The following is a 52,205-nucleotide window of genomic DNA, read 5'->3' as shown; positions in this document are numbered from 1 at the left end:
CGAAAGGATCGTTCGACTTGCATGGCTTAATCGAAACCCAATAGCAGTGGCCTCCGCCAGGATCAAACGGATTTGTTTGAATGGCGGATTGCCTAAATATAAGTCATTTATTTTGGGAAAATATGTATTTTGGAAAAGTAAGGAGTAATTTAGTAGCAACTAAATTTCACCACATACTACCATACCAACATCAAACCTAAACGCTATTTGCTTGTCGCAAAGTTTTAGGCCCTCATATATTTAGCCACCAATGGAAAATGCAGCTTTCATAGAGCGATATTTTCGCACTCCAGCCCACGCCTAATTAGTGGCACATACTATACACAGCGACCATACCTCTACAAAGTTTTTAGAAATTATTGCAAAAAGTGTGGAGAGTATTCCCCGTATTTGGTGTTAAACATGAAAAGAAGATTTCTCTGAAGTTTTTTATTATTTTGTATATTTTTAATAATTTGGGATTAGTTCTCATGAAAAATGTTAGATCAACACGGTTGGTGATATAGTGGCTGCTCGTTTTTTTAGATCTGATAAAACTTAATGAAAAAGTGTAAAAGAATTTAGAAAAAACAGTAAAAATTAATAGATAGTTTCAACCAAAACTTAAGGTTTTGATAATGAAATTAGTGTAAAAATAAAAAAATGTTTAGATTATTGTAGAAACTGTTATTTTTAGGAATACAGTTTATTTTAGGAATACTGTTGATTATTTTTAGATAATCCTCTCGGCAACTCTTCCAATAACCAGGGCAGCTATTTCTTCCTTGGTACTTAATGGGACATCCCATATTTCATCATCAACCAGAACCACTTTGTTCTGGTCAGATCCGAATCCTGCGCCAACTTCTGCCACATCATTGGCCACCATCAGATCTGCACCGGACTCCCTCATTCTTTTTTTAGCAGATTCCACCAGTTTATCCCTGGAAACACCGTACTCTGCCTTGAAACCCACCAGATACACTGCAGGGTTGTGTTCCTTGGCCTGGTTTATGATCTTGGGGGCTGGTTTTAGTTTCAGGGTCTGGTCACTGGATGAGGATATCTTGGATGTGTTCTTTTCCACCACAAAGTCACTGACTGCTGCTGCAGCAATGAACACATCATGGTCAATGAGGTTTTCCTCCAGTGCTTTGGCCATGACCCGGCTGGATTCAATTTTTATGTGATTGAATACCTGGGGGATTTCCACTTCCACCCTTCCGGTGATCATGGTAACATCGGCACCGCGACGGAAGGCCTCCTTGGCCAGTTCCACACCCATCTTACCAGAACTACGATTAGTAATTCCCCTGATGGGATCAATATCTTCGTAAGTGCCCCCGGCACTCACCAGAACATTCCGTCCCTCTAAACCACCGGCAGAGGTGGCTTTCTGAGCCTGGAGCACAATATCATCAACTGAGGGGAATTTGGCCTTGTTCTCCTCTTTTTTAGGCTCCATGAATACCACACCCTCTTTTTTGAGTTTCTGGATGTTCTCATCCACCGCCCGGTACATGGACTGGTGCATGGAGGGTACAAAAACAATAGGCGTGTTATAGCCACTGGCAGTTAAAAGAAGTGTGTTTATGGGGTTGTCCGCAATTTTATAGGCGAACTTGCTGATTACATTGGCAGTGGCTGGTGCCACCAGAATCAACTCAGCATCAGCATATTTAACATGCTCAATTTCCCCAGTGAGCTTGGTGATCACCTTCTCTCCCGTGGCAAATTCCAGTGCGTAGGGATTGATGATATCACAGGCACCGTCAGTCATGAAACATTTAACCTGGAAACCCTTCCTTTTAAGCTCCCGGGCCAGTTTCACCGTTTCCACAGCAGCCACACTACCAGTAACACAGAGCACGATTGTCATGAAATTTAACCCCCATTAAACCTTTAGATCCTCATAATATTTTTTTTAATTCCATATGTGATTTTTTTAGTTATCGCGGTCAATAACCACCAGGGTTTTCTCCCCTGTTAATTCCTGAATAATAGTATTCAATAGGTCCAGTTTGGCAGGTAATCTACGGGCATCTTCTCTTCTGACCCGTATTTTGTATCTTTCCTCTCCGTCTTTCCCGTAGACTACATTAATACCTGAAATACGGGCAGGGGCTAGTATATCGGTGGCCACGGCTTTCAAATCCGAGTTTTCTCCAACCACCCTTATTTTTCTCTCCACGGTTTTGGATATTTCCCTTACTATTTTACCGCCCTTACCAATGAGTTTACCCACCTGGTCTTTCTCGGTGATAATTATAACCACGTCTCCGATTTCAATGGTTTTCTTAAAACCGATTTTACCATCACCTACACGATATAGGAGTTTTGCAATGTCCAAGTCAAGCTGACTTATTTCTCCTGTTTTCAGCTTATTCTCACAACCTTGACATAACATTCCGCTTTTTAAACAGACATCGCATATTGGTAAAACCATCCTAAATTCCTCCTTATTTTTAGTGGATAATCCTAAAGGCCCCTGTAGGGTGCCAGATGAATTATATTGAAATAAAACCTTCGCAGGCTCATATGTAGGCCTGCATAAATTACCAATCCCTTATTTAATGCTTGGACGACCTATTACAGTCCAGCTTTGATAATAATAGAATCCAACCCTAAATTTCTAATTTCTCATGCATCAGGAACGAAAGTAATTATATGAATTTCACAGGAATTGAATAAAATTAAAAGCAGATTTTGACTTATAAGTCCACCACTCTCACCCTGTGAAGATTAGTACAAACATTTGGATATTCTATCCAGTGTAACATATAAAATTTTTGCATTAAAACTTACCTTAACAACACCCTATCCAAGCCAATTATACAGTGTTCTTACCATCTCCCAGGGGTAATAAAAAAGAATTTCATTGGTAATAAAAAAGAATTTTTTCAGGGTATTTTTATCAGGAGAATAATTACACTATTTCCGGAGAATGATTACACTAAGAATGATTACACTGATGATTTACCAAAAAAGAAGGGACGCTATCAAAAAATAGATTGTAAAAAATGATATTAAAAAAAATGAATGAAGTATGGAATTTGGTGCATCTGCTGCTTGGAAACCTATGATGCTTGGAAGCTGTTTACCACCAGGTCGAAGTTGGACTGCTGGGCATCGTAGTCTTCCACTCGGGCACTACACAGTATCACGTAGAGAGTGCTGCCTTTTTGCATCCACACCGCCCGGTACTTCTTGGCCACTCCCTCCTCAGAGGAGGTGTACACATTTTCATAAACCTGGGCACCGTTCAGAGTGAGTTCTGCCTCTGAAACTTTAGTTTTACCCGTATTATTGAAGAATTGAGCGTAATTTTGGTCGTAGGCTGTTTTAAGAACAGAAGTAGTTGCATTTGGTTTCTGGATCACCACAGAAGTGGTGGGGTTTCCATTAACCACTGTATTGGGATCTCCCACTGCAGCCACCCCATTGGGTGAACTAACTGAAGCCACTCCCCATGAGGAGGAGTACTGGAAGGAAACACCGTTCTGGGAGAAATTATTGGTCTGATTGGCCTTATCATCGGTAACACATCCTGAAACCAGGACTACCATGATGGTAACTGCCATTAATGGGAGAATTTTATTCATAAAACAAACACCTATTATCCTGTTATTTCATTCTTCTGAAAATATTAAATATTTAATAACTGATTATTCCATTATCTTATTATATATCCATTATTTTTCCATTATTTTCTTATACAATTGCACAAATTTGATGAATTTTCTATTGATTGAACTAATTCACAATGCTTTAAGGGGAAATAAACCTTTTTTCTAATCTATTTTTAAAAAAATCTTAAATCCAGGGAAGCAATGGCTCCCCTGCGGTTTTTTTGTAAAATAATATGTCTAATTATCCGTCAGCCAGTATTATTACCTGTATCTATAGGGGTTTGGGTGTTGGTTGGTGTATTAGAACTCGTATCCGTGGTAGTGGTGGGCGTAGTTTCGGTGGTAGTGGTTGGTGTAGTATCCGTATCCGTAGTATCTGTGGTAGTTTTAGTAACGTTGGAAGTAGTGGTAGTGGTGTTGTTGACTGGTGTTGGTAAGAATGCGCTGGCATTGACCGCCATGGATATCTGTGGTGATTCACTGGGTTTAGTGATGAACATAGATCCCATAGAGGTTCCTACTACAAATGCCAGGATGACAAATGCTAGTAAACCTATTTTTGCCCTTTTACCGAACCAATCCCTGCTGGGCATTTCCTTGCCCTTAATAGATTCGGGTTTGGTGATATATTTTTTAAGCATTTCCTGCTTTTCGGCTTCATCAGCCAGTTTTTTCTTCTCGTCTTCCTGATCTGACCAGTAGTCCAGGGATTTTTCAGATCCCATTCTACCCTGCATTCTGCGCACATGTTCTGCGGCCTGCAGGGTTTCCATTTCCTGGCCGATATCCCGTTTCTGGGCGAAGTATTCCTTCTTGGATATATTTCCTTTACTATAATCTAATTCAAGCTCTTCCAATGTCTGGTCGAGCTTTTTTTTACTTGAAACTATTCTAATCATCTCCTTCCTGAGGATATGATCCTAAAATCTTTATGTATCCTACCTTTGATTGTATTCTATTTATAACATTCATGATTTTTATATCCCTATGGTGACCCTCCATATCCACAAAGAAAATATAGCTTCCCAGCTTCTCCTTGGATGGTCTGGACTCTATTTTGGTCAGGTTTATCCCTTCACTGGCAAATTCTCCCAGTATCTCATACAATCCTCCGGGTTTGTCCTTGGAAAGGCATAAAACCACTGAGGTTTTGTCTTTCCCTGTGGGGACATGGTCTTCCTGGTCCACCACCACGAAACGGGTCATGTTATTGGCATGGTCCTGAATATCCTCTGCCGCTATTTTAAGACCGTATAACTCCGCAGCCCTTCGGGTCCCGATTGCTGCTGCCCTTCTATTATCACCTATCATCTCGGCAGCGGCAGCTGTGCTACGTGTGGCTTGGGTTCGTACCCCCATCTTCTCCAGGAACATTCGACACTGGGAAAGTGGCTGGTAATGTGAGTAAACCACTTCCACATCCTCTAATTCTGCATCCTTGTTTATGAGAAGGTTGTGGTTTATGGGGAGGATTATCTCCTGTTTAATTTTCAGGAGATACTGGTGGGCCAAAAGATCCAGGGTGACTCCCACCGAGCCTTCTATGGAGTTTTCTATTGGCGCCACTCCCAGGTCAACTTCACCAGTGTGCACTGCTTCAAATACTTCGGGTATGGTATCGTAGGGTACCAGTTCCCCCTCCAAGTGTGATGCTGCTTCTTCAGTGAAGGTTCCTGCTGGTCCGAAATATCCTATTTTCATAATTTTACCTAAATCATTTGGTGGTTTAGTGAGAAACATTGGTGTTAACAAATTGGGTTAAAATATTCTAAATTTCTTAATATTCTAAGGTTTAGTTAGTCTAATATTCGAAGTATAAGTTAGTCTTAATTCTAAGTATAGTTATTCTAAGTATAGTTAGTCTTAATAATCTAAGTATAATTATTCTAAGTATAGTAGTCTAATATTCTAAGTTTAGTAATAAAAATTAGTTTGTTTAAGTTATTAAAATAAGTTTTATTTTATTAGGTTTTAATTTATTAAAATCACATCTTCAAAAATTAAAAAATCCATCTTCAAAAAAGATTCATCAACCCCCAACAGATTAGTACAAACCACCATCAAGGTAGTTGTTGATCCGATCGTTGGTGGACTGGTGTATCCTTCTTATAACTGCTTTACCGTCTTTTATCTCAGCCAGGGTCGCCATGACCTTTAAATCACGGAGGTGGCGGATGAATTCCTCTGCTTCTTCCTGGCTATCCACTTCTATCAGCAGATCCTCCGCTGCTAATTCACCCTGCTCCACCTTGCCAATGGTTTCCAGCATGGGGTAGAGTATAGATTCACCCATCCGCAGGGCTCTTTCCCGAAGCTGGTCTGTTGATTCTCCGGTTTCATGGGACTGGAATCCTTCCCGGATGATCCTGCTAAAGAGGAATGCCTGAGCCAGGTCGAAGGGGAAGCTCAAGGCGTATTCCAGTTCTGCTGCCTGGGCCTGGGATGAGGTGTACTTTAAGGGTTCCAGCTGCATCTGGGGGTCCTTCATCACCACTCCCTCCCGGTCATTTTTCCCTAATTCCCTCACAATCCCCATGATCTTCTGAGGAGCCTCTTCCACTGGGAACACTCCCAGAAGTCGTACTGGTTCCAGCTGGTAATCTGCCAGTAACTCCCTTTTGACCATTACTGGTAGTGGTGTGTTGGTGAGTTTTTCCCGCAGGTCGAATATGCGGAATCCCAGTTTCCCCACCTCAGGGTAGTAGTGTGATACATAGGGGTTCATGGTGCCCACCATCTCACCACAGATGACCATCTGAGGATAATCCTGGAAGAATTCATCCAGGTTCAGTATCTGGCTGGCTTTGCGGCTGGTGTAGGGACAGATGTAACCACCACGGGTGAAGGCAACTATCCTATCATCAACCTGGGCGATGCGGACATTGTATCCGTTCATCTTCTCCTCCACCGCCACTTCCCGGGGAAAGTGTTTTTCCAGTGCAGGGTGTAGCATCAGGGTTCTCCTTATCTTGGGGAACCCCCGTATAACTTCGATTTCCTCGCCTTTTACTACCATGGTCCCGGCTTCTACTGGTCCCAATCCTTTCCGGAACTGGATAGCGTTCAGACCATGTTTCTGGTATTTTTTTACAATGCCCTTCTGGTAGGCTGCCTCCAGTTTAGGGGAAGGTACATCCAGGAGGTGGGAAACTTCCTCATCAGTTACCAGGGGCGGGATGCTTTTTTCTCTCATTTAACACCCTTTAGAGTGGGATTATTTCTAATATTTCTCTATTTTTTAGAATGTTTATTTGGTTTAGAATGTTTATTTGGGATGTTTATTTGGTTTAGAATGTCCATTTGGGAAATGTTTAAAAAAAAGTTAAAAATAGGAGGATTTCTTTATAAATCCCCCATATTATGGGTTTTCTTACATCACTTTTCCAGTTCCACTATCAGTTTCAGGAAGTCGGTTTTGGTGATTATTCCAGTCATTCCATCTTCATCCACCACTGGTAGTCCACTGAAGTTTTCATCCAGCAGGATCTGTGCTACCTCGGCCATGGTTTTTTCTTCGGTGATGGTTTTCACATTCTGGATCATCACATCTTCCACCAGTAGGTTACGTATCCTGGCGGGTTTGTACTTGTCAGGAACTACTTTTCGGAAGGACATCATTGCCAGGGCTATGTCTTTAGCGGTTATCATTCCCTGGAGCTGGCCATCCTCCATTACCGGGAGTCGGCCAATACCCTCATCGATGATGATCCTCCTGGCGTGTACCAGCCGGTCCTGCGGTCCGATAGTGGTGACCTCAGAGCGCATTCTTTCTTTTACTGCGATATCGGTGAAGGGTCTGCCCTGGCAGGTGTGCAGGAAGTCGGTTTTGGTGATCATCCCTATGATCCTGCTACCATCCAGGACAGTCAGGCCTCCGATTCCATTATCCAGCATGAGCTGGGCAGCATCTCCCAGTGTCTGGTTGCCTTCAGCAGTAAATGGTTGAGATGTCATCACTGTGGAGACATGGAAGTGGGATGGTGCCAGGTTGCCGTATTTGGATGATCCCAGGCGAAGAGATATGTCTTTCTCGGTTATGATCCCTACCAGTTCTTTCTGATGGTCCTGGTTGGTGTTTATAACCGGTAACCTGGATACTTTATTTTTTTTCATTAATTTCAGTGCGTCGTGAATGTTCTGGTCTTTGTCCACCACAACTGCATCTTTTGCCATAATATCTTTCACATGCATCTTGGACTCCCCCGGTAATTACTGGATTCCCCGGATTATATCCGTTTTGGTGATTATTCCCACCAGTTCATTATCACTGACCACTGGAATTCCACTAACATCTTTTTTAGCCATAATATCAGCGGCACTGGCGGCGTCTTCATCCTGCTCGATTTTTATAAGGTGGTTAGTCATGAGATCTCCTGCTGTGACCATAGACACCTCCCGAACATTTCTCTTCTCCTGACCATCGATGTTCCGCAGGAATGCTATTTTTTCCACACTCACTCCTGTTTCAGGGTCTTCCACGTTGGCAAAGGATATATTTGCAGAAGTTATGATTCCCACTGGCTCATTATCCCTCACCACTATGACTTTGCCGATTTTCTGATCTTCCATTATCCCAATAACGTGCCCAATGCTGTGATTTTCATTGACAGTTATCACTTCACTGGTCATGAGGTCGGATACTTTCCATTTGCCCGTGAATTTCTGGCGGTAGAATTCCATAAGGTCACTTTTGGTTATGATCCCCACCACTTCATCCCCATCCACAACAGGTACGGAGCTGATGTCGTTTTTGATCATGAGCTCCACTGCCTCCTGAACTTCTCGGAAGGGGGTGAGGGTCACCAGGTTGGGTGTCATGACCCTGCGGATGCTGATTTTATCGATGGTTCTCCTTTTCCATTTTGGTCCGTTGGACCTCATTTTTCGGGTTAAGTCTTTTTCAGTCAGGATGCCCACTGGTTTACCTTCCTGATCAACCACCAAAATACGGCTGTAGCCGTGTTTGAGCATTAGGTTTCGGGCATGGCTTACTTGTTCGTTTTCCTCGGCTAATATTACTTCCTCGTTCATTACATCCTCGATTTTCATCATGCAACTCGCCCCTAAAAAGTTTTAAAGAACCGTGTTAAGAACTCACGGCTCTTAATATGTCACTTTCAGTTATTATTCCCCGTAGTTCTCCATTTTGCACTACAGGAAGTCCACCTATGCCTTTTTCTTCCATGAGGTCGCAGACATCTCCCAGATGGGCGGTGGCATTGGCTGAGATTACCTCAGATTCCATGATCTCGGTGATGGTGGTGTTGAGGATCGCCTCGGCACTGTTGGTTATCATGTGTTCAAAGGCACTGTTTTTACCTAAAAATTCCAGGATATCAGTGGCTGTAACAATCCCCACGATCTTATCATCCTCAGGGTGGGGTGTCTTCCGCTCTTCACCTACTACTGGGATCCTGCGGAGTTTGTTGCGGACCATTATCTTTGATGCCCCTTCAATACGGGTTCCAGGGGTAGTGGTGATTACATTATTGTGCATGTAGTCTTCCACCTTCTCGTCGGTAAGTACTCCTGCCATTAAGAGTACAAAGTCTCTTTCAGATACGATCCCTGCTATTTTATGGTTGCTGTCCACTATAGGGAGGGCTCCGACTCCTTTAGTTGTCATTTTGGTTACAGCATCGGTTATGGAGTCTCTGGTGTTGATGGTTTCCACGCTACGGGTCATGATCATCTTCACCGGTTCGTTTATGGCTGCAGGGAAGTTGTCCTGATGTTTTTCTTCCAGGATCTTGTACTTGTCCCCACCTCCTAAAAAGTCCAGAATGTCCATGGAGGTAACTATTCCCAGAAGCTTTTCACTCCCGGGATCAGTTATGGGGAGTCGTCTGAACTTGTTTTTTACCATTATTTCAGCCGCTTCTTTTATGCTGGCGGTTTGAGGTGCGGTTACCACCTTTTTAGTTGCTATGCTCATCACGTCTCCCTCATGCTGGGATTCGTGGGTTTCAAATTCCAATGAACCACGGTCCATTGATTTCACCAGGTTTATGGTTTGTCTTTTTCTCATCTATACACCTCTAATATTAGAGATAACATTGAATCCATCTTTAAGCCTTTAATTTAGACCTAAAGATAACCTTGAATTCAGATATAACCTTGAATAAATCCTTAAAGGTAACCTTTAATTCATCCTTAGATTTAACCTTGAATAAAGCCTTGAATTCATATTTATAGATAGAACTACTCATTTTACTGATAGAAATAATCCAGAATTTATTTAGAATAATAAAATTTCTTAAAAATAGTTTAGCACCCATTTTAGGGGATTTTACAAGTAATGGTCGGGACATCATCTGATATAGGACCATAAAATATCTTCCCTTGAAACTATACCAACTAGATCGGCTTCTTTAGCTCTTCGGGGTTCTCTTTTAACATATACTGGATTTTCAACCACGGGTATTCTCCCAATATCATACTCCAGTATTATTTCCCCAGCCGCACTGGTTGGGGTTTGGGGGGTTGCCACCACCGGGGGTGTTTTCATAACCTTCTCCACCCTAATGGATCCCTGCATTTCAGAATCAGATTCAAAACCCATCCTCACGTGGCGGGATCGGATGATGTCCATCCTGGTGATGATCCCTATAATCTTACCCGTCTTCATCACTGGAAGTCCGGAATATCCAGATTCGTCCATTCGTTTCCAGACATGGGAGATGAGGTCATTGTAATTACAGGTAACCACATTGGAAGTGGCAATGCCTTCCAGGGTTTCATGGTCGGGTTTTAGTCCGTTGTAGAGAAATTTTCTTAAAATATCAGCCACAGTTACTATTCCCACCAGGTGCATGTTATCTGGTGACTCCACAACTGGAGCGTAGACTGTGCCTGCTTTCATGATCTCCCTGGCCAGGTGGATTAAATCCATATCTGGAGTGGCGATCACTCGGGGTTTTTCCATTATTCCCCGGGCATCAATATTTGATTTAGTGGAGGATATGTTCATCATATCTCCACGGGTTACGGCACCTTGTAAGCGGTTCTCGGATACTACAGGGATGGTTCGGAATCCTTCTTCACGGAAAATGGACCTTACCTTGGTGGCATGTGTATCCACAGATACGGTGACAGGATCCGGGGTCATTACTTTTTCCACCGGGCTCAAACTATTCACCTTCTAGATCTTCTTTACATTCCTCACAAACGTACTTTCCATCCACTTCATCCAGGTAATCCAGGTAATTTCCACATACTTCACAGGTTCCAGGTACTGATTTTTCATTGTCAGAGTATTCAATCAGATTGGCCATTTTGGCGGTTTCCACCAGTATTTCAGTGAGTTCTGGTGAAACTGTCATCACATCAGTGGAGGTTAATATACCAACAAGAACTCCGTTATTCACCACTGGCAGTCTTCTTATCTTGTTTTTAGCCATGGTTCTTGCTGCTTCGTTGAGTTCGCTCCCAGGATCGATTTTTATCAGGTCTTGGGTCATGACCTCGGCCACCGTTATCTGGCTGGCCTGGATGTCCATAGATACAACCTTGGTTATAATGTCACTTTCAGTAATCAGTCCTTCTGGTTCTGAATTACTTTTGATAATGAGGCTTCCAATGCCCTTTTGGCTCATTATGGCCGCAGCTTGGGCAATGCTGGTTTCAGGGTCTACAGTTATCACACTTGATGTCATGGCGTCGTGCACAGTCACTTGGGTATCCATTTCCATCTATATACCTCCTATCTTAGGTTAAGAAGCTTATGAACCTGGGGTATGGTTAACACGTCGAGATATTCTCCTGCTTTTTCGGAAATTTCCAGTAGTTTGTGAGTTTTCCCAGCCCAAAGTTCCAGGGGACTGACCGGCTGAACAACCAGAGGTATTTTACCAGTATCCTGGATTTCATCCCTTATTCTGGCTGCTATACAGGCCACTGCGTCCGTTGTTGTGGAGGGCTGTACTACTAACTTACAGTAACTATTTATCCCCTTTTTTATTAATAGCTTTATGGATTTTATCTCCTGATCCAAGAGATCATCCCAGTTGGAAACTGCTTCATGTTCCGGGAGTTTCACATCTATGGAAACATAGTCCACTAATTCTGTTAATTTAGCCAGTTCTCCTGGTAGGGATCCATTGGTTTCCAGTAGAGCGGGTAAAGGATATTTTTCCAGGAAATCTTTAATAAAATCAGCGTGTATTAATGGTTCTCCCCCTGTGAATGAAACCGAATGAAAATCTGGAGTTATGAGTTCATTAATTTTATCATACAATGTGTCTATGTCAAATTCATCCCCATAACCCGGATCACGACTTAAAGGCGTGTCACAGTAGTTGCAGTCAAGGTTACAACCAGTGAACCTTACAAAGACTTGTCTGCGACCTATAAGTTTTCCTTCACCCTGTATGCTTGAAAAAATCTCTGAAACTCGTGTTTTGATTTTGAATCCCCCATTACTCTACGGTTTTGGTGGAATAAGCACCCTGACCGATTCCTTCATTCACGCATATTTCCACGCTTTTGATGTCTCCTTCATCCTGGAGTGCCTGGAATAGTTTATCAGCCAGGTACTCTGCCAGGTCCTCGGCAGATGTTGAGGGTAGTGGCAGGAGACAGCAGTCTTCTCTGGGGATTTTGTACTCTTTAGTTCCTATGGAGAACTCCACCGGGTCTTTACTTTTAAAAACAAGTTCTTTACTTTCTTCTGGTATGAGGAGCTTGTGATCCAGTTCCTTGCACATTTTTCTTACCAGTCCCTTGACTGTTTTAAAGTCAGCCACGAATCCAAACTGACCGCCACGTTCTCCTTCCACAATGACATCCACGTGATAAGAGTGGCCGTGTATTCCTCCGCAGAATTCATGGCAGGGGATCATGTGGGCTGATGCGAATCTCAAGTTAGCGTGTATTCCATTGATAACTATTTTCATTTTAAAAAACCTTCTAATTATTTAAAACATATTTTAATGAATTTAATTTATTTATTTTCTTTTATGAGGGTTTGATAGTGATTTTTTCGCTATTAAGATTTATGATATAATATGAGTGTGATGTATGAAATTATTAGTGAATCCTTTAAAACACCCTGGTTTTGGAAATATCCTGCTCTATATCGTTAATCTCCCTTACATAGATTTTAGATATTTTTTCTGCCATTTCAGGAATATCTTCACGGGCCAGGCTGGGTGTGCACTCGGTTAAACCTGTGGTTTTCACATCTAGGGGTGTTCCCTGGCAGGTGAGGTTCATGGCGAAGTGGATTTTCATGCTGCTCACCGAACAGGATGCAATGGATACGCTGAGCTTGCCCCGGGCAACGTAAAGATCATCACCCTTGCGGAGAGTTTTAATACCCATTTCTTCCAGTATATCCTTGACGATCATCACCAGAATCCTTTGCCGGTGATAGCAGAGTCTCATGTCTGCCGGTTGCACATCGAAGTGTTCGATTATGAAGTGAACCATCTCTGCCGATTTTATCTCTAACCCCACATCTTCATAATCAATTAACTCATAGGAGTGGATATTCATAGGACCGATCCAGGTCACGATACTGGAACCCTTTATTCCCAACTCTTGGAATGCCCACATTGGCTTTATTTGACTTCCATCATACAAAATACCTGGTTCGAGTGTTTTTTGTTTCATGATAATCCTGGCCTTTTTATTGGGTACTTTCTTTGAGTATGATTATATAATTGGATCTGATCATTTATGAGTCTGCCCAATTGATATTTTGAGTCTGCCCCAATTTGAAACTTTTCTGGAAAAACTTTTCTGGAATATTCCATGAGAAAAATTTTAATAGTATTCCCAAATTATTTTCAGTTCACTCTGAATTTCAATTTATTCTGAATTTCATTTACTCTAAAAAATTCATAGTACTACTGGTATTCAAGTACTACTGGGGGAAAATTTCAAGTTCACGGTAACCAGTTTCAGGGTCGTTTACTCGCTTGAAAACCATATCTGGACATGAAATACAAATTTCAACCGTGGTGTGCACTGGACAGCCCCTCATCAGGTGTCCTCCCCTGACATTACCCTGGCTATCAGCCACTGCCAGGTGCAGGTGAACCCCGTTGGTGGCTATGGTCCCGGTTGCAGAAACGATCTCCAATGGCCCATTAATAGTCTTTTTATTCCCATCAGCCATCCTTAAAACTGCTTCATCCAGACTACCCACCAAACACAGAATTACACCTGATTTTAACCCTTTATTGTCCCTTATTTCTTCCAGGGACTTTTTGAGGTCCTGGCCTGGCACCAATCTTTTTACTATCATATTTAATAATATGCCCTGCATTAAATTAATTCATGCGAGCCCGAGTCCGAGACTTTATCTACACCAAGGATGATCTTTTCTTGGCCACCACCACTTACCTGCATCCCCATGATAGAATACAATCGTTTCTGCGTTACATTCCGGATCCAGAGGGGGAACGATCCCTTAATGGCTCCCGGTACACTAAAGTAGACTCCCAGCAGGCTTATAATTTTTTAAATGAATATTATCCGGATTATCTTTTTGACTGCGGAGTTACACAGGTTAAAATGATGGGCGCACCCATTAAAAGAGTGGAAAAAATACTAAGCCCAGTTGATCGGCTTAAAGAGATAATGGGGCAGTCTTCACCCAACGAACTTCTTTCAAAAGTGATTAAAGTGGCAGAGACCTTCCGGGAAGAGGCTGGGATCACTCAAAGCCACCTGGGAATCTCCGGATCCATATTACCAAATTTATACGACCCCCTGGTTTCAGATATTGACTTCGTGGTTTACGGTCTTAAAAACCATCGAAAGGCAATGGAAACCTTTGAGTCAATGAAAAATGATGCTAACAGTCCCTTGAAAGCTATTGAGGATGGTTACTGGACTAAGCTCTACGCAAAGAGGATCAAGGATTCTACCTTAAGTTACGATGAGTTCCGTTGGTACGAGGATCGTAAAAATAACAGAGGGGTGGTGGACGGGACCCTCTTCGACATTCTGGCTACCAGGGAATGGGATGAAATCACCGGAACCTTTGGTGATGAAACTTACCAACCCTGTGGAACCATTGCAATCGAGGCAACGGTTTCTGATGCTCTGGCTGCCTTTGACAACCCGGCAGTTTACCAGGTGGAAGACGTTAAAATACTGGACGGTCCTGATGTCTATTTAAAAGAGGTGGCATCCTACACTCACACCTATTCGGGTCAGGCCAGGGAAGGTGAACGGATAGTTGCCCGGGGAAAACTTGAAAAAGTTATGGGTGAAAAAACCTACTATCGTCTCATTGTAGGGACAACCAGAGAATCTTTGGGCGAGTACGTTAAATTAAAGGATTTGAAAATAGATTAAATCTCGGATTTGAAAATAGATCAATTCAGTAGAATCTATTCATCAGTTATTATATTAAAAACGAGTTTAACCGATTATTTACTTAAACTAAACAATTGTCATATTAAACTACTCGTAGACATAAAAACAGGTATAAAAAAGAATTTCGGAATGATTTAAATGGATGAAACAGTAAATATTGGACTTATTGGTTTTGGGACCATTGGAAGCGGTGTAGTAGCGACTTTAAACCAAAACATCCAATTATTAGAGCGTAAAGTTAATAAAAAGGTTAACCTCAAACGAATAGTGGACCTGGACATAACCACCGACCGTGGTGTGGAAGTCAACCAAGAAATACTCTCCACCGATGTGGATGATATCCTGGAAGATGAGGAGATCGACATTGTTATTGAACTGGTTGGTGGCTACCAACCAGCACTGAATTTCATTTTAAGAGCCATGGAAAATGGTAAACACGTGGTAACCGCTAACAAAGCGCTTTTAGCGAAGCACTGGCAGGAAATTACGGACAGCGCCCATAAAAATGGTGTTCGGATCTCTTTTGAGGCCAGTGTCGGTGGAGGTATTCCACTACTCGTACCCCTCAATGATGGATTGGCTGCTAATAATATAGAAACCATTTACGGGATCATCAACGGAACTGCTAATTACATACTCACTAAAATGGATGCAGAAGGCCTTGATTTTGACACAGTTTTAAAAGAGGCCCAGGAGATGGGTTACGCTGAAGCAGATCCCACTTTTGATATTGAAGGACATGATACTGCTCAGAAGCTCATAATACTTAGTATATTGGGCTTTGGAATTTACGTTGAACAGGAGAAGTTCCATGTGGAGGGTATAACCAGGATCACTCCTGATGATATCCGTTTTGCCCGGGAAGAACTGGAAAGTGTCATTAAACTACTGGCCATAGCCCAGATAGCAGATGGCGAACTGGAAATAAGGGTGCATCCCACTCTGGTCCCTGAAACCCATTTATTGGCATTGGTTAATGATGTATTTAATGCGGTGTACCTGGTGGGTGATGTGGTGGGTCCTGTGCTCATGTACGGAGCAGGTGCCGGTATGATGCCCACTGCCAGTGCTGTGGTGGCAGATTGTATTGACATAATGCAGGATATGGGAAGACCGGTGGTTTATGGGCCAAAGGAAACCCGGGTGGAAAAAGTTAAGGATATTTCCGATGTCGAGTCCAAATATTACTTGAGAATAACTGCACTGGATGAACCCGGAGTCTTACACTCCATATCCGGTATTCTGAGTGAACTGGATATAAGTATTGAATCAGTGAGTCAGAAAAAAGCAGATGAAGGGGAGGCCGTGCCAATCTTCATGGTAACCCACCACGCCCTGGAGAAGAATGTGCAGGAAGCACTGCAACTCATTGAAGAAATGGACTTCGTGAAGGAAGAAACTGTTCTTATCCGGTTACTTTAGATACTTAAATTAAACATCTAAGATCGGCGAATAAAAGAATAAAAAATGATTTGAATAAAGAATGATTAGAATAAAAATGATTCTATTATTTATTCGATAATTTAACCCTTATACCCTGAGTATAAGGGGATTTTTTAATTTTTATAGTTTTGTTTTTAATTTAAATGTTTTTAATTGGGTTTTGTATTTAGTGGGATGGCATATGACTTTTTAAGATAGCGTAAAATTAATGAAAGTAAAAAAAAATGTGATTTAAGAACTGTGATTTAAGAACTGAATATATCATGACCGGATCATGGTCAGGATCATTTTGTATTGTTCCAGGGCGTGGAGGGCGTGTGGTTCGCCCGCAGGCATGATGATCATATCCCCCCTCTGGAGAGTGTTCTTTTTACCAGAAATGGTTATTTCTGCCTTCCCATCAATTATCTGAACCATAGCATCAAAGGGTGCGGTGTGTTCACTTAATCCCTCCCCCTTATCAAAAGCGAATATGGTGACAGTTCCGGTTTCTTTGCGGATTATCTCCCGACTTACAACTGCCCCTTCCTGATAATCAAGCAAATCTTCTACATTAATAACCACAGATTTTAGTTCATCATTCATTTTACATCCACCTTACCTATTTTTCAGTGAAATAAATTTTTAAACCTATAATATTTTGACCTATAATAATTGAATAGATTTAAACCTTTGAATAGATTTAAACCTTTAATTTAGAGTTCCAGATATGAATTTTAACTTTTTCCGATTTTAACCTTCTTCCATGAATTCGATTAACTGTTGCATGTAACCGAAGAAGTTTAAAAGTGAATCTATGTAATCCCGGGCATCATCCACATCATTTATATCATAATCTTTTTTGGATAGAACATCGTCAAATCGGACCCAAACATCTTCTTTGATGGAGTTCATGATGAAATTCATGAGATCGTTAATGTTCTCAGTTCTAACCGCCTGTTCCGCCATGTTAATAACTGGTTCTTCATTGATCTGGGAGGGTTTCAGTCCCGTGTAAGCCTTCCCCCTGCCTTTTAAGTATAATCTGACTGCTGTTTCAAAGAACCAGTAATCGGCAAGTTCAGCTGCATCTCCAGAAAGCTCTCTTACCGTGGTTGTTCTTTCAAAGGCATCTTTCAGCTCATCCTCATATTTTTCCCGGATAAATGGAAGCACATAATTAATGTTTTCCATCTCCAGAGCTTCTTCAGCCGCTTTAACCACCAGCCCATCCATACCATCACAGTGAAGTGTCATTTCATCTCACCCCTCGGATATTTTCATCATCTGGAATTTTAGTTTAGATTAAATGTTTGGCAAAGAGATATTTGTGCAGATTAATATTTGTTGGCAAATAGTATTAAATGATTCCAATTCCATCCTGGAATAATTCTATGCGAGTAATTAATAAAGATATAAATCCTTTTAGGAACAGTATTATAAGTGGTGATACCATGGACAAAAAAACTGAGGAACTCCTTAAAAAATGTGAAAATGTGGAAGATACCAGTATTATGGGCACCTGCAAAGGCCTGTTGAAAATGATGGCCGAAAAAGATGTGATTGTTGAGGACAAAGAGGGACAAACCTATCTGGATATGGCTGAAACCCTCAAACCCAATGATGTGTCACAAGTTCTGCAGTTAGCTCTGAAAATTAGGGAAAGTGGGGATATTACTGACGTTGACCTTAAAAACGAAGCAAGTAGACTCATTAGAGCAATAGAAATGAGTTAAGTATCACTGAAAAAGTTTAAACCAGAAATAAGTTTAAATTCAGCAAGTTAATATTTTTCAAATTTATTTTAAAGATCTCGTGGTGAGGTCTTTAAACCACCTTTTTTTAGTTTAAAATCTTTTCTGACCAAGTTTTTTAATATCAAATATAGCAGTGTCTGCCACTGCCATCACTGCCATCACTCCAGCCTGGATTGGGTCGGTTACCACCAGATCCGCCTTTTCAGTTACACTGCCCGGCATGTTGAGGCTGATTACTATGACTTCGTGGTCTTTTTTTATCTCATCTATGGCCTCGGTGATCTTCCCTCCCATGAGGGAACCGGCAAGTACCAGTGCACCGACCCTGGGGAGTCTTCCCACCGCAGATACTGCCTCAGATAGGTCTTCTTCACCCACCAGAGGGATGGTGTCCACACTGATGTGTTCTCCTCTGATGTTGTGACGGTCGGCCTCGGTGATGGCACCTTGGGCCACCATGGCCACCTGTGCCCCGCCACCAATAATGATGATTCTCTTACCATAAACATCCTGAAGTGTGGGGCATTCTTCAACACTTCGCACTGCTTCAACCTTTCTAATATTCTCTATTAACTTATCCACATTCTTAACTGCCTCTAACTCCAAATATAATGAGGCATGGTCTTTATCTTCGACAAAGAGGTGGGTGTAGGTTATGTTAATTCCACATATGGCAGTTAATTCTGTGATGTCCCGCAGAACTCCTGGCTGGTTAACAGCCCTGATATTTATGGCAATTTCATCCATTACTGGTTATCTCCTGAAATATATGTATCCTGTAATATGTATCTCCTGAAAATTTCTATTTCTTAATTTAACCTACTTTCTAAATTAAACTATCGATTATGGTATTAAGTGACAATTTACAACTCCTGACAGTTGGGACAGATATATGAAGATGTGCTTCCGGTTTTAATCTTTTCAATGGTGTTACCGCACTCAGGACAGGGCTCACCCTCCTTGTACGCCACCAGGAAGTAATCACGATCAAATCCATTGTTCTGGCCATAGAAATCTTTTTCATAGGCCAATCCACCTATTTCTGTGGCATTTTTAAGGTTTTCCCGAATTATACCGTGGAGTTTGTCCACTTTACACGTTTCCAGAGTATTTGCTACCTTTTGAGGGTGTATTTTTGCCCTGAAGAGAATATCATGGATGTATACGTTCCCTATACCTCCGATTTTTTTCTGGTTCAGGATGAGGTTCTTAATCTGGGAGCGTGCCCCGCAGAGTTTTCTGAAGTGTTCTGTGGTGAATTCTGCGTCCAGAGGTGAAATTGCAATATCCTTGGTGGCCTTGTGTTGAGCTAATTCCTCATCCTGCAGGAGTTCTGCGCGCCCAATCCACCAGAATTTACAGGAAAAGGTTGATCCATCGGTGAACTGGAAAAGGCACTGATATTCCTCGGGATGTTCACGGCCGGGTTCATGATAGAGTACATCAGCACCCATGCCCAGATTCAAAAGCAGATGGTAATCATCAGATAGCTGGATGAAAATCCATTTACCTTTATTGTAAACCTTAAATACATTTTTACCACTTATTTTCTGGATAAACTCATCTACCGGTAGGTTTAAAGATTTTTCCTGGCGAAGTTCGCCCTTATGGAACTCCTTGGATTGGAGTTCCCTGTCCATCTGTCCTGCCAGTATTATCAGTTCTGGTAACTCTGCCATTATCAACACATCCCCAGTCAAGCAACACATCCATTCAACAGTTAGCCCTTTAATTAGTACAATTATGAGAGAGCGATTAATTCCCATTTGTAGTTATATTCTTAATTAGAAAATTACCATACTTATTATAATAATTATACCATATGTTATTAATTAAAGTACAATAAAAAAAATTCATGTATTAAATGTCGTTAAATACTTCTTTGGCCGTATTTATACCATTTATAGCCGCTGGAAATCCAGCATAAACTACCATGAGTATGATGGTTTCAATTATCTCATCTTTAGTTAAACCCACCTTTAAACCTGCCCTGATATGGAAGGCCAGTTGTGGTTGTGCTGTGCCCATACAGGTGAGGGCGGCGATGGTGGCAATTTGCCTCAATTTAGGGCCTAAATTCTTTCTACTGTAGATATCCCCGTATCCAAACCCTACTACAAATTCCATGAGATCAGGGGCTATGTCCTGGAAGGTCTCTTCTAGGAGTTGAACCTGGTTTGGATCCAGTTTACCCAGCCATTCTACCCCACGGATGAAACGATCCCCCTCCTGTTTTTCGGGTACTGGCTGGAAGTCAATCTTTTTCGCCTGTAGAACTTCCCTCAGAGTGTTGATCCCGTTGATGGCACTGGGAAACCCACTGTATGATGACATCTGGAGTATAACCTCCACCAGTTCTTCTGTAGAAACACCCACATTCAGTGCTCCGTGGATGTGCACCTTCAGCTGCGGGGCGGCGTTTCCCATGGCAGTTAATCCCGCCACCACTGCAATTTCCTTCTCTTTCAGGGTGGTTCCATTTCGGGAGTAGACATCTCCAAAGGAGAATTCAATAATGTACCTGGCCAAATCTGGTGCTATGTCTTTTAAACTTTCAACCACTGCTTCTCCAGCTTCACCATCAATTTCCTTCAGTTTTTCCCAGCCACAATTATACCGTTCCACTGTTATCCCACTCCTTAAATTATTTATATGTACACTTTAACTCCAAATTTAAATTAAAACTTTAAAAAACCCATCCTTAATCTTAATCAGCCCCCCTCCCCCCCCCCAATTTAATATCCTGATTTTTTGCCAGTGATTTCTTCTACTTCCACTTTTATCACCAGAACTTTGCTCAGGGCTTCATCAGAGTATTCAAATGATTTTTCAGCAGATTCATCTGATTTTTTAGAATATTTGGCTATTATTATATCCAGGGCTTCCTTTTTCTCCTGGATATCATTGATTATATGAGCATGACCAGAACCAATTACACTCAAATATTTCATTCCCCAGTCACATGGATTTTCAGATTTTACAATTTGAGTTTCAATGTCCATCTGGAAACAAATGTTGTTGTTTTCCTTTAAAATATCGATCTTACGCCCGCCAGTTGCAGAGTGAAGATATAACGTGTTTTCACTGTAACCAAAGTTCATGGGCACCAGGTAAGGTTTTTCACCATCACATAAAGCTATCCGGCATATTTGAGATTGGTTTAATATTTCCATGAGGAGTTCCGGATCTTTGATCTGTTTATCACTTCTTCTCATGTCTTTTCCTCCTTTCTATGTAAATGAATGATGAGTTGATGTGTTGAAAGTCTAATTATCGATAGGTTAATTTCTTCATTCAACACACAAAGATTATATGTTAGTCTGATCTACCACTAACGGTTATAATAATTTTATAGGGTGGAGGGATTATGCAACAGATTCACCGTTTGAGTAGAAGAGAAGTTAAGACTATACTGCACCATACCGGGAATGTGTGCATACTCCTGGCAGCCGCCATGTTGATCCCCATCATAATCACATTTATTTATAACGAACCGAAATATATAGCTCCTTTTCTCTATTCTGCCATCATCAGTGCGGTTATTGGTTTTCTTCTGGTGAAGCTGTTTAAAATTGAAATTAAAATGACACTTAAAAGTGCCATGATCTTTTCCACCATAATATGGCTCATTGCAGGTGCACTAGGTTCTTTGCCCTATTATCTTTCAGGAGAGTTATCTTATCTTAATTCCTATTTTGAAGCCATGTCTGGATTCACAACCACTGGATTCAGCATGTATTCCAATGTTGATGCCGTTTCCTATACCATGAACTTCTGGCGGGCTTTCACACAGTGGATTGGCGGTCTTGGTATAATATTCCTTCTTCTGGCCCTTTTAAGATCCACTGGTGTTGATGTTATGCGCCTCTACCTGGCCGAAGGCAGGGAAGAAAGACTTGTACCCAGTATTAAACATTCCACCAGGATCATTGTTTATATGTACCTCCTCTTTACTTTAATTGCCATAGCACTCTATTTAGTAGCAGGAATGCCTGTTTTCGACTCTATTTTTCATGCATTCACCACCCTATCCACTGGAGGGTTTGGAATGCATAATAGCAGTCTCTTATTCTATAACAGTGTCTGGATAGAGATTGCAGCCATGATCATAATGATGATCGGTGCCACCAACTACGCCCTACACTACACCATTCTTAAAGGGAACTGGAGGGAATACTTTAAAGATATCGAGACAAAAGTGGCTTTCAGTCTTATAATAGTTTCCACAGTCCTGGTAACCTTTATGCTCTTTAACAATCAGGTCTATGGGAATGACTTACTGCTTAATTTAAGGTTCAGTCTGTTCCAGATGGTTTCAGCCATCACCACCACCGGCCTGCAAACCGCTTTCTATCCCGATATACTCACCAAATGGATTGGTCTGGGTACATTCCTCATGACCATAATCATGATCATTGGTGCCGGTTCCCTGTCTACCGGTGGAGGTATTAAGTGGCTCCGAGTGGGCATACTGCTCAAAGGAATATCCTGGCAGGTTAAATCATTCATATTACCAGGTAAAGCTGTTATGGCTAAAAAGTTACACCATGTAACTGAATTACAGATAACCGATGATGTTATACGATTAACAGGAGCATTTCTATCCACCTACCTGCTGGTGTACATTGTAAGTGTGATTATAGTCCTGATTTATTATCCTGATATTTCCAGGGTCATATTTGAGGTGGCATCTGCCCTGAGTAATGTGGGGCTTTCCAGCGGAATTATGACTCCGGATTCCCCCGCACTGGTTAAAATAGTGTTCATAATCGATTTCTGGATGGGGAGACTGGAAATTTGGCCAGTTTTACTCCTGATAGCCATCACTATTAATAATGTGCTTAGGAGAAGGTAACTACTACTTTTTTTTTGTTCAAAAATAAAAGAAGTTTACTGACAATTAGAAGTTACCGATAATTAGGAGGAATTTATATGGGACATGAACAGGTAGAGCTTAAAGTTGATGATGATTTTTATATTTTGGTGGATGAAGGAATAGAGGATATTATAAAAAACTTCTTTCACTGGGAAATTGAAACCTGCAATTCATGTATTGACTATAAAGGGTCAGTGTGGATTGAATTTTGCGAATATAAAGATTGGGAGCAATTTTTACAGCTATCCCTCCGTAATAAAATCATGACAACCGGGAAAGCCCCTGAAAAAGAAACATTATGGGATTTCCTTCAGGAAAAGTCCAGGGTAAATCTGGTTTTTGATGAAGAATTAATAGACGACCCTAACAACGAAGAAGGAACAGTTGGAACCGGGGTTCTCATAATATGTGTTGGTTTAAAATTCCCTAAAGAATTAATGGATGAATTTAGAGAATTATTCTTTGAAGTTTTCCCACCGGAATAATCTTATTTCTTTTTTAAAAATAAAAAAAGGAATATATTCTGGCAAATTAGAAATGCACTGTATAAAACTTGTTCTTTTAAGTTCTAAGAAGGATTACCATTTTTATTTCTCACATTTTTTTCCAGACCATACTTACGAACGAACGTTAGTTTTATATATTATGGGATGGAACCCATATCCATGAGACTAACGAACGTTAGTTAAGGGGAACATCATATGGAAGATCAAAAATCAAAAGACAACATCAAACCAACCAAAGAGAGAATATTTAACGTATCACTTGAATTATTCTCCCAAAAGGGATTCAATGCCGTTTCCGTGCGTGAAATAGCACGAGAAGTGGGAATACGGGAAAGTTCAATTTACAATCATTACAAAAACAAAGAGGCAATCCTGGACGCCATAATTGACTACTTTAAAGCAGAACTCACCCAGAGTGGCCTGCCAGAAGAAGAAACCACCAAGTTAATGGACCAGGGTCCTGAGGTGTATTTTCAGGTAGGGTCTCGGGTGTATATAGAACAAATTAACACCCCCCAGATGGAAAAAATCTGGCGATTGGTTTCAATCGAAACCTACCACAACCAGAAAATAAGGGAATTCTTCAAAAAAGAATTATTGGAAGAGCCCATAACTGGTTGGGAGAATGTTTTCAGGATGATGATGGAAAAAAAGATGATTAAACCATTCAACCCCAGAACACTGGCCTATGAATACTTTTCATTTGCCCTATTTCTGTTCTTTGAATACTACGTCCTGAAATACGATGAAGACTTTGATTCATTCATGGATATGGCCCTGGAAAGGATGGGTAAACATACAGATTTCCTTCTGGAAGCCATCAAAATTTGAAGACTTGAAACGGGAAATAAGGAAGATAAAGTGAGAATATGAAAATTTTAACCATTATTGGAAGCCCCCGAAAGAAGGGTAACAGTTACCAGGCGGCTCGAAACCTGGAAGCTAAGATGAAAAGGAAAGGAACTTATGAATTCGAATACCTGTTCCTTAAAGATGCTCACTTAGATGCCTGTAAAGGCTGTTTCAACTGCGTGTCCCGGGGAATTGAGTTCTGCCCCTTAAAAGATGATCGGCAGATGATCCAGGATAAGATGGACCAAGCAGACGGCCTGATTATAGTCTCCCCGGTGTACGTTATGACGGTATCCGCCCTCCTGAAGAACTTCATTGACCGGGTGGCATATCTATGCCACCGTCCAGAATACCACAGTAAGAATGCCCTTGTCCTCTGCACCACTGGAGGGATAGGAGTTAAAGAAACCCTGAATTACATGGAAATGATAACCAAAGCATGGGGATACAATGTAGCGGGTAAATGTGGTCTGGTAACTGCACCATGGCCGGCAACTGCTGGTTTGAATAAGAAAAACACCAGTAAACTAGAAAAATCAGCCCAACAATTTGACCAATCCTTGAAATCCATGGAAAAAGAAAAAACAAGGAAAATCAAGGTTGGCTTTAAAGATTACATGGGCTTTCGAATCTTTCAAAGCATATCCTCCGATGTCAAGGAGTACATGCCTGCAGATTACCAGTTCTACCAGGGCAAGGAATATTATCAGCCAGCCCAGATAGGCATCCTCACCAGGATGTTAACCGGGATAATGTTAAAAGTGGTCTTTTTCATGATGCGGGATATGGGTCCTGGTGATGAGAAATAAGGCATGTAAAACGATTTTCACAACCATATCATAAAAAACATGGGCATTAATAGGAATTCCTTAATTAAAATCCTTTAAAGAATAATGTAATAGAACCGAATGTATTTCAAGAAACCGATATGTATTTCAAGAATTTGATCATATATGAGCCAAAAAAATGATTCCCCCCAGAAGGTGCTTCTGGTGGGGTACAATGGTGCCAACAACACCGGATCCGAAGCCCGACTCCTCTCCATTATCAAGGATGTGAAGAGTTTACTGGGACCCCACACCCAAATTACAGTCCCCACGTTGAATGAGGAGAACCTGCGCCGTTATCTGGACGAAGATGAACACTTGCACATTGCCCCCATCCCCTCTATCTTCTTTCTGGCCATTGACAGGCTGGTTGCTGAACACGACCTGGTTTTACTGGTGGAGGGAAGCTGTTACATGGACACCTGGACCTCTGCACTTCTCTGGGCGTTCCTGTGGGCCACTAACAGTGCTCATCGACATAATAAACCATGCCTGGCTTATGCAGTGGATGCTGGCGAGTTATCCTCCCTGAACAGGTGGCTGGTTAAAAGAGAGGCCAGTAAAACTGATCTCATCATCACCAGAACCAAACACGCCATGGAAAGATTACAAAAAATTGGGGTGACTGCACCCATAACCTCCACTGCTGATTGTGCATTCACCTTCCAGGAAGACCCGGAAGATGAAAATTTTTTAGGAAAATTATGGCCCGAATCCGTGAAAGGTGTTGTTGGTCTAGCTGTGGTGGATTTTTCACTTTGGCCTGTGGTTATCAGACCATGTGGGCATGAAAAAGACCTTTATAAGTGGCCTTATTATTTCTCCCGTTCCAATGAAAGGAAAAAAACAAGAGAAAAACTTATTGAAGGATGGACTCGTACTGCGAATCATATAATTGAAAAACAGGGCAAGAATGTGGCCCTCATCTGTATGGAGGAACTGGACCAACCACTGGCCATGGACATCCGTGATAATATGAAAAATAAAGATAAATGCAGGGTAATTTCCTCTGGAGAATTCAATGCATCCCAGATGACGTCCATGCTTTGTGAGCTGGATTTACTGGTCACTTCCCGTTACCATTCTGCGGTTCTATCCCTTAGAGCAGGGGTTCCCCAAATAGCAGTTGGTCATGATCCACGGCTCACCTCATTTTACCAGGATCTTGGTCTTTACCAAGAGTACTTTATATGCCACGATGCCCCTACTTTATGGGAAGATCTGAGGGTAACTGTTGATTTGCTTTTAGCAACTCCTAACTTGCAAAAAGATCACTTGGAGAGTGGATTGCAGGAACAGTTAAGTCTATCCCAAAAGAACATGGTTCTACTTCAGGAGTTCCTGGGGATTAAAGGGAAGGGGGAAATGAAATGAACAATAATCTTAATGAGAATGGTGAAGAGAAAATGCCGAGCACTGTTCTAATAACCGGAGCAAACGGCTTCCTGGGAACTCAAATCACCCGTCAGTTAATCAAAAGAGATGACCTGAAAATCATAGCCCTGGTACGTGCTGAAAGTAAAGAACAGGCATTAAAACGTTTGGAACGGGCGTGGTATGACTGGGAAGAACTCACTGCCTCACTGAATCACCAGGTGAAGGTAGTTCCAGGCGATATAACCCTGGAAAATCTGGGACTGGATGAAGATGATTATCAGGAACTCGCATCAAGCATTAACCACATCATCCACACGGTAGCCGACCTAGGACTCCATACCCCCCTGGAAGAACTTCGAAAGACCAACCTGGAGGGAACCTGCAAACTCCTGGAACTGGCACACCATGCTAAGGATGAATTCAAAGGGTTTTCACATATTTCAACTGCATACATTGCAGGTAAGCAAAAAGGGATTATATTGGAGGATGAATTAACCGACCAGTATGGTTTCTGGAGTAACTATGAAAAGAGCAAATATGAAGCTGAAATAGCTGTTAGAAAATCAGGTTTACCATTTACCATTTTCCGTCCGGGAATGGTGGTGGGAGATTCAAAGACAGGGGAAATTAAAACCTTCAACACAGTATACGCCTTACTAAAACTTTATCTCACTGGAAGAATACGCCTCATCCCCACCAGCCCTTCCTTAACCCTTAACATGGTTCCAGTGGATTATGTGGCCTGTGCTGTGGCTGATTTAACCTTCAGTCCTAAAGTGGAAGGGAAGACATTCCATCTCACCACACCCACATCCCAGCTTCCCACTATCAGGGAGCTTCTGGACTTGGTGCAAAAATGGGCCCGGAAAGAGCTTGGTGTTAACTTACCCAGCCCCATATTCCTACCCATATCATCATTGATCCAGAAAGTATCATCTCCTCATCGTCTGAAGCATTCCTCTGGACTTTTAAATACACTGTTCACACTGGCCCCTTACCTGGATGAGAAAAGGGTCTTCAGCCAGGAAAATATTCAAAAATATTTAGACACAAATATTCCCCACTGGGAAAATTATCTGCCAGTTATCCTTAACTATGCTGTTTACAGGGGCTTTTTCCACCGTTCAGAGCGCACAGTTCATGAACAAGTCTTGTTCCGCCTTAAAAGTAAGAGTTATCCTGTGAGTTGTTACGATATAGTTGATGGTCATATTAAAGAAAAACACCCCGCGTCCTTGAGAGAAGATATTCAAAATGCAGCTGGTGCCCTTAAAGAGATGGGCATCCACCAGGGGGACCGGGTGGCCCTGGTTGGTTTAAACAGCAGCCGTTATCTGACCTTGGAAGTTGCAATAGGCCTTTTAGGTGCTGTCAGCGTGCCTTTATATTATACCAGTCCCCCCATGGAGATAAATAATGTTTTAAAAGCCAGTGGGGCTAAGATCCTTTTCATTGGAACACCCCACCTTATGAAGCGCCTGGACGAACTACATGAACCCCCTGATGAAACTCCAAATAAAAAACCGGATGGAATCCCAGATAAACCCCATAATAAAGATCAGGATGAAAATTTAAATGAATCTAAAAACTCTTATAAACCCCTAGAGATGGTTTCTTTCTGTAGAGAATCTCAAAAAATCCCAGATAATGTTTTATCCTGGTCTAGATTTTTGGAAAAATGGAACCCCAATCATGAGAGAGGGTTAAGTTTAAACCAGGCCCCAGTTAGCTTCAGTGATCTGGCTACCATCCGTTACACCTCTGGCACCACTGGAAAGCCCAAGGGAGTTACTTTCAACCATGGGAATCTGCGGTGGATGGCAGAAAGCATGGCCTCTCTTCCCTCATGGAAGGATCGCAATCGTGAAGTCAGATATCTGTCATTCTTACCTATGAACCATGTGGTGGAAGGAATCCTGGGGACCTATTCACCTTACTATGCACCGGCACCCCTGAAGATCCATTTTCTGGAAGATTTCAATCACCTGGCCTCTGCCCTACCCCAGGTAAGGCCCACCATCTTCTTCTCAGTACCCCGTTTCTACGAAAAACTATGGTCCAATCTGAAAAACACGTCTTTAGGAGGCCATTACATACACTTAAAAGAAGGAACATTGAAAAAGATTCTAAAACCATTGGTGCGCAGGTCTTTCCTAAATAAGGCTGGTCTTGACCGCTGCGCCCAGCTCATTGTGGGTTCGGCTACTTCCAGTCAGCAGCTTACCTATGATTACCATGAACTGGAAATAGAAGTCCACAATGCCTACGGACTAACCGAAGCACCCCTGGTGACCTTAAACCGTAGGGGGGTAAACCGAATAGGAACCGTTGGCGAAGCTCTCCCTGAAACCAGTATAAAAATAGCTGAAGATAATGAAATAATGATTAAGGGACCTCAAGTAACACCGGGTTACTTTGAAACAGATTTAGATCCTCCTATTAAAGATGGTTGGCTTAAAACTGGTGATATGGGTTATTTAACCCCCGAAGGGAGTCTGGTGATTACCGGGAGGAAGAAGGAGCTTATGATCAACTCTTATGGTAAGAGTATAGACCCTCTCCGGATTGAAGCACTTCTACGGGATGCTCCCGGAACTTGTGAAGTAATGCTGGTGGGTGAAGGCAAACCATACCTGGGAGGCCTCTTCTGGGTGGAGGAAAATTACAATCCCCATGATATATCCAAAACCATTCAAGAGATCAATCAGGGCCTTTCACGTCCGGAACAGGTGAAGAGATGGGTTATACTTTCCAACGACCTTTCCATTGATGGTGGGGATCTCACCGCCAATATGAAGCTGAAAAGAGAGATCATCACCCGGCGTTACCAGGATGTGATAGATGCGCTTTACCAGGGTACTTCTCACCCCCTTATCCTACACATTGACCAGCTGGAGGCAGATAATGGGACTTAAACTACGAATATTATCCTTATGGACTCCAGAATGGTTCCAAAGAAGAGGTTTGGATGAACTGGCCCGTCAAACTACCCATGGTCTGGAAAAACTTTTAGATGATTATTCTGACAATGATTCAAAATCAGATATCCCCCTTCCCCATGTGAACATGGTTTTAAAGGGAAATCTGGATGAAAGAAGAAAAATAATGGCTATTACCCACAATAAACTGGTTAAATCCTTGATAAACACCATGGGCTATGATGAAGCCATTAAAAAAGGTCGTGAAGCTATGTTCAGGGAAGGTTTATCCTTAGGGAGTAAATTTAAGGGAATTTTGGGAGTGGGGAACAGTTTGGAGGACCTTTTCACTGCGGCCCTGATTTTATATAATGTGCTGGGAATAAAATTTAGTATTAAAGCAGTTGAAGATGGTAAAAATAAAATAACCATGGTTGTCAGTCACTGCGCCCTGGCAGAATATTACACCCCAAACACTTGCCACGTTCTGAGTGCGGCTGATGAGGGCGTGGTGCAGGGTTTAAACCCTAATATACAGATCAAATTTATAGAAAGAATAACGGAAGGGTGTTCGGAGTGTTTAGCACCTATTAAAGGGAGTGTAGAACCAAATATTTTGGTGGAATAATAGATGTTGAGAAGATATCAGATGTTTAATTTAACAGATTCACGTGGAATTAATGTAGGGGGTAGATTATGAGAGCCATTGTAGTTGGTAGTGGTGCGGGAGGGGCTACCGCGGCCCGTGAATTACAATCGAGGGGTTTTGAAGTGGTGGTGCTGGAGGCAGGTCCTCCTTTCAAGCCGTTCACACGACGGATATCCTGGGCTGAACCCCTGCGTCGTTTTGGACTCCTGGGAGGGGAGAGTACCTTTAAACATTTATTCCCACCAATGGACATACAGCGCTCATCCCAGGAACTGGTCCTGGTACGGGGCCTTTCAACTGGTGGTTCAACTGTTCTTGCGTGTGGAAATCTGGTAAGGGCTGATCGGGGTTTAAAAGAGATTGGTTTAGATTTAACCCCAGAATATGATGAACTGGAGGGCGAATTAAAGCCCACTGCCATTCCACAGGAAAACTGGAGGCCTGTAACGAATGAAATGTTCCGTTCAGCACGGGATATGGGTTTAAACCCCCAACCCACACCCAAAGTGGTTGACACCTCCAAATGTAACAATTGTGGCCTCTGTGAATTGGGATGTGTACGTGGAGCGCGATGGGATTCACGGAAATTCCTCACAGAAGCCATAAGAAAAGGTGCAGTTCTCAAGAGCAGGTCTCCAGTAGAAAGGGTCATCACCGAAAATGGGAGGGTAAGTGGAGTTATAACTCACGATAATAAGAAATACAATGCGGATGTGGTGGTTCTGGCCGCTGGAGGTATTGGAAGCCCCCAGATACTCAAAAATTCCGGTTTAAAAGCCGAGGATCACCTATGGGTGGACATCGTTTTAACCCTGGGAGGTGTTCTCCCTGGTGCCCGTCAACTGGAGGAGCCACCCATGGCCTGGTACACCCAGCATGAAGATTATATTCTATCTCCCTACCCTGATATTCTCTCCCATTACTTTCACAAACCCTGGAGAAAGGTTCCAATCCAGGATAGGGTTGGATTAATGGTTAAACTGGCAGATACTGAAGAAGGTGCTGTTTATGCTGATGGGAAGGTTGACAAACCCCTGACTGCCCATGATCAGGAGAGATTAGATCTGGCTATCAACCAGGCACAGGAAGTAATGGAAGGTGCAGGAGTTTCTGGCCCATTTGTCAGGGGCGTTCCCAATGGAGGCCACCTTGGTGGAACAGTACCCCTTAAGAAGGAGGATGTACCTAATATGAGACCATCCTGGCTTCCTGAAGGGTTGTGGGTGGCTGATCTTTCACTGTCTCCCCGTTCTCAGGGACTTCCCACCATACTACTTACCGCTGCACTGTCTTTGAGGGTGTCACGAAAGATCCTGGAAACTATGGAATAAAAACTGATGGAATAATTTTTATGACATAATTAAGAGAATAATGTTATGAAAGAGATTTATACCGAAATCGAGATAAATGCTCCGGCCAGCAAAGTGTGGAGCATATTAAATGATTTTGAGAAATTTCCAACATGGAATCCCTTTATGAAAAAGATTTCAGGAAATCTTCAGGAAGGGTCAGATCTCAAAGCTTTTATACAACCTCCTAATTCCAGTGGAATGACAATTAAGCCAAAGATTCTTGAATACCATGCAGGAAAAGAATTAAGATGGTTAGGGAGATTATGGATCCCTAAACTGTTTGATGGTGAACACAGTTGGATCACTGAGGAAATAAATGAAAATAAAACTTTGTTCATTCAAAAAGAAAGATTTAGTGGATTGTTTGTTCCATTTGGATCCACCTTGCTAAAAAATACCAAAGCGGGTTTTGAAATGATGAACCGTGCTTTAAAAGAAGAGGCGGAGAAAAAAATAATCAATTAGATCCTAATTTTCCATGATCCTAATTTTCCATATTGAATTGGAGATTTTAATAGAATTTAAGGAGTAAATAGAAAGTTAAGAGTAAATAGAAAGGTGAATATCCATAGGACCTCCATTTAAGGAGAAGACCCGTAGGATACACCACCAGCACCACCCATATTCTCCCCTGTAAGGGCGTTTATGGTTATTTCTCCCACACTGGTTCCGTTTATTACCACTGGCACAATGTAAACCATTTCACCGTCTTCTTCATCCCATTTTGGTATCCCTGGCGTGGCTCCTGGTTCTTTTATGAATTTTTCTGCTATCTCCTGAGCTTCTGCTGGAGATATGATATTTCTAATATTTTTAGTTTTATTGGACGAATTAGTTGTATTATTTGTATCCATGGCAGCTAACTCTTCTTTTTTCAATTGTTTCGAATCATCTTCCGGAATTCCAGAAGCAACAAGTGCCAGTGCCACCACAGTTACCACAGTTAACATTACACCCACCAGCACCATTACCCTGATTAATTTTTCATTCATTGATCCTGCCTCCTTAATGGTGCCATCCCATCACCAGTTAGATTGTCTGTTACAGACATGTTGATGTGGGAAAACAGTGCCAAACTCGTAAAAGTTAACACTAAGAATATGATTTTTTCATTAATAATACCGCCTCCGTGTCCCTAACATCCTGATTTGGGATATTGGACGTTATTTGGACAACAATTGATCGGCCCCCATACTATATAAATATTTTGATGGAATTTCCCCAAAAAAATCTATCCTAAGGTTCTTTTTTCAATTTAAAGGATTCATTAAGGGTTTTGAAAAGACATGTTAGAATAAGCGTTATTGGTTTCTTTTTTAGACTAATCAGACATTATTAAGAATTATTTATAAAAAATATAGCTATTTAGGACGATGATGCTATTGATCCCTTGCTTCAAATCAGTATGTGAAGGGACTGTGCAATTGAATACCATAAATAACAGCTTATTCCCCTAAAAAAGCAGTATTATGAACAATTTTATCTTATATTGACAGTAATGAACCTATTATTGTTCAAATAAAGTTTTCACTAAAATTGAGAGTAATGAATAACAGACATTGCACCTGTTATTAAAAGGTTTTTATACCCGCGAATTTGATTAATTGGTATTAAACTTGAATCATCTATCCATAATCTATAAAACCAGATGAAACACAATTTTTATTTATGCAAATCACAGAACACATTCACGCTATTAAAATTCCGTTCCAGGTTAAGACCAACTCTGGAATTCTGGAACGCTTTGTCTATTCCTATCTGATATACGGAGATGACGTTTGTTTGATAGATAGCGGAGTTAGCTCTTCAGAAAAGGTAATCTTCGATTATCTTGAAAAAACAGGACATGCACCTGATGATATCTCCTTAATGATTTTAACCCACTCTCATCCAGACCATATTGGTTCTGCCAAGTCCATTCAAAGAATTTCTGGCTGTGAGATAGCAGCTCATTGTGGTGAGAAATCCTGGATTGAAGATGTAGATCTACAATTCAAGGAACGACCAGTCCCCAATTTCCATTCCCTGGTAGAGGGATCAGTTCAGGTGGACATTGTTCTAGAGGCGGGGGAGGTTGTTGATTTAGGTGGAAATATTCAATTAGAAGTTATACACACCCCTGGTCATTCTGCAGGTTCAATATCCCTCCACATCCCCCCGGAAAGGGTTCTAATTACAGGGGATGCGGTGCCACTCCCTGGAGATCTGCCTATCTATGGTGATTTTGCCAAATCCGTCATGTCCATTGAAAGATTGAAGGCAGTTAAAGGTTTGGAAGTGTTGTTAGCCTCCTGGGATGAGCCCCAAAAAGGTGATGATATTCATCAACGGATGGATGAAGCTTTGGATTATCTTCAACATATTCAGGAAGTTGTTGAAAAACTTGCCCCTGTAAATTCGCCCGCTGATTCAATGGAATTCTGCAGGATAGTTTTAAAAGAGTTAGGTTTGCCAGAACCTGCTGCCAATCCCATAGTTGCCAGATCTTTCCAGGCTAATCTAAAAGATTTGGGAGAGAAAGATTAAATGAATTGCAAAGTAAATTACAGGCGAATTTCAGTGGAAGTTAAACAAAATTTAGAATTAATAATAAATCTGAATAATAATAAATCTAAATCGAATAGAAAAAGAGAATAATTAGATAATAAAGGGCAGTGAGATAATAAAGGGCAGTGCAGAATTTAGGGATTACTCTGCCTTTATTCCTTTTTCTGCTTTTAATTTGTCCAGTCGGGCCTTGGCCTTACGGAAGTTACTCAGGTAGTTGTCTTTTTCAGTGAGGGGAGTGATTTCCAGTCCCAGCTGGCGTTGTTCCTCGATCCATTCCTCATGGAATACGGGAACCTCCAACTTTATAGGCTCCTCTGTGGGGTTTACCACAATCACGTTCCGGTAGGGAAAATCCGTTTCCACAATATAACCCCCTAGACTGATGATATGCTGGGGTCTTATCACAATTTTCATTTAATCACCATAAATTTTTATTATAAACTATTTTCAGTGCCTGTGAAAGGTTAAAAGTTTTAAAGTAAGGCTGCAACTATGGCCAGCACTCCTATAATGGAAACCCCTGCTACAGTGGGGTAGAACTGTTTGTAGGTGAATATTGGTGAGAATGCGCTGAGAACTGCCATGAGCATGGGGAAGAGCAGGGCCACGATGATGGTTATTATGAATGTGGGGTTCAGGATGTTTGGTGCTATTCCCAAGAACAGAGTGGCAAATAGGGTTGACAGTGTGAACATCAAAAATCCACGGGTTATATAAACATATGCCCTGTATTTTGCAGCATATTCCAGGTAGGGTCCTTCAACTACATCAGGTTTGCCTTTTAATATGGCAAATGGGTACTCATTTAAGAGTATCATGTATCCTATGAAGAATACAATTGCTCCCATTACTCCGGCCACAGTGAAGAGAATAGGTCCGTGTACCTGCTGGTAGGCTATGATGTCCTGGAGGTAGATGCTTCCACTCATGGCCACTGCCACAAACATAGCAATGTATACTGGGAATGATCCAAATGCTATGAGCCGGAATGCCCGAAGACTGCTGAGTTCTTCGAAAAATGATTGGGTTGTTTCTGGGTGTGCGGCTCCTTTGGCTTTATCCGGGAAGGGCATGCGTACTGAGAGTACGGATCTGGACAGGCTTCCCATGAACATGTACATTATTTCTTCCACTTTCAGGAATCCTACCAGGGCAATTACACTGGCCAGTGCTCCTAAAAAGTACATCTCAGGGATCAACAATACCAACAGGATTACTACAATTATCAGGCTTATAAGTGGTAGTGCATTGTACAATCGGGGCATTGGGGATTCAGGGGTGATGGTTTTTTTGAAGAAGAATTTGAGGGGGGCCATGATCCCGGGACTGGTGATGGGTGGTCCTACCCTCTGCTGTATCCGGGCGTGGATGAACTTTCGTTCAATACCCGGTAAGAAGAGACTCACAATGAAGGCCACCACCAGGGTGCCTATTACTGCTATTAGGGAATATATAAGGTCCATGGTTTAATTCTCCTCATATCTTAATGATCTCAATTGCCCGGTCAGTGCAGGTGAAACAGGGGTCACATTGCACCACTGAAAGCTGGGCATCGGTAATGTGATGACCGATACAGGCATGTTGCATGGCTCCGATGTTAGCCATGGAGGGCGTTCTTATGACACAGTTTCTAACCCTACCATCTTCCAGGGCATAGGAATGGTAAAGTGTTCCCCTGGGAACTTCAATATAACTCTTGGTAATGGGTGTATCCTGCATCTCCCAACTCCTGTTGGTTATAGGGCCCTCTGGAAGGTCATGAACTGCCTGACGTATGATCTTGATGGCTTCAGGTATCTCCAGAACCCTCATCAGTAGTTGGGACTTGACATCACCATCATCCTGGGTGATTACATCAAACTCAAATGGATCGTACTCCTCCATTTCCCTCCTTAAATCACGGGCAACACCAGTAGCCCGTAGTGTTGGACCAGAGCAAGCAAGTCTAAGGGCATCTTTCTGACTGATTACTCCCACTCCGGTGATCCTGCTCATTACCATGGGATCGGATACAAATCTGTCGGCAAATGCAGTGATTTTCTCTTCAAGAAGATCCATTCCTTCTGTAATCTTTTGTAAACGCATTTCATCCAGTTCACAGCGTGGTCTGACCCCTCCCAGTACTGCTGAACCGTACTGGACACGATTTCCCCCAATCATTCCCAGGAGGTCCATCACTGTTTCTCGGATGTAAAATAGGCGCATTGAGAATGTTTCATGACCCAGTACTTCGCTTCCGTGGGCCAGGTAGAGTAGATGGCTGTGGAGTCTTTCCAGTTCTTCCATTATGATACGGATGTAAGTCGCTCTTTGTGGTACATCTATTCCCAGAGCCATTTCCGCCGTCCGGCAGGAGTTCCAGATGTGGCTGTTGGAGCATATTCCACAGATCTTCTCGGTTAGGCTGTTGGCCTTCTCCACTGGCAGGCCTTCCATGATCCGCTCCACTCCCCTGTGGTTAACTCCCACAGTCATCTCCGCATCGCGGACGATTTCGTCTTCCACAAAGAGTCTTAGCCGGTATGGTTCAAGGGCAGCAGGGTGGACAGTTCCCATTGGAACTTCTGCTTCGATAACCGTCCGGTTTTGTTTGTTATCGTCCATTATGTTACACCTTCATGAGTTTTAAATAATATTCTCGTTTTTTTTTATTTGATGAGTTAGGTTTTGTTGATGAGTTAAAGGATTTATGGTTCCTATTTGGTTAGTGTCAATTTTTTTAAACTGTAATTTCATCCATTTTTTCAATCAGCATTCAATAGTAACGGTAATGCCGATACCAGTCCTGCCACAATATCCTGGGGACGCACTGCACAACCTGGTACTTTGGCATCAACGGGTATTATATTATCCACAGGTCCTGCGATTTCTTCTGAGGGTATGTCACCGTGACAGTTTTTGTACACTCCCCCCATGAGGGCACAGGCCCCTGCAGCTACCACTGCTTTTGGTTCGGGTATAGCTTTGTAGATTTCTCGGAGTGGCTGTTCATTGTGTTTGGTTACCGGTCCGGTGACCACCAGTACATCTGCTTCCCTGGGATTCCAGGTTAAGAATACTTTGTACTGTTCTGCATCGAATTTGGGAGATAATATACAGTTAACTATCTCTATGTCACAGCCGTTGCATCCTCCGGTGTACACCAACATCACGTGTACGGCTCGGCCCCTGGAATATGATTTCAGGCTCATATGATTCCTCTTAAATTTTATGGATTTATGGTTAATTTTATGGATTTATGGTTTATTGAAAATCCTTCATTTTATGTATTATTTTATTTTATTAGTGTTAGTGTAGGCTCTTTTTTAATTTCTTATTCTCTTCTTTTTCTTATGATGGTATTATCAGCTAGGTACTGGGATATGAATGCGATCTTATCATCCGATATCTTCACTGGCTTTTCTAGAAGTTGGGATATGTCTGATGAAACTTCACCAACATCGTTTGGATGTATAGTTCCTGCTTCTCCAAATAAAGCATACAGTGGGCAGAAATCATGACAATAGTAACAGTTAACACATTTTTCACTGTGTAAGACTGGTAGCTGTGTTTTGGTCAGGCCTTCCATTAGTTCCACTGGTTCATCAAGATCCACCATTTCTATGGCTTCAGTGGGACAGGCATTACTGCAACCACCACATCCAATGCAGGAAACTTCAGCCACCTTTTCGGTTGGTGTCACCCGACCTTCCAGGATCATGTTCCTTACTTCCATATCTGTGACTCTGTCACTGGCAAATATGATCCTTTTAAGGTTAGTGTAGGCCCCTTCCAGGAATATAAGGGCTAAATTGGTCATTGTTCCACCTCGAATTCCCTTTCAAATAGTATGGCCCTGGCTGGGCAGGCATTGCTGCAAGCGCCACAGTAGGTACACTTGGAATCATCAACCACAATTTTACCATTTTCATCCTCAGCTATTGCTTCTTCAGGACATATTTTAGTGCATAACTTGCAGTTCATGCACATTTTATCCATCACAAAGGTGAATCCTTCCTTGATTATTTTTTTACGCATGGTAGTGGTGGGTATTGCATTTACAGGACAGTGAATGGCGCATTTCTCACACAGAACACATTTATTGGTATCCACCTCAATGCTTCCTCTTTTAAGTGTGATGGCATCCTTGGGACATAGTTCCGCACATATTCCACAGGATATGCAGTCTTCTGTAACTGAACCATCCCAGGTTACATGTTGGAAGCTACGGGCTTCGTTGATGTCACAGGCCTTAACACACCGGCCACAGGATACACAAAATCCTTTAATCTTCCTTTCGGTGTCTTCTGAAAGTCGGAGTGTTCCTACTGGACAGGCATCAATACAGGCCGTGGTTTCACAGTCCTCACAAAGTGTGGGATCATAGCGTAGGTGCCCGTTTATCATTTTAAGTGCTCCGCCTTCACATGCATCAGCACATAAGCCACAGTTAAGGCAGGATATGATTTTTCCTTCCAGTTTTTCATCTTCTTCCAGTTTTCTGATCTTCACCTGGAAGTCGTCCACGTATATGGCCTGGTTGGGGCATTCTTTCATACACTTGAGACAAACTGTGCATTTTTCAGGGTCGATGGTGCAGTTTTCTATGGCACCTACCGGACACACGTCCTCACAGACCCGGCACTCGGTGCATTTACCCTGAGGTTCCACATCCACCATTATGGCCTCGGTGGGACAGTAGTACTCACAGCGTCGGCAGAGGGTGCATTTTTCATTGTCGGTAACTATACTGGTTCTTTGGGCAACCTCTTCCTCTTTCCTGGAGCGTGTGGGAGGTTGAACCGTGAGATTTAAGGATTCCAGGAATTTAAGTTGCCGGTCCTCGATAACATCATAGGCATCTATTCTTGCCTTCTCTGGGCAGGCCGGGACGCATATGCCACATCTGGAACAGATCCCCTTGACCACTCCATCTTCTATATGGATGCTGTTAACTGGACATGTGAGTTCGCAGACACCACAGGCATTGCATTTAGCCCGGTCTACCACGTATCCTCCGTATTTGTTACGGAAGATTGCACGGTTGGGACAGGCTTCCATGCAGGCACCGCAGGTTATGCAACTGAAGGCTTTGCCATCAACTAGGCGGATTGCCCCGGTGGGGCATTCCTGGATGCATTCTCCAATGCCTTTGCATTTGTTGGTTGTTAGAAACATAAGTTTATACTCCGAGTTGATTTTGTTTCCTGCTTGTGATATTATGTTATTTTGAATTTACAGCTATATTCTGAAGTTAAATTGATTTTAAATTATAATTCAGTGTCTGAATTTTTTATCAGTTATTTTTTTTATTGATTAGGTTAATCCTCCGTTTTTTGAGGTTTGGTACCTCTTCCGAATGTTAATTTACCTAATATGATACCCACTGCTGCGGCCACAAAACCACTGGCAAATGGGGTGTCAATGTAATAGGGGAATGGGCCCAGTGCGTATGCCATTATGAAGGCAACTATGATGAACAGTAAATACACTGAAGCGTTGAATTTCAGTCCGCTCTCTGGAACATCCCTGATTCGAGTTCCCAGGACGAATCCCAGTAACAATCCCAGTATTATCGGACCAATATATACTGTGATCATATTTATTCAACCTCCCCTTCATCTAGTTCTTCAAATTCATCATCAGACTCGTTGGACCCCTTTTCATATTCTTTGAATCCCATGAATGCTATTACCACAGCAGTTAACCCCACCATAACCTTCAGTCCCACTGCAAAGTTAAGGTAAGGTAATATTCCCGCATGGGTGGGGTCGGGGTAGTCGAATATGTTCTTTATGGCAACAGGGACTATGTTGTAGATATCCACTCCCAGGTTGTAGAGATAAAATCCGGAAAACACCAATCCGGCTATGCCCAGGAACACAAATATTAAAGCCCCTATACTTTCTATTCCTGCCAAAAAATCATGAGAAAGATGGAATGGACTGTCTTTAAGCCCATATACGATTAAGCAGAATATTAAAGCTGCCGCAATCATTGCTCCACCCTGGAATCCTCCTCCAGGGGTGATGTGCCCTCCCAGTATGGTGAGCACTCCCAGGCACATGATGACCAGGGCTGCCGGGAATACGAATATTTTGAGTATTGTGCTCATTTTATTTACCTCCAAGTTGGGTTCTGCCCCGTCCAAAGACCAGTAAAACAGCTATAACTGCTGTTACCAGAATAAGAGCTTCACCCAAGGTGTCGTAACCCCTCCAGTCAAATACCACTATGGTTACCATATTGGGGGCTATGTTAGGACCTACATAGTTATAGATATAACTTATACCAGGGTATATCATCTGTTTAAAATGGTATGTAGATTGGAATATTGTAACTGCGAATATAAAGATGGAAAATCCCATTATAAGTTTTCTTATTCCTTCAGACATTTAAATTCCCCCAGTAGAATAGGGTGATTACTATTGCCAGGGCCAATATGACATAGAACATCATAGAAGCCAGTGAATCATTCTGTTCCTTTTTAAAGTGTGGCATGAGAGGCATGGCTATCAGGGCTGCTAGTAGAACCACCATCACCGCCACGAACATCAGGACCTTATTCACCATGCGCAGCATAACCAGTGCCACTAGTATGGATGAAATCAGGGTTATCTCTGCCGTGAGCATGGATGAAGTGGACATGTTGGTTATTGCAGCATCATCCCCCTCTCCCTGGATGTCTTTTATCTTTTTAACTATCAAGTCGTAGAGGTTCATACTATACCTCCTGCTAAACTGGTTGCCAGTGGCTGCAGGTAGCTGGTTACTACCTGTGGGAAGAGTCCAAAGATTATACAAACCACCAGGAATACCAGAAGGGCGATTATGGTGGCTTTGGGTATATCTTCATTCTTTAACTCCAGATCAACAGGTTTTGGACGTAGGAAAACTGCGTGGAATGCTTTCATGAAGGTCATGAAGGTCACGATACTCAGGAGTATCATTATTACCCCTAACTCCGGGAAACCGGCACTGATAGATGCCTGGATGAGCATGAGTTTGCTCTGGAATGCGTTTAATGGTGGCACTCCTGCCATTGCAAATCCTGCCATTAAGACCAGGAAGGCCACCAGAGGATTTCTTTGCAGCATCCCCCCCAGTTTGCGGGTGTCGCTGACTCTAGTTTGGTAGAGTACTGTTCCAAATCCTATGAATAAGAATGCAGTGATTATTACTTCGTTAACTGCCTGGAAGAGTCCGGCTGTTATTCCGAATGCTGTGCCCAATCCCAGTCCAATGCCTATATATCCCAGTTCACCCACTGCCAGGAAGCCGATCATCCGTTTGATGTCAGTCTGAACAATGGCCATGGTAATTCCCAGGATCATAGCCAGCAGGGATGCTCCCAGTATCACCCACTGGGAGAATGGGAGGTAGGAAAATATTCTCAGGATAATGATTCCCAGGGCAATGAAGATGAAAACCGAAAATGCCTGGATGAGTGCTGCTCCACTGGGGAGGGCTTTACTGTAAATTGCTGATTTGATGGTGTGGAATGGGGGAAGTCCCGAACCGTACAACCATCCGAATACTATTAAACCACAGGCCATTAAGAGCACTGGATTTTTAGGATCCACCAGTCCATTTTGGAGGGAATATATGATGTCACTAATGTTCACGTTTCCTGTAACCCCTAGAATGAGGGCTATCCCTAAAAGGAATAATGGTGCGGCTATACTCCCCAGTATCATATATTTAAGGGCAGTTTCGTAGTTGCCTTTTACATTGGAAACCAGTACTATTCCCACTGTTGCCAGGGCTGCGATCTCAAAGAAGACATAGAGGTTGAATATGTCATCGGTTAAGAGTATGGCAGTTACTGCAGCAATTCCCATGAACATCATGTATCCGTATACTCCTGATGGTCGGCGGGTCTCGTAAAGTGAGGTGAATATGGCCAGAAGCCCCACCAGTCCCAGGATGAATACGAATATTTTCTGTGCACTCTGGAAGGAGTAGGTGATTGCCGGGTGGAATGTGTTTAAGGCAGTTCCAGTGATGAGTGAGGGCAGATTATTGGATAAGGTTGGATTTTCAATGAGGGGCGCATATCCCCCGAAATAATGCAAACCATAATTAGCCAGAAGAGGTAATGCTGGCAGTGATAAAGCTAAAATAATGGCTATGGTCTTGATTGTGCGATCCTTTTTATGTAAAAGGTTTAGAAACAGTGCACACAGTATGGGAACAATAACCATCAGGGGTATTAAGAGGTTCACAATATCCCTCCTGTACCATTGTAATATATATTGTTGATTTTGTTGGAATCATAAAGTGACATTTGATTACTCTCCCAGAATCTCCTTTGCGCTTAAAGATCCGCGCTTTTTGTAGAGTACGATGATAATTCCCAGCATCACTGCCATGGTACTGGCTCCAATCACAATGCTGGTTAAAACCATTGCAAATGGTAGAGGATAAGCTGCATTCTGGGAGAACCATTCTGCTGCCATACCAGGCAAGTAGATATAGACTATTCCTCCCGGTTTGTAACCCATGGCAATCAAAAACAGGTTAACCCCATCTCCAATGAAAGCCAGTCCTATTATTTTTTTAATGAGGTTATCCAGGAATGCTGCAGCAAAAATACCGATGATAATTAGTGCTACTGCGGTAAATAATGATGTGATTTGTACGTCAATGACCATCTTATTCCTCCATCCTACGTGTTTTGTAGACTGCCAGTGCAAAGAACACCGGGATGATAGCGGCTCCCACAATGGCCTGGGTAAGGGCCACATCAGGGGCCAGTAGATACTGGTATAGAATGGCAATTGAAGCTCCGCTGATACCCACCAGGATAGCAGATTTCAATAGATCCCTCTGCATCAAAGCTAGGATAGCTCCTAAAACTGCAGTTAGCATGAATAAATATTCAATCATCTTTATCCTCCCCATAATAGTAACCATTGGCTATGGCATGGGATGCGAAGGGTGTTAATATAAAGTAAACTCCAGCCAGCAAGGGTTCTCCCAGCACAAGTAAAGAAACCATACAGGCCACGTCAATAACGCCTAAAATATGTACACGGGCATATAAAACCCTTTCCATATCGTCCTTGTATCTTATAATTCCAATAGCTGTCAGGATTACCAGAACTGCTGCTACGAGAAGTATTATTGATTTTATAATGGTAATTATATCATCCACGGGCATACCCCCTTAAGACTCGGGCAAAGGCTATGGTTCCAACCACATCCATAATTAACAATGCCATGGCTATATCACGGCAAAAGGCAATACCGTAAAGGTTCTGCAACAGGATCAGGAATGTGGCTACGGCGATGGTAAATCCGGATAATCCCACCAGTCCCATGGCTATTGTTTTGCGGGTGGCAATTCGGATGGTGGCCACTGCAAATATTGCCAAAGCCGCCATTAATACATATTGCGAGAATACAAACAAGTTCATTCTAACATCCCTTTAATGTATGGTTCAAATGGTATAACATCCTCGTTGGAACGTGGAGTTATGGTAGCAACCCTTAAAACCTGTTTTTCTGAGTCAAGATCAATGGATAAGGTTCCAGGAGTCAGGGTAATACTGTTGGCAAGAATAGTTTGGGAGATGGGTCTTTTAAGCACTGTGGGGATTTCCACTACAACTGGATCCACTTTGCCGTTTACAGTTCTGATTGCAACGTCAATGGTGGCTTTGATTATCTCCCATATCAATACAATGAAATAGGCGATTCCGTAGAATATTCTGGTTATAAACATGGTAATTAGCCCCTTAATCTTTTAATATTGATGGATCATAAACAGTTAACACCGTTAAAGGATAAACGCCGTATTAGCTGTTATCACGCGCATATTAATTCATCGTGACCATAATGTATGACCATGATAAATTACAATTCATCATTATAAAACATGATATATAAAGATAACTAAATTTCTTCCAGACCTAAATTTAGACCTCCCTTTCAATTGAATATATTATAATTATTAATATTATTATTGAAGAAAAAAACCCTGAAAAAATTGGTGCTCTTTTTTATTCTAAATGAAATTATTCTTTACTTGAAATTTTCCCTACTTCATACTGATCAAATTAATTCAAATGATTCCCATTGGATTGAATGTAGTTAACTGAGGGAATGTAGTTAAAAAATAATTTAAAGACAGGTAGTTTTCTCCAGGATAAATATAAAGAACTGCCACACTGACCAGCCACAGGGCAATAATGAATAATCCAGTCATTTTACCGTACCTGTGTTTGGATAATGGATCGAAAAGTTTCACCCCACTACCGGTGAAGAGATCCAGGATCAGATGACTCAATGAACCTACAAATAAAGCTGTTGCCACGTAAAAAAAGTTAAAACTGGTTAAAGGTGTTAAAAATATCCCAATTGTTACCAGTAACGCGTATAAAATGAGCAATCCTCTATTTAAAACTATTATTCCCAGAATTAATGAGGTTAATAGGAAAGTAATCCGTGGATCTGGTGTTAAAATCATTAAAATGTTCTGAAAACTGATTACAAACAGAGCCAGGCATGCTGCAGCCAGAGCAGTTCCAGGAACAGAATGTACAAAACCCCGATGCTGTGCAACAAAGAAGAATAATGCTATGCTTATCAATAATATTCCAGTGAATGAAGTGATTTGAAAAAATGGGAGTATTAATGCCAGAATACCCCCAGCAAGTGCCATTAGAACCAGGTTTCTATAACGGAAACTGGTGTCCAGATCCACAACCGAAGCCCCCACCACAGCCAGGGACAGGTAGTAAACATCAGGAAAGAAGGGGAATATCATTATAAGTGAGAATAATATGTGTTTTTTGTAAGAAGGCATGTTATCAGTTTCTATGATTTCAGGAGAATGATTAAGAGCATATCTTGTATTACAAAAGCATACCATGGGATAATGCATTGTTATAGGAATTAACCGCCAATATTGGGCAAATTAACATTACTATTTTTCTGTAGATTTATAGGTTTTGAAATAATAATGAAAGAAAGGGGAAATTGAAAGAAAGGGAAATTATATCATATTAAAATAATCCAGGAAAGACTTCATCTGCATAAAAGACCTTTCAACACTCCCAGAATCTACTTTCCCATTTCTGGAGACTACTTCGCAAGTCACTGCAGGTATTCCACTGATATTCAACTCGTCTTCCAGGGCACCACCATACAGGGTTCCGGCTCGTTCCTGAGAAATAACCTTAGAAGATGTCTGGTGGGTTATATGACTGGCTATCTTAAAACTCTCATAACATGGCTTTTTAGAGCAAAAAACACTTTCTATTCCAGGGTTACTCTGGGGTTGGGTGGAGTGAAAGTCAGCTGCTGCTTGGATTTTCAGTTTTTGGGCGGTTTTTAAAATGGTATTTGAAATGCATCCTTCCTTAAAGGTCTTCCGATTCATATCCCAACCATTAAATCTTCGTGAATTTTTCATGGTCGCATAGGGGATGGCTATGGGGATGGTGTAAACTGTTCCCTTGATTTTTTTACCATCTAACTGATTCAAGAGTTTGAAAAAAGCCACTTGAGGGGGGAGTTCGTTTCCGTGAATGCCTGCACATAGAAGAATATGGGGAGGTCCTGATCCAAACTTTAAAAGTGGAGTCCCCGTTAACGCAGAGTCAATTAAGGGTTTTCCAATACTACCTTGAGTCAATTCTTCCATTAACTCCTGATTAAGGGAAATGTCACCTCCAGTATCCTGGGCAATAGTTATAACTTCACAGTCCATACCGCTCACCATACACCTAAAATGTTTTCTTCCATCAAATAGAGGCTTATCACTGGATAAAATATTATATCAGTCACAGTTATTTTATATTAACCACCCACAGCTAAGGACTTAACTCATTTTGAAATGGTTATGATGCCTGGTAACCCACTGGATAGATATATATGGGGGTCTCATTTGATGGTAACTTCAAAAGGTTTATCATCTGATCATCGTAAAAGGATCCAATGGCCACTGTGCCCAGACCACGAGAAACTGCCTCTAAATATATGTTCTCCCCAATATGACCTGCTTCAATATCCACAAATCGCGTGCTTAAATTTTCATCAGGATATTTATCTTTCATTTTCTGATAGTTTCCAGTGATCACCAGACTTATTGGTGCTTCATCAACCCATGTTTGCCCATGAGCTGCCTGTGACAAATTATAGGTTTGATCACCTTCCACTATTTTTTCTAAAGTGTTATTATAAGGATTATAACGATATATACCAGCTCCAAGGCCTTGAACACCGTTATCGCCCGCAACTAGATAAACTTCCATGGGAAAAACATGACCAGCAGAAGGAGTGGTCCGATAATTCCTCTCAGAGTCTGTTATTCCCTGAGCCGCCCACAAAAGCTGTGAAGCATCTTGCAGAGTAAGAGCGGTTGCACTGAAATTTCTAACGGAACGTCTGTTTTGTATGGCCTGATCCACAGACATTCCACTGGTAACCTCAGCTTGGGGAAGGTTATATGTTCCTAAAACTACTTGGGTCTGATTTTGCGTAACTGGCTGCATGAAAACTGCGTAGGTTAAGTAAAAAACTAGGAAAGCGGAAAGTAATATAATTATCACCAGAACATATTTACTCTTTTTTTGCATTAATCCCACCATTACCCCGAGTTCTTTGAGTTACTCTCCTTCTGTTGAATTACTCTCCATTGATATATTAAGAACTTAAACTTGTCTTGAAAAACTTTAATATTCAGAGACATATTAAATTATCCTAAGTAAAACTACACTATACTATAATATATTAGAATTTTCTAGATTATGGATTCTTAGGAATTAAATTAATAAAATATATATTAGATAAAAATATCTTAGATTGAAATCCTTAGATCGAATTTGAATAATTCTTAGATTAAAGATTTTAATTCACGATACCATGACTTACGATCTGATAACCATATCCATCACCCTTATAGCTGCCTATTTGGGAAGTTACATTCTTTACCATAAAAATTATATAAAAAAATCTATTCACATCCGTTTATGGAATATTCTTATTCTTTTAACCTTCCTTATATCTGCAGGGGCGGGTTTAGTGCTTATAAGCCTTGCAGAATATGGGATTGCACTCCCTATCAGCCAGGGACTCCTTTACTGGCATGTTCAGTTTGCCATAGCCATGTTCTGGATTGCCATTTTCCACATACACTCTTACTGGATGTCTTCCCCTGGCAAAAAATCCGATGATTTGGGTGAAGCAAATAAATCAAGTGAAGCAGATAAATCCAGCGAACCAGATAAATCCAGTGAAGAATCTGGTAAAAATTCAGGAGGAAATTAAAGTGAAAAAATTGTATGTGGTTCTTTTAATTGCCCTCCTCACACCAATAGCAGTTTACGCATGGAATGACTGTCCTTATGGCTTATTAAACGATCCCTTCCCTGGCCAGTGCCCCCGTTATGTGGACACTAATCAGGATAACCTATGTGACCACTCTGAATCTCCCAGTTCCGGAACCCTGACGAACAGTTCAACAACACAGTCCAATGATAGTATTAATAGTAAAAATAATAGCAATAGTAGCTTTTCTGATATTCAGAATGCCAGTTCAGTTCCCCCTGAAAATTATAACTTAATACCCTTGATCACAACCACCCTCATTATTTATCTGATTACTTATCTCCTGTACCTGGAAAACCATCTGAAAAGGAGTATCTACTATTCTATCTGGAAATATGTACTTATGGTCAGCTTCATTTTAACTGGAGTCACCGGACTCATCCTGGGCATATTCATCAATTATGGAATTCAAACATCCTGGAATCTGACCATTGACTTCTGGCATGCAGAATTTGCAATTATAATGGCAGTCAGCACATTAACACACATACATCTTTACTGGAAACAAGTTAAAAAGGTTTTCAAGATAATATAATCATTAAAAAAGAATTTAAATCATGTTTTTTTTATTTTTCTCTTATCAAATCAATTCCCTATAATAATATATCAAAAAAATCATATCAAAAAAAATCGGTCATTTATAATATAATAAAGTTTTTTATAGGCCTGTCATCATAACTTTATCAATATTTATTCTGTTACAAAATACCAATAATAGGACAATACAATTAAAATCAGGAGTATCAAGGAGATTTAAAAATGGAAAAAGTGGTTCTGGCGTTCAGCGGTGGGCTGGACACCTCAGTATGCATAAAATTACTGGAAGAAGAATATGACCAGAAAGTTATAACTGCCTGTGTGGATGTTGGACAGCCTGAAGAGGAAATCACACGACCTGCTAAACTGGCAGGTGAGATGGGCCTGGAACATTACACCATCGATGCCAAGGATGAGTTCGCACGTGAATTCATATTCAAAGCCATCAAGGCCAACGCAGTTTACGAAGGTTACCCCCTGAGCACTGCTCTGGCAAGACCACTCATTGCCATTAAAATTGTGGAACTGGCTGAGAAGGTTGGTGCAAAGGCCATTGCCCATGGTTGCACTGGTAAAGGGAATGATCAGTTCCGATTCGAGTCTATAATCCGATCACACTCAGATTGCAACGTCATCGCCCCCATACGGGATCTGAACCTCACCCGGACTGAAGAAGTTAAGTATGCCCAGTCCCATGGAATACCCCTCCCTTCGGATAAACTTTACAGTATAGACGAGAATTTATGGGGCCGTTCCATAGAAGGAGACATCCTGGAGGACCCCATGGTGGAAACCCCTGAAGAGGCCTTTAGCTGGACTCGCTCCACTGAGGATGCACCTGATGAAGCAGAGATAATTGAGATATCCTTTGAAGAAGGTGTTCCCACTGAAATCAACGGAGAACTCATGGGACCCCTGGATATAATTCAGAGGGCCAATGAAACTGCAGGTACTCATGGAATTGGCAGGGTGGACATTATGGAAGACAGGATCATAGGTTTAAAATCCAGGGAGAACTACGAAACACCTGGTGCTGTTCTGTTAATCGCTGCTCACCGTGCCCTAGACCAGTTAGTTTTAACCAGGGAGGAGTTGAAGTTCTCTGAAATTGTATCACAAACCTATTCCGAACTGGTCTACAATGGATTATGGCACGAACCCCTACGGGAAGATCTGGATCAGCTAATTGACAACATGCAGGGACGGGTCTCCGGTACGGTCCGGTTAAAGCTACACAAAGGCAGCATACGCATCCTGGGAAGAGAATCTCCTTTCAGCCTGTACCAGGAGGAAGCTGTTTCCTTTGAGGATAAAGAGATGGACCAAAGAGAAATGGCCGGTATGGTTAAAAATTACGGGATTCAGGCGGCTTGTTATCAGGAGATATGCCGCAGGAAATGAATTAAAAATAATTTGATATTAAACTTTGGGGATAAAAATAGGATGAAAATCTGGGATGATTTAAAGAGGAACCCCTAATGGAAATCTTGACCCTGGTAATTATTGGAATAATCCTATTAGTTGTGGGCATATTCTTTGCCAGCATCCTGTTAAAGCTGGGAAAGGTTGCTCTGAGCATCCTGTTGCACATGGCACTGGGATGGATACTCCTCTTCATCTGGAACATCCTTCCCTTTTTCAAAATCCCCATCAATATACTCACCATGCTTGTGGCCGGTTTTGGTGGGATAATCGGGGTGGCTGTGCTTATTTTAGCTAAAGCATTGGGTTTATATTAATAAATTTAAAAATAATATAATTTAAAGAGTAATCAAATAAAAATTTAATTAAATAAATTAATTGATGATATTAGCTGTTTTAATTATTTTGCCTTAATTTTCTGTATTATACAAAAATAAAGTGTAATTAATATTTTTATTTTGTAATCCCCGTATTTAACACTCTAAACATGAATTAAATAGTCTTTCAAACAAACAATTTTTTAGAATATAAATAGTTTTAGAATTAAATTAAAAAGGAAAGTATTAACCATTAATAAAGTATAGTTTTACTAACTGAAGGTTATTTGATAACCACTGTTTAGGGGTTGAAATTATGTCCATCAAGGATCGGAGGGAACGGGAAAAGGAACAACGGCGAAATGACATATTCAAGGCTGCTGAGAAGTTATTCTTATCCAGGGGTTATGATGATGTCTCCATGAATGACATAGCCCAGGAAGTTGAACTGAGTAAAGCCACTCTTTATCTCTACTTTGATAACAAGGATGAACTTTTTTTTGCCATTGTTTTGCGTGGGACCCGGATATTAAATTCAATGATCAAGGAAGATGTGAAGAAAGCCAACTCTGGAATTGATAAAGTTTCAGCATTTAGAATGGCTTATCACGATTTTAACAGAGATTATTCCGACTATATCCGCATTTATAATTATTTTCAGTCTGGAAGATTTGAAATAGCCTACAAAGACTCTTTTAAAGATTATAAATCTTTTAAATCAAAAAATCACTATTTTGATCTTTCTGAACTCAAAAGTGCCAGCGAATATCTCAACAGTATCCATGAAATGCGTATCGAACGATTCACAATTATGTGTAACTCTGTACAGGCCGGCATAGATGATGGCACAATTCGTCCGGATGTGGATCCCGCAGAAGCAGCAGTATTATTATCCTCTATCTCTAAAAGCATGTCTGACATTCCCCCAGACCACCGGAAAATACTGGAAAAAAGAGGAATTGACCGTGAAAAATTCGTAACAGATGTAGAGAATCTGATCAGACATATGATAATGAGTTATGAGCCGGAATGAGTTTTAAATATTCCAAATAAATTAACCCTAAGATTACTATCTTATAAACTAATTTTTTATTATATAAACTAATTTTTCGAGTATAACCATTTATTCAATAAATTAGCTGATTTTTTACAGTAATACTATTTTATGATTTTTAACAGATTATTTACATTTTAAATCAGGTTTGATTATTACTAATTTTTCAATATTTAACTCTGGAAAATCAAACCGAAATCCTTATAAGTTCTACTGCTGGTTACTAAATAACCAAGAGTCATTAAATTATTGTTGGTTACCTTATAACTAAAAGTAATATTATCACTAAGAGTTACATTATCACCATAGGTCTGGACATATGAAGGAAAGGAAAATTTAACGTTCAGATCCCTTTATCACCAATCACGTTCCCCCCTACAGATTCGAAGATAGAGACCTTTGCCAGTCTCTTCTTCAACCCCCTATTAAAAAATTAAAGAGGTGTAAACGTTATGCCAACCTATGAAGACAAAATAGACCTATATGGCGCAGATGGAAAGCTTTTAGAGAGCAATGTCCCTTTAGAAGCAGTAAGTCCAATGTTAAACCCCACAATAGAAAATATTGTGCAGGAAGTCAAGCGATCCGTTGCAGTCAACTTAGCCGGGATTGAAAAATCACTGGAAAAGGCAGCTTACGGTGGTAAATCTAATTTTATTCCAGGAAGAGAACTAAAACTACCTATTGTAGAAAACGTCGACATCCTGGCAGAAAAAATTGAAAAAATGATCCGTATTGATGATGAAGACGACTTCAACCTCAAATTCATCAACAAAGGGGAACAACTTCTGGTACAATTACCATCCCAGCGACTAAAAATGGCTGGAGACTACACAGTTTCCACCATGGTCACTGGATCAGCAGTGGTTCAGGCCATTATCGACACTTTCGATGTGAACAAGTTCGATGCATCAGCCATTAAAACCGCTGTTTTAGGTAAATACCCACAATCAGTTGATTTCTCAGGTGCTAACGTCAGCGCTTTACTGGGCCCACCACAGATGTTAGAAGGTATGGGTTACGGTCTGCGAAACATCATGGCCAACCACGTGGTAGCCATAACCAAGAAAAACACCTTAAACGCAGTAGCACTATCTTCACTCTTAGAACAAACAGCTAACTTCGAAATGGGTGATGCTATAGGTGCATTTGAAAGATTCCACCTTCTAGGATTAGCTTACCAGGGCCTAAACGCCAACAATTTGGTATTTGATCTGGTTAAACAAAATGGTAAAGGAACCGTTGGAACTGTCGTAACCTCACTGGTAGAAAGAGCAGTAGATGACGGAGTTATCAAAGTGGCCAAAACCATGCCATCAGGATACAACATCTACGAACCAGTTGACTGGGCACTATGGAATGCATACGCAGCAGCAGGACTCATGAGTTCCGTTATCGTGAATATCGGTGCTTCTCGAGCAGCTCAGGGAGTTGCATCCACCCTACTGTACTACAATGACATACTCGAATTTGAAACCAGCCTACCCGGTGTGGACTACGGTCGCGTAGAAGGAACCGGTGTGGGAATGAGCTTCTTCT

The 52,205-nt window shown here is 41.5% G+C and carries 60 protein-coding genes (1 of these 60 running past the window's edge); 19 read left to right on the top strand and 41 right to left on the bottom strand.

Annotation, left to right across the window (positions count from 1 at the left end):
* Window positions 1–712: 712 nt before the first annotated feature.
* The 15 genes from coaBC to HY987_RS07400 all read right to left on the bottom strand — a co-directional run bounded on the left by coaBC (window position 713) and on the right by HY987_RS07400 (window position 13,857).
* Complete coding sequence (gene coaBC / locus HY987_RS07470) at window positions 713–1,858, bottom strand: bifunctional phosphopantothenoylcysteine decarboxylase/phosphopantothenate--cysteine ligase CoaBC (RefSeq protein ID WP_292757162.1); 1,146 nt, start codon at window positions 1,856–1,858, stop codon at window positions 713–715.
* Window positions 1,859–1,924: 66 nt separating this feature from the next.
* Complete coding sequence (locus HY987_RS07465) at window positions 1,925–2,425, bottom strand: KH domain-containing protein (RefSeq protein WP_292757160.1); 501 nt, start codon at window positions 2,423–2,425, stop codon at window positions 1,925–1,927.
* Window positions 2,426–3,056: 631 nt separating this feature from the next.
* The gene (locus tag HY987_RS07460; protein ID WP_292757159.1) at window positions 3,057–3,581 is read right to left on the bottom strand and encodes a PsbP-related protein; all 525 of its coding nucleotides are present in this window, start codon (window positions 3,579–3,581) and stop codon (window positions 3,057–3,059) included.
* Between the two features lie 275 nt (window positions 3,582–3,856).
* A complete protein-coding gene (locus HY987_RS07455) occupies window positions 3,857–4,507 on the bottom strand; it encodes a hypothetical protein (protein ID WP_292757158.1) in 651 nt (216 codons plus the stop codon).
* Window positions 4,500–5,309 carry a prephenate dehydratase gene (gene pheA / locus HY987_RS07450; protein ID WP_292757157.1) on the bottom strand — a complete coding sequence of 270 codons (810 nt, stop codon included), beginning with the start codon at window positions 5,307–5,309 and terminating at the stop codon, window positions 4,500–4,502. Before pheA ends, HY987_RS07455 begins: the two co-directional genes overlap by 8 nt.
* A gap of 343 nt (window positions 5,310–5,652) precedes the next feature.
* A complete protein-coding gene (locus tag HY987_RS07445) occupies window positions 5,653–6,801 on the bottom strand; it encodes an RNA ligase (protein ID WP_292757156.1) in 1,149 nt (382 codons plus the stop codon).
* Between the two features lie 182 nt (window positions 6,802–6,983).
* Window positions 6,984–7,799, bottom strand: a complete 816-nt coding sequence (locus HY987_RS07440; protein ID WP_292757155.1) for a CBS domain-containing protein — start codon at window positions 7,797–7,799, stop codon at window positions 6,984–6,986.
* Window positions 7,800–7,817: 18 nt separating this feature from the next.
* Window positions 7,818–8,660, bottom strand: a complete 843-nt coding sequence (locus tag HY987_RS07435) for a CBS domain-containing protein (RefSeq protein WP_322175040.1) — start codon at window positions 8,658–8,660, stop codon at window positions 7,818–7,820.
* 34 nt (window positions 8,661–8,694) lie between these two features.
* Window positions 8,695–9,636, bottom strand: coding sequence for a CBS domain-containing protein (locus HY987_RS07430; RefSeq protein ID WP_292757154.1), 942 nt, complete (start codon window positions 9,634–9,636; stop codon window positions 8,695–8,697).
* Window positions 9,637–9,918: 282 nt separating this feature from the next.
* A complete protein-coding gene (locus HY987_RS07425) occupies window positions 9,919–10,728 on the bottom strand; it encodes a CBS domain-containing protein (protein ID WP_292757166.1) in 810 nt (269 codons plus the stop codon).
* A gap of 10 nt (window positions 10,729–10,738) precedes the next feature.
* Window positions 10,739–11,299, bottom strand: coding sequence for a CBS domain-containing protein (locus HY987_RS07420; protein WP_292757153.1), 561 nt, complete (start codon window positions 11,297–11,299; stop codon window positions 10,739–10,741).
* 11 nt (window positions 11,300–11,310) lie between these two features.
* Window positions 11,311–11,979 (bottom strand): 7-carboxy-7-deazaguanine synthase QueE, encoded by a 669-nt coding sequence (locus tag HY987_RS07415; RefSeq protein ID WP_292757164.1) that lies wholly within the window; start codon window positions 11,977–11,979, stop codon window positions 11,311–11,313.
* A gap of 46 nt (window positions 11,980–12,025) precedes the next feature.
* Entirely contained in the window at window positions 12,026–12,502 is a 477-nt protein-coding gene (locus tag HY987_RS07410) for a 6-carboxytetrahydropterin synthase (RefSeq protein ID WP_292757152.1), read from the bottom strand.
* Window positions 12,503–12,647: 145 nt separating this feature from the next.
* Window positions 12,648–13,220 carry a DUF366 family protein gene (locus HY987_RS07405; RefSeq protein ID WP_292757151.1) on the bottom strand — a complete coding sequence of 191 codons (573 nt, stop codon included), beginning with the start codon at window positions 13,218–13,220 and terminating at the stop codon, window positions 12,648–12,650.
* A 253-nt stretch (window positions 13,221–13,473) separates the two neighbouring features.
* Window positions 13,474–13,857, bottom strand: coding sequence for a PPC domain-containing DNA-binding protein (locus HY987_RS07400; protein ID WP_292757150.1), 384 nt, complete (start codon window positions 13,855–13,857; stop codon window positions 13,474–13,476).
* 32 nt (window positions 13,858–13,889) lie between these two features.
* Between HY987_RS07400 and HY987_RS07395 the strand changes: the two genes are divergently transcribed.
* On the top strand, window positions 13,890–14,915 hold the full coding sequence (locus HY987_RS07395) for a DNA polymerase subunit beta (protein WP_292757149.1): 1,026 nt from the start codon (window positions 13,890–13,892) through the stop codon (window positions 14,913–14,915).
* 159 nt (window positions 14,916–15,074) lie between these two features.
* Window positions 15,075–16,358, top strand: coding sequence for a homoserine dehydrogenase (locus HY987_RS07390; RefSeq protein WP_292757148.1), 1,284 nt, complete (start codon window positions 15,075–15,077; stop codon window positions 16,356–16,358).
* Between the two features lie 282 nt (window positions 16,359–16,640).
* Here the strand turns inward: HY987_RS07390 and HY987_RS07385 are convergent, their stop codons facing one another.
* Window positions 16,641–16,964 (bottom strand): cupin domain-containing protein, encoded by a 324-nt coding sequence (locus HY987_RS07385; RefSeq protein ID WP_292757147.1) that lies wholly within the window; start codon window positions 16,962–16,964, stop codon window positions 16,641–16,643.
* 147 nt (window positions 16,965–17,111) lie between these two features.
* Entirely contained in the window at window positions 17,112–17,615 is a 504-nt protein-coding gene (locus HY987_RS07380; protein WP_292757145.1) for a DUF6448 family protein, read from the bottom strand.
* Between the two features lie 197 nt (window positions 17,616–17,812).
* Here HY987_RS07380 and HY987_RS07375 point away from each other — a divergent pair, with 197 nt between their 5' ends.
* Window positions 17,813–18,094, top strand: a complete 282-nt coding sequence (locus HY987_RS07375; RefSeq protein WP_292757143.1) for a hypothetical protein — start codon at window positions 17,813–17,815, stop codon at window positions 18,092–18,094.
* A 111-nt stretch (window positions 18,095–18,205) separates the two neighbouring features.
* Here the strand turns inward: HY987_RS07375 and HY987_RS07370 are convergent, their stop codons facing one another.
* The 4 genes from HY987_RS07370 to HY987_RS07355 form a co-directional block, all read right to left on the bottom strand.
* Window positions 18,206–18,862, bottom strand: coding sequence for a DUF5612 domain-containing protein (locus HY987_RS07370; protein WP_292757141.1), 657 nt, complete (start codon window positions 18,860–18,862; stop codon window positions 18,206–18,208).
* Window positions 18,863–18,978: 116 nt separating this feature from the next.
* Window positions 18,979–19,794 carry a DNA-formamidopyrimidine glycosylase family protein gene (locus HY987_RS07365; protein ID WP_292757139.1) on the bottom strand — a complete coding sequence of 272 codons (816 nt, stop codon included), beginning with the start codon at window positions 19,792–19,794 and terminating at the stop codon, window positions 18,979–18,981.
* 181 nt (window positions 19,795–19,975) lie between these two features.
* On the bottom strand, window positions 19,976–20,740 hold the full coding sequence (locus HY987_RS07360) for a carboxymuconolactone decarboxylase family protein (protein ID WP_292757137.1): 765 nt from the start codon (window positions 20,738–20,740) through the stop codon (window positions 19,976–19,978).
* A 110-nt stretch (window positions 20,741–20,850) separates the two neighbouring features.
* Window positions 20,851–21,330, bottom strand: coding sequence for a pyridoxamine 5'-phosphate oxidase family protein (locus HY987_RS07355; RefSeq protein WP_292757135.1), 480 nt, complete (start codon window positions 21,328–21,330; stop codon window positions 20,851–20,853).
* A 152-nt stretch (window positions 21,331–21,482) separates the two neighbouring features.
* Here HY987_RS07355 and HY987_RS07350 point away from each other — a divergent pair, with 152 nt between their 5' ends.
* The 9 genes from HY987_RS07350 (at window position 21,483) to HY987_RS07310 (ending at window position 31,937) form a co-directional block, all read left to right on the top strand.
* Window positions 21,483–22,970, top strand: a complete 1,488-nt coding sequence (locus HY987_RS07350) for a TrkH family potassium uptake protein (protein WP_292757133.1) — start codon at window positions 21,483–21,485, stop codon at window positions 22,968–22,970.
* Window positions 22,971–23,047: 77 nt separating this feature from the next.
* On the top strand, window positions 23,048–23,476 hold the full coding sequence (locus HY987_RS07345) for a hypothetical protein (protein ID WP_292757131.1): 429 nt from the start codon (window positions 23,048–23,050) through the stop codon (window positions 23,474–23,476).
* Window positions 23,477–23,692: 216 nt separating this feature from the next.
* A complete protein-coding gene (locus tag HY987_RS07340; protein WP_292757129.1) occupies window positions 23,693–24,328 on the top strand; it encodes a TetR/AcrR family transcriptional regulator in 636 nt (211 codons plus the stop codon).
* A gap of 38 nt (window positions 24,329–24,366) precedes the next feature.
* Window positions 24,367–25,158 (top strand): flavodoxin family protein, encoded by a 792-nt coding sequence (locus tag HY987_RS07335; protein ID WP_292757127.1) that lies wholly within the window; start codon window positions 24,367–24,369, stop codon window positions 25,156–25,158.
* A gap of 144 nt (window positions 25,159–25,302) precedes the next feature.
* Entirely contained in the window at window positions 25,303–26,550 is a 1,248-nt protein-coding gene (locus tag HY987_RS07330; RefSeq protein WP_292757125.1) for a polysaccharide pyruvyl transferase family protein, read from the top strand.
* Complete coding sequence (locus HY987_RS07325) at window positions 26,547–29,468, top strand: AMP-binding protein (RefSeq protein WP_292757123.1); 2,922 nt, start codon at window positions 26,547–26,549, stop codon at window positions 29,466–29,468. The genes HY987_RS07330 and HY987_RS07325 overlap by 4 nt, the downstream gene beginning before the upstream one ends.
* Window positions 29,395–30,099 carry a hypothetical protein gene (locus HY987_RS07320; protein WP_292757121.1) on the top strand — a complete coding sequence of 235 codons (705 nt, stop codon included), beginning with the start codon at window positions 29,395–29,397 and terminating at the stop codon, window positions 30,097–30,099. Before HY987_RS07325 ends, HY987_RS07320 begins: the two co-directional genes overlap by 74 nt.
* 68 nt (window positions 30,100–30,167) lie before the next feature.
* Complete coding sequence (locus HY987_RS07315) at window positions 30,168–31,451, top strand: GMC family oxidoreductase N-terminal domain-containing protein (protein WP_292757120.1); 1,284 nt, start codon at window positions 30,168–30,170, stop codon at window positions 31,449–31,451.
* Between the two features lie 45 nt (window positions 31,452–31,496).
* Window positions 31,497–31,937 (top strand): SRPBCC domain-containing protein, encoded by a 441-nt coding sequence (locus HY987_RS07310; protein ID WP_292757118.1) that lies wholly within the window; start codon window positions 31,497–31,499, stop codon window positions 31,935–31,937.
* A 116-nt stretch (window positions 31,938–32,053) separates the two neighbouring features.
* Here the strand turns inward: HY987_RS07310 and HY987_RS07305 are convergent, their stop codons facing one another.
* A complete protein-coding gene (locus tag HY987_RS07305; RefSeq protein ID WP_292757116.1) occupies window positions 32,054–32,464 on the bottom strand; it encodes a PepSY domain-containing protein in 411 nt (136 codons plus the stop codon).
* A gap of 676 nt (window positions 32,465–33,140) precedes the next feature.
* Here HY987_RS07305 and HY987_RS07300 point away from each other — a divergent pair.
* On the top strand, window positions 33,141–33,998 hold the full coding sequence (locus tag HY987_RS07300) for an MBL fold metallo-hydrolase (protein ID WP_292757114.1): 858 nt from the start codon (window positions 33,141–33,143) through the stop codon (window positions 33,996–33,998).
* A gap of 162 nt (window positions 33,999–34,160) precedes the next feature.
* Here the strand turns inward: HY987_RS07300 and HY987_RS07295 are convergent, their stop codons facing one another.
* The 19 genes from HY987_RS07295 to HY987_RS07205 all read right to left on the bottom strand — a co-directional run bounded on the left by HY987_RS07295 (window position 34,161) and on the right by HY987_RS07205 (window position 46,585).
* The gene (locus tag HY987_RS07295) at window positions 34,161–34,436 is read right to left on the bottom strand and encodes an energy-converting hydrogenase B subunit P (RefSeq protein ID WP_292757112.1); all 276 of its coding nucleotides are present in this window, start codon (window positions 34,434–34,436) and stop codon (window positions 34,161–34,163) included.
* 59 nt (window positions 34,437–34,495) lie between these two features.
* Window positions 34,496–35,485: an NADH-quinone oxidoreductase subunit H gene (locus HY987_RS07290; protein WP_292757110.1), complete on the bottom strand. Its 990-nt coding sequence runs from the start codon at window positions 35,483–35,485 to the stop codon at window positions 34,496–34,498.
* 13 nt (window positions 35,486–35,498) lie between these two features.
* The gene (locus tag HY987_RS07285) at window positions 35,499–36,626 is read right to left on the bottom strand and encodes a nickel-dependent hydrogenase large subunit (RefSeq protein WP_292757108.1); all 1,128 of its coding nucleotides are present in this window, start codon (window positions 36,624–36,626) and stop codon (window positions 35,499–35,501) included.
* Window positions 36,627–36,766: 140 nt separating this feature from the next.
* Complete coding sequence (locus HY987_RS07280; protein ID WP_004029224.1) at window positions 36,767–37,213, bottom strand: NADH-quinone oxidoreductase subunit B family protein; 447 nt, start codon at window positions 37,211–37,213, stop codon at window positions 36,767–36,769.
* 122 nt (window positions 37,214–37,335) lie between these two features.
* Window positions 37,336–37,821, bottom strand: coding sequence for a 4Fe-4S binding protein (locus tag HY987_RS07275; protein WP_292757105.1), 486 nt, complete (start codon window positions 37,819–37,821; stop codon window positions 37,336–37,338).
* On the bottom strand, window positions 37,818–39,179 hold the full coding sequence (locus HY987_RS07270) for a 4Fe-4S binding protein (RefSeq protein ID WP_292757103.1): 1,362 nt from the start codon (window positions 39,177–39,179) through the stop codon (window positions 37,818–37,820). Before HY987_RS07270 ends, HY987_RS07275 begins: the two co-directional genes overlap by 4 nt.
* 143 nt (window positions 39,180–39,322) lie before the next feature.
* Entirely contained in the window at window positions 39,323–39,601 is a 279-nt protein-coding gene (locus HY987_RS07265; protein WP_292757101.1) for an energy-converting hydrogenase B subunit J, read from the bottom strand.
* Between the two features lie 2 nt (window positions 39,602–39,603).
* A complete protein-coding gene (locus HY987_RS07260) occupies window positions 39,604–40,116 on the bottom strand; it encodes an MnhB domain-containing protein (RefSeq protein ID WP_292757099.1) in 513 nt (170 codons plus the stop codon).
* A 1-nt stretch (window position 40,117) separates the two neighbouring features.
* Complete coding sequence (locus HY987_RS07255; RefSeq protein WP_292757097.1) at window positions 40,118–40,396, bottom strand: EhbH; 279 nt, start codon at window positions 40,394–40,396, stop codon at window positions 40,118–40,120.
* The gene (locus tag HY987_RS07250; protein ID WP_292757095.1) at window positions 40,389–40,724 is read right to left on the bottom strand and encodes an energy-converting hydrogenase B subunit G, EhbG; all 336 of its coding nucleotides are present in this window, start codon (window positions 40,722–40,724) and stop codon (window positions 40,389–40,391) included. Before HY987_RS07250 ends, HY987_RS07255 begins: the two co-directional genes overlap by 8 nt.
* Window positions 40,721–42,226 carry an energy conserving hydrogenase EhbF gene (gene ehbF / locus HY987_RS07245; protein WP_292757093.1) on the bottom strand — a complete coding sequence of 502 codons (1,506 nt, stop codon included), beginning with the start codon at window positions 42,224–42,226 and terminating at the stop codon, window positions 40,721–40,723. The genes HY987_RS07250 and ehbF overlap by 4 nt, the downstream gene beginning before the upstream one ends.
* Window positions 42,227–42,292: 66 nt before the next feature.
* On the bottom strand, window positions 42,293–42,655 hold the full coding sequence (locus HY987_RS07240) for a cation:proton antiporter subunit C (RefSeq protein ID WP_292757091.1): 363 nt from the start codon (window positions 42,653–42,655) through the stop codon (window positions 42,293–42,295).
* 1 nt (window position 42,656) lies between these two features.
* Window positions 42,657–42,890, bottom strand: coding sequence for a DUF4040 domain-containing protein (locus HY987_RS07235; RefSeq protein WP_100905470.1), 234 nt, complete (start codon window positions 42,888–42,890; stop codon window positions 42,657–42,659).
* A complete protein-coding gene (locus tag HY987_RS07230) occupies window positions 42,883–43,158 on the bottom strand; it encodes a cation:proton antiporter (protein ID WP_292757087.1) in 276 nt (91 codons plus the stop codon). The genes HY987_RS07235 and HY987_RS07230 overlap by 8 nt, the downstream gene beginning before the upstream one ends.
* Complete coding sequence (locus tag HY987_RS07225; RefSeq protein WP_292757085.1) at window positions 43,151–43,420, bottom strand: monovalent cation/H+ antiporter complex subunit F; 270 nt, start codon at window positions 43,418–43,420, stop codon at window positions 43,151–43,153. The genes HY987_RS07230 and HY987_RS07225 overlap by 8 nt, the downstream gene beginning before the upstream one ends.
* The gene (locus HY987_RS07220) at window positions 43,417–43,728 is read right to left on the bottom strand and encodes a monovalent cation/H+ antiporter subunit E (RefSeq protein WP_292757084.1); all 312 of its coding nucleotides are present in this window, start codon (window positions 43,726–43,728) and stop codon (window positions 43,417–43,419) included. The genes HY987_RS07225 and HY987_RS07220 overlap by 4 nt, the downstream gene beginning before the upstream one ends.
* Window positions 43,729–44,067: 339 nt before the next feature.
* Complete coding sequence (locus HY987_RS07215) at window positions 44,068–44,811, bottom strand: metal-dependent hydrolase (protein WP_292757082.1); 744 nt, start codon at window positions 44,809–44,811, stop codon at window positions 44,068–44,070.
* Between the two features lie 189 nt (window positions 44,812–45,000).
* Window positions 45,001–45,717, bottom strand: a complete 717-nt coding sequence (locus tag HY987_RS07210; protein ID WP_292757080.1) for a succinylglutamate desuccinylase/aspartoacylase family protein — start codon at window positions 45,715–45,717, stop codon at window positions 45,001–45,003.
* A gap of 130 nt (window positions 45,718–45,847) precedes the next feature.
* Window positions 45,848–46,585, bottom strand: coding sequence for a SagB/ThcOx family dehydrogenase (locus HY987_RS07205; RefSeq protein WP_292757078.1), 738 nt, complete (start codon window positions 46,583–46,585; stop codon window positions 45,848–45,850).
* A gap of 286 nt (window positions 46,586–46,871) precedes the next feature.
* Between HY987_RS07205 and HY987_RS07200 the strand changes: the two genes are divergently transcribed.
* The 6 genes from HY987_RS07200 to mcrB form a co-directional block, all read left to right on the top strand.
* Window positions 46,872–47,276 (top strand): hypothetical protein, encoded by a 405-nt coding sequence (locus HY987_RS07200; protein ID WP_292757077.1) that lies wholly within the window; start codon window positions 46,872–46,874, stop codon window positions 47,274–47,276.
* Window position 47,277: 1 nt separating this feature from the next.
* Window positions 47,278–47,871 carry a hypothetical protein gene (locus HY987_RS07195; protein ID WP_292757075.1) on the top strand — a complete coding sequence of 198 codons (594 nt, stop codon included), beginning with the start codon at window positions 47,278–47,280 and terminating at the stop codon, window positions 47,869–47,871.
* Window positions 47,872–48,095: 224 nt separating this feature from the next.
* Window positions 48,096–49,274, top strand: a complete 1,179-nt coding sequence (locus tag HY987_RS07190) for an argininosuccinate synthase (protein ID WP_292757073.1) — start codon at window positions 48,096–48,098, stop codon at window positions 49,272–49,274.
* A gap of 77 nt (window positions 49,275–49,351) precedes the next feature.
* The gene (locus tag HY987_RS07185; RefSeq protein WP_292757071.1) at window positions 49,352–49,612 is read left to right on the top strand and encodes a pro-sigmaK processing inhibitor BofA family protein; all 261 of its coding nucleotides are present in this window, start codon (window positions 49,352–49,354) and stop codon (window positions 49,610–49,612) included.
* Window positions 49,613–49,928: 316 nt separating this feature from the next.
* Window positions 49,929–50,645 (top strand): TetR/AcrR family transcriptional regulator, encoded by a 717-nt coding sequence (locus tag HY987_RS07180; RefSeq protein ID WP_292757069.1) that lies wholly within the window; start codon window positions 49,929–49,931, stop codon window positions 50,643–50,645.
* Window positions 50,646–51,118: 473 nt separating this feature from the next.
* A protein-coding gene (gene mcrB, locus HY987_RS07175; protein ID WP_292757067.1) for a coenzyme-B sulfoethylthiotransferase subunit beta crosses the window boundary here: on the top strand, window positions 51,119–52,205 show its 5' portion. Its footprint extends 245 nt past the window's final position; 1,087 of the gene's 1,332 nt are visible here — the first part of the coding sequence; it begins with the start codon at window positions 51,119–51,121; its stop codon lies off the right edge, out of view.

The sequence above is a fragment of the Methanobacterium sp. genome (genome assembly GCF_016217785.1).
Lineage (GTDB): Archaea > Methanobacteriota > Methanobacteria > Methanobacteriales > Methanobacteriaceae > Methanobacterium.
Note: the sequence above shows the minus strand (reverse complement) of the source record. Positions and strands in the feature narration are given on the sequence as shown.

Excerpts from the sequence above, each read along its gene's own strand:
- HY987_RS07410 (WP_292757152.1), bottom strand. The coding sequence starts at position 12,502 with ATGAAAATAGTTATCAATGGAATACACGCTAACTTGAGATTCGCATCA.
- HY987_RS07200 (WP_292757077.1), top strand. The coding sequence starts at position 46,872 with ATGACTTACGATCTGATAACCATATCCATCACCCTTATAGCTGCCTAT.
- HY987_RS07375 (WP_292757143.1), top strand. The coding sequence starts at position 17,813 with ATGGACAAAAAAACTGAGGAACTCCTTAAAAAATGTGAAAATGTGGAA.
- HY987_RS07330 (WP_292757125.1), top strand. The coding sequence starts at position 25,303 with ATGAGCCAAAAAAATGATTCCCCCCAGAAGGTGCTTCTGGTGGGGTAC.
- HY987_RS07205 (WP_292757078.1), bottom strand. The coding sequence starts at position 46,585 with ATGCAAAAAAAGAGTAAATATGTTCTGGTGATAATTATATTACTTTCC.
- HY987_RS07300 (WP_292757114.1), top strand. The coding sequence starts at position 33,141 with ATGCAAATCACAGAACACATTCACGCTATTAAAATTCCGTTCCAGGTT.
- HY987_RS07190 (WP_292757073.1), top strand. The coding sequence starts at position 48,096 with ATGGAAAAAGTGGTTCTGGCGTTCAGCGGTGGGCTGGACACCTCAGTA.
- HY987_RS07285 (WP_292757108.1), bottom strand. The coding sequence starts at position 36,626 with ATGGACGATAACAAACAAAACCGGACGGTTATCGAAGCAGAAGTTCCA.
- HY987_RS07275 (WP_292757105.1), bottom strand. The coding sequence starts at position 37,821 with ATGACCAATTTAGCCCTTATATTCCTGGAAGGGGCCTACACTAACCTT.
- HY987_RS07350 (WP_292757133.1), top strand. The coding sequence starts at position 21,483 with ATGCAACAGATTCACCGTTTGAGTAGAAGAGAAGTTAAGACTATACTG.
- HY987_RS07370 (WP_292757141.1), bottom strand. The coding sequence starts at position 18,862 with ATGGATGAAATTGCCATAAATATCAGGGCTGTTAACCAGCCAGGAGTT.
- HY987_RS07465 (WP_292757160.1), bottom strand. The coding sequence starts at position 2,425 with ATGGTTTTACCAATATGCGATGTCTGTTTAAAAAGCGGAATGTTATGT.
- HY987_RS07420 (WP_292757153.1), bottom strand. The coding sequence starts at position 11,299 with ATGGAAATGGATACCCAAGTGACTGTGCACGACGCCATGACATCAAGT.
- HY987_RS07280 (WP_004029224.1), bottom strand. The coding sequence starts at position 37,213 with ATGAGCCTGAAATCATATTCCAGGGGCCGAGCCGTACACGTGATGTTG.
- HY987_RS07355 (WP_292757135.1), bottom strand. The coding sequence starts at position 21,330 with ATGAGAAGAAGTGATAAACAGATCAAAGATCCGGAACTCCTCATGGAA.
- HY987_RS07260 (WP_292757099.1), bottom strand. The coding sequence starts at position 40,116 with ATGAGCACAATACTCAAAATATTCGTATTCCCGGCAGCCCTGGTCATC.
- HY987_RS07405 (WP_292757151.1), bottom strand. The coding sequence starts at position 13,220 with ATGAAACAAAAAACACTCGAACCAGGTATTTTGTATGATGGAAGTCAA.
- coaBC (WP_292757162.1), bottom strand. The coding sequence starts at position 1,858 with ATGACAATCGTGCTCTGTGTTACTGGTAGTGTGGCTGCTGTGGAAACG.
- HY987_RS07385 (WP_292757147.1), bottom strand. The coding sequence starts at position 16,964 with ATGAATGATGAACTAAAATCTGTGGTTATTAATGTAGAAGATTTGCTT.
- HY987_RS07455 (WP_292757158.1), bottom strand. The coding sequence starts at position 4,507 with ATGATTAGAATAGTTTCAAGTAAAAAAAAGCTCGACCAGACATTGGAA.
- HY987_RS07290 (WP_292757110.1), bottom strand. The coding sequence starts at position 35,485 with ATGGACCTTATATATTCCCTAATAGCAGTAATAGGCACCCTGGTGGTG.
- HY987_RS07240 (WP_292757091.1), bottom strand. The coding sequence starts at position 42,655 with ATGGTCATTGACGTACAAATCACATCATTATTTACCGCAGTAGCACTA.
- HY987_RS07320 (WP_292757121.1), top strand. The coding sequence starts at position 29,395 with ATGCGCTTTACCAGGGTACTTCTCACCCCCTTATCCTACACATTGACC.
- HY987_RS07215 (WP_292757082.1), bottom strand. The coding sequence starts at position 44,811 with ATGCCTTCTTACAAAAAACACATATTATTCTCACTTATAATGATATTC.
- HY987_RS07340 (WP_292757129.1), top strand. The coding sequence starts at position 23,693 with ATGGAAGATCAAAAATCAAAAGACAACATCAAACCAACCAAAGAGAGA.
- HY987_RS07250 (WP_292757095.1), bottom strand. The coding sequence starts at position 40,724 with ATGAACCTCTACGACTTGATAGTTAAAAAGATAAAAGACATCCAGGGA.
- HY987_RS07180 (WP_292757069.1), top strand. The coding sequence starts at position 49,929 with ATGTCCATCAAGGATCGGAGGGAACGGGAAAAGGAACAACGGCGAAAT.
- pheA (WP_292757157.1), bottom strand. The coding sequence starts at position 5,309 with ATGAAAATAGGATATTTCGGACCAGCAGGAACCTTCACTGAAGAAGCA.
- HY987_RS07430 (WP_292757154.1), bottom strand. The coding sequence starts at position 9,636 with ATGAGAAAAAGACAAACCATAAACCTGGTGAAATCAATGGACCGTGGT.
- HY987_RS07390 (WP_292757148.1), top strand. The coding sequence starts at position 15,075 with ATGGATGAAACAGTAAATATTGGACTTATTGGTTTTGGGACCATTGGA.
- HY987_RS07440 (WP_292757155.1), bottom strand. The coding sequence starts at position 7,799 with ATGCATGTGAAAGATATTATGGCAAAAGATGCAGTTGTGGTGGACAAA.
- HY987_RS07255 (WP_292757097.1), bottom strand. The coding sequence starts at position 40,396 with ATGTCTGAAGGAATAAGAAAACTTATAATGGGATTTTCCATCTTTATA.
- HY987_RS07380 (WP_292757145.1), bottom strand. The coding sequence starts at position 17,615 with ATGACACTTCACTGTGATGGTATGGATGGGCTGGTGGTTAAAGCGGCT.
- HY987_RS07225 (WP_292757085.1), bottom strand. The coding sequence starts at position 43,420 with ATGAACTTGTTTGTATTCTCGCAATATGTATTAATGGCGGCTTTGGCA.
- HY987_RS07325 (WP_292757123.1), top strand. The coding sequence starts at position 26,547 with ATGAACAATAATCTTAATGAGAATGGTGAAGAGAAAATGCCGAGCACT.
- HY987_RS07435 (WP_322175040.1), bottom strand. The coding sequence starts at position 8,660 with ATGATGAAAATCGAGGATGTAATGAACGAGGAAGTAATATTAGCCGAG.
- HY987_RS07365 (WP_292757139.1), bottom strand. The coding sequence starts at position 19,794 with ATGGCAGAGTTACCAGAACTGATAATACTGGCAGGACAGATGGACAGG.
- HY987_RS07185 (WP_292757071.1), top strand. The coding sequence starts at position 49,352 with ATGGAAATCTTGACCCTGGTAATTATTGGAATAATCCTATTAGTTGTG.
- HY987_RS07270 (WP_292757103.1), bottom strand. The coding sequence starts at position 39,179 with ATGTTTCTAACAACCAACAAATGCAAAGGCATTGGAGAATGCATCCAG.
- HY987_RS07305 (WP_292757116.1), bottom strand. The coding sequence starts at position 32,464 with ATGAATGAAAAATTAATCAGGGTAATGGTGCTGGTGGGTGTAATGTTA.
- HY987_RS07460 (WP_292757159.1), bottom strand. The coding sequence starts at position 3,581 with ATGAATAAAATTCTCCCATTAATGGCAGTTACCATCATGGTAGTCCTG.
- HY987_RS07210 (WP_292757080.1), bottom strand. The coding sequence starts at position 45,717 with ATGGACTGTGAAGTTATAACTATTGCCCAGGATACTGGAGGTGACATT.
- HY987_RS07335 (WP_292757127.1), top strand. The coding sequence starts at position 24,367 with ATGAAAATTTTAACCATTATTGGAAGCCCCCGAAAGAAGGGTAACAGT.
- HY987_RS07315 (WP_292757120.1), top strand. The coding sequence starts at position 30,168 with ATGAGAGCCATTGTAGTTGGTAGTGGTGCGGGAGGGGCTACCGCGGCC.
- HY987_RS07265 (WP_292757101.1), bottom strand. The coding sequence starts at position 39,601 with ATGATCACAGTATATATTGGTCCGATAATACTGGGATTGTTACTGGGA.
- HY987_RS07220 (WP_292757084.1), bottom strand. The coding sequence starts at position 43,728 with ATGTTTATAACCAGAATATTCTACGGAATCGCCTATTTCATTGTATTG.
- HY987_RS07310 (WP_292757118.1), top strand. The coding sequence starts at position 31,497 with ATGAAAGAGATTTATACCGAAATCGAGATAAATGCTCCGGCCAGCAAA.
- HY987_RS07345 (WP_292757131.1), top strand. The coding sequence starts at position 23,048 with ATGGGACATGAACAGGTAGAGCTTAAAGTTGATGATGATTTTTATATT.
- HY987_RS07295 (WP_292757112.1), bottom strand. The coding sequence starts at position 34,436 with ATGAAAATTGTGATAAGACCCCAGCATATCATCAGTCTAGGGGGTTAT.
- HY987_RS07395 (WP_292757149.1), top strand. The coding sequence starts at position 13,890 with ATGCGAGCCCGAGTCCGAGACTTTATCTACACCAAGGATGATCTTTTC.
- HY987_RS07400 (WP_292757150.1), bottom strand. The coding sequence starts at position 13,857 with ATGATAGTAAAAAGATTGGTGCCAGGCCAGGACCTCAAAAAGTCCCTG.
- HY987_RS07445 (WP_292757156.1), bottom strand. The coding sequence starts at position 6,801 with ATGAGAGAAAAAAGCATCCCGCCCCTGGTAACTGATGAGGAAGTTTCC.
- HY987_RS07235 (WP_100905470.1), bottom strand. The coding sequence starts at position 42,890 with ATGATTGAATATTTATTCATGCTAACTGCAGTTTTAGGAGCTATCCTA.